The organism is Teichococcus aestuarii (assembly GCF_003116135.1).
In the GTDB taxonomy this organism is placed as follows: Bacteria; Pseudomonadota; Alphaproteobacteria; order Acetobacterales; family Acetobacteraceae; genus Pseudoroseomonas; species Pseudoroseomonas aestuarii.
This window is the reverse complement of the sequence record NZ_PDOA01000025.1, coordinates 1-46,647: the sequence shown is the minus strand read 5'-3', so window position 1 is coordinate 46,647 and position 46,647 is coordinate 1. Positions and strand designations below refer to the sequence as shown.

Sequence of the window (46,647 nt, the reverse complement as noted above, 5' to 3'; positions counted from 1 at the left end):
GGACGTGCCAGGCTGGATCATCGGTGACCGCGGCTATGCCTCCGATGCCTTCCGCGAGCGGATCTGGAACATGGGCGCACGTCCTGCCATTCCACCCAAGCGCACGGACGCGCCGGTCGCCTGTCCCGCCTGGATCTACAACAACCGCTCTCGGGTGGAAAATCTCTGGGCACGCCTGAAAGAATGGCGCGCCGTCGCCACCCGCTACGAGAAGACTGCCAGATCCTTCCTCGGTATCCTCTGCCTCGCAGCCGCCGCTGACTGGATCAAGCTCTAACAGACCCTAGCGTCCGAACATGGGTCAACTCTCAGTGGCAACTTTACCCCAAACCGGGTCAGGTCTCAGTGGCAATCAACACTCAATCCTCTGCGCGATGCCAATGGTCGTCTCAAGAGCCCGCCCACCACGGTAATCGCCGCGTCCGCCGACGCCCCCGAAGTTCTCGAAGGTGCCGCGGAGTTCTGGGTTGGGACGCAGCCGGGCCTGGAGGGCGTCGGAGCGCGCTGCTTGCTGGGCCGCCCCGGCGCCGCGCAGCGCGGGCGACAGAGCAAGGGCGGCCTCGACGGCCTGCTTGGGGGAGATGATCGTGACCGACCCAGCAGGCGCGCGGGCATCCTGCCCGAATGCCATGGCCGGGATGGCGGCGAGAGACGCCACCAACCAGAAAGACTTGAGTCTCATGGAAGTACCTAGCGTTGCGGACCGCTTACGGACCGGTGGCAGGCCCCTTCAGGGCAGACGAACCGGTCGACGGAAGAGACGGGTCGCTAAGCGCGAGGTGGCTTTGTGGGGAATTCCAACACGCCCGACAGCAAAACACGCGTCGGTAATGGCGTGGGCATGATCTGGCGCCCGGCCTCATCTGCAAAGCCAGCGACGACCTCGGGCGACAGTGGGGCTACCTTGCTGCAAACGTGGTGCGCGGCATGGCAGGGGAGTGTGTCCGGCGCCATCGGCGGATCATCCGACCCGTCGTTCAATGCCAGGACCTCGACCTGACCGGCAAGGGAGGAACCCGCCTCCAAAGTCAGGTCAGCCGGGCAGCCCACCGGGCACATCGTCGTAAGAAGCATGAACACGCACAGCAGCGCCGCGATTCCGCGACGGCAGGCAACAATAACTGGCGATGTCAGCCCGGCATACATTTGGCCTGGAGCTCTACTGGATCCGGAATCGGTTGTCACGCATTGCAGCACGACCTGATGTAACTGCGCGGGTTGGTCAGAAAGAGCGGGCCTGCATGCCCGTCCCATATGGCGAAGTCTCGGCAGGGCAGTCCTATGAGAGCTGTGCGACGGCCGCCGGAGACGCAATATTCAGTACCTGCCATGGGCCGCTGAACCTAGGTCGGCCTGAGCATCGCGAATGATTGACCATGCTGATTGCAGGAAGAGGCCGGCAATAACGACCGCCACCACAAGGTCCGGCCAAGCTGTGCCGGTCCACCAGACGAGGCCCGCCGCAATCACCACGGCGAGGTTGCCGATGGCGTCGTTGCGGCTGAACAGCCAGACGGCCCGGACGTTCGCGTCGCCTTCCCGGTGCGGAATGAGCACCGCCGCGGCGACCATGTTGACCGCCAGGGCGATGGCGCCGAAGAGGCCCATCAGCTCGGCCTCGGGCTGGCTCAGCACCATCACCCGGTAGGCGGTGGTGGCGAGCACGCCCAAGCCGAGCACGGCAAGGAACAGCCCCTGGATGAGGGCGGAGCGGGCCCGCCAGGCGAGGCTCCAGCTGATGGCCAGAAGGCCGAGGAAGCTGATCAGGCCGTCGCCGAGGAAGTCGAGGGCATCCGCCTTCAACGCCTGGCTGCCGGAGATGAAGCCGCCGACCATCTCCACCAGCCCGTAGCCGACATTGAGGCCGACCACGATCCAGAGCGCCCGGCGGTAGGCGGGCGTGATGTGGGCGAGGTCCTTGGGCAGGTCGTCATCGTCGTCGCTCATCCGGTACTCCCGAGCCAAGAACGTACCGATGCATTTACGGGGTGCTGGATCTGAAATAGCGGACCTTGGCGGCGCCCATGGCCATCAAGATGTCGCTTCCTACGAGGCGGCGGGCGCCAATCGTAAATTGGAAGGACCTCAGCACCGCCACCCAGATGCGCGGCCCAAGATGACCGTGAGCTCAATGCCGGGATCGCTGGCCGCTTCCGAGTGGCCGTCCAAAGCCGCCCGATCATTCTGCGTCCATCGTCTTGGCAGCGGCCGTTCGAAAGCGGTCAATCGGTAGCTTCAGGTATGAGGTGCCATTCGCTTCGGGCTTCGGCAGATGTCCGCCGCGGAGGTTCACTTGCAATGCAAAGAGCATCATCGCTGGCAGAGGAAGCGTTCGATCACGCTCCTTCCGCAGCCGAACGAACCCGTCCTCTCCACCGCTGTCCCGTAGGTGAATGTTGGTTGCCCGCTGCTCCGCTACGGTGGACTCCCAACGCGGTTCGCGCCCGCCCGGACGATAATCGTGGCCGGTGAAAAGGCGTGTAGTCGGTGGCAACGCGAGGATGCTCTGGATGCTGCGGTACAAGGCCCGCGCGTCACCGCCAGGAAAGTCGGCTCGTGCCGTGCCCGCATCCGGCATGAAGAGGGTGTCATGCACAAATGCGGCGTCGCCAACGACGTAGGTGACCGAGGCCGCGGTATGGCCTGGGGAGAAAATCACCCTCACTTCCAAGGCGCCAAGATCGAAGCGGTGACTATCTGCAAACATATGGTCCCAGTAGGCGCGGCCACCGGCTTTGAGATCGGGGATGTTATAGATGTCCGACCAAATCGCCTGAACTGCGAGGGTATGTTCGCCAATACCTGTTGGCACGCCAAGGCGCTCGCGCAGGTAGGCAGCGGCAGAAAGGTGGTCAGCATGTGGGTGGGTGTCGAGCACCCATTCCGGGATCAGTCCGCGCTCCTGGATATAGTTGGCAATCTCGTCCGCTGGCTGGGTCACAAGGCTGCATGAATTGCGGTCGAAGCCCAACAAGGGGTCGATAACCGCGCATTTCCTTGTTTGCGGATCCGCCACGACGTAGGAGATGCTTCCGGTCTGATCGTCGTAAAAACCCTGTACGATCGGCTGAGACGGCATTCGGTTCTCCCTGTTCTTGCGCGCTCTCGCGGAAGCTGCGATGCCAGCCAACCTTGGAACACCGAGCACGATGTCTTTCGGCAGTCGGCCAAAGGTGCATCCGACAAGGGCAGATAAGCGCTGAACCCAGCCCTGCGGAGTGGCATCCTTTGTGGTGTGGCTGACAGCGCATTAGGCGCGCTTCTGAAAACCACTGCGTCGCTCATCCAATGCTCCCGAGCCATGGAAATAGCTGAAGCATCAGGATGGCGAAGTCGGTCAGGTGGCCGGTGATCATGGCCACCCCCATCGCCACCATGACGCCGCCCGCCACGAGCTGAAGCACCCGCCCGACACGCCGCAGCGTGCGGAACGGACCACGCAGGAAGGCGTCTGCAAAGGCGGCCACCAAGAGAAAGGGCACGCCGAGCCCGGCCGCGTAGGTGGCCAGGAGCACGATGCCGAGGTGGCTGATTTCGCTGGTTGCGGTCAGCGCCAGGATGGCACCGAGGACCGGGCCGATGCAGGGCGTCCAGCCGAAGGCGAAGGCCAGCCCGAGTACGTAGGCCGACAGCGGCGTGCCGCCGCTGAATGTCGGCATAAACCGAAGGTCCCGCTGCAACGGCATCAGCCGCAGGACGCCTGCGGTCATGAGGCCGAACAGGATAACCACCACCCCGCCCACAATCCCCGCCTCGTAGCGGTAGCGCAGCAGGGCTTGGCTGAGAGCCGAGGCCCCCGCGCCCATCGCCACGAACACGGTCGCGAAGCCCAACACGAAGCAGAGGCCGAGGCCGACCGTCGCGAGGCGGCCGGGCGCCCTCTGTTCGGCGGCGACCGAGCGACCCGCAACGTAGGAGACATAGCCAGGCACCAGGGGCAACACGCAGGGCGATAGGAAGGAAACCATCCCCGCCATGAAGGCGGTCAGGAGGCCCGACATTTGCAGGAGAGAGTTCACGGCTCTGCTCTCAGGACCGGGTCACGAGTCCCAGCGCCCGTCGCTTCGTTCTTCCCGCCGACCAAGAGCAGCATGGCGACGCCCACAAAGATGGCACTGTCAGCAAGGTTGAAGGCGGGCCAGTGATACCCGGCCGCGTGAAAGTCGAGGAAGTCCGTCACGGCGCCGTGCCGCAGGCGGTCCACGACGTTGCCCAGCGCACCCCCGCCGATGAACCCGACCGACGCAGCCATCCAAGGACGCCCGTCGCGTGCCATCCAGACAATCAAGCCAGCGACGACGGACAGGGCCAGGGACGACAGAAGCCACGGCAGGGCGGGATGGTCCGCTGACAGCAGGCCGAAGCTGACGCCCCGGTTCCAGCCCAGCGTCAGGTTGAAGAAGGACGAAACCGGAATGAGCCGGGGCGGGTCCATGAGCTCGGTCAGCACCCACCATTTCGTGCCTTGGTCCAAGACCAGCGCGAGCAGGGCCGTGGCCACACCCCAAACCCAAGCAGGGCGCGTTCCGGATGGCCGCTGAGCTTCCGCTTCAGGTTCGCCCTCAGCCACGCGCTACCCCTCCCTGGAACCGGTACCCGAGCAGCCGAAGGGCGTTCAGCGTCACCAGCACCGTGGCCCCGGTATCGGCCAGGACGGCGGGCCAGAGACCGGTCACCCCGACCACCGTCGTCACCAGGAAGACCGCCTTCAGGCCGAGGGCGATCGCGACGTTCTGGTGGATGTTAGCCAGCGTCGCGCGCGACAGGCCGATCAGGGCGGCGACGTCCACGACGCGGCTGTTCAGCAGCGCAGCGTCCGCGGTCTCCAGGGCGACGTCGGTCCCGCCGCCCATGGCGATGCCGACCGAGGCGGCGGCCAGCGCAGGCGCGTCGTTGATGCCATCGCCAACCATGGCGACGGGCGCCTTCGCCTTGAGGGCGCCGATCTCGCGCAGCTTGTCCTCGGGTAGCAGCCCCGCCTGCACCTTGAGGCCGAGCGCTCCGGCAATAGCTTGCCCCGTGCGGATGTTGTCGCCGGTCAGCATGACGGTTTCGACGCCCAGGGCATCAAGGGCCCGGATGCCCGCGGCGGCGTCCGCCCGCGGCTGGTCACGCACCGCGATGAGGCCAGTGGCCGCGCCGTCCACGGAGACGACCACCACGGTTTTTCCTTGCTGCTCCCAATCCGCAATGACCCGGTCCGCGTCCCCCGGCAGCGGCGCCTGCTTCGTGGCATAGGAGGGCGAGCCGACAGTCACGCGCTTGCCGGTGACGACGGCCTCCACGGCCATGCCCGGGATAGCCCGGGCATCCTTGGCCGGGCGCAGTGGGATATCGTCTGCCTCCGCCCGCTCCAGGATGGCGCGGCCGAGGGGATGACTGGACCCGTTCTCCACGGCGGCGGCGAGGCCGAGCATGGTCCGCTCCGAGCCGGAGAGGGCGAGGACGTCGGTGACGCGCGGGCGCCCCTCGGTCAAGGTGCCGGTCTTGTCGAAAGCGACAGTGCGGATCCGGCCGATGGCCTCCAGGGCACCGCCGCCCTTGACCAGCAGGCCGCGCCGCGTGCCGACCGCCAAGCCGGAGGCGATGGCTGCAGGCGTCGAAAGGACGAGGGCGCAGGGGCAGGCGACCAGCAGCAGCGCCAGACCGCGGTAGATCCAGGTGCCCCAGTCCGCGCCAAGCAAAAGCGGCGGCGCGACAGCCACCAGGGCCGCGACGGCGACTGCGATCGGCGTGTAGATGGCTGAGAAGCGCTCGATGAAGCGGGCGGTAGGCGCCTTGGCGTCCTGCGCCTCCTCCACCAGCCGGATGATGCGGGCGATGGTGTTGTCCGAGGCTGGCTTCGTCACCCGGACCTGCAGTGCGCCGGAGACGTTGATGCTGCCCGCGAAGACCGAGGCGCCCTCGGCCTTGGCCACCGGCACGGACTCCCCGGTCACCGGGCTCTCGTCGACCTCGGACTCCCCCTCGGCCACCTCGCCGTCGGCTGAGACGCGATCACCTGGGCGGACAAGGACGAGGTCGCCGACCTTCAGACTGGCGGCCGGCACTTCGCGCGCCGTTCCGTTCTCGATCAGCAGGGCGGTTCGCGGCACCAGGGCGCCGAGCGCCTCGATGCCCGACCGCGCCCGGTTGGCGGCGACGCCCTCCAGCAGTTCACCAATGGTGAACAGGACGACGACGGTGGCCGCCTCGGAGGTCGCGCCAATGAGGATTGCCCCGACCGTTGCGATCGACATCAGCATTTCAATGCTGAAGGGTGACCCAGCGCGCGCGGCGGCGATGGCCTTCCTACCGAAAAAGGCGAGGCCAAGCAGGGCGGCGGGCAAGTAGGCCAAATGGTCCAGCGAGGGGACGGCGAGGGTAACCGCAAACCCAGCAACCGTCAGGACGCCGATCGTAGCGGCCAGACGGGCCTTGGCGCCCTTCCACCAGGGTTGGCGACTGCGGCCGCGCCCCTCGTCTGCAACGTCTGTGGCGGGCTCGCCGGCGACCACCCCCGGCGCTTCGACCGGGGCAACGCCGTAGCCGAGCCTGCGGATCTGCTCCTCGACAGCCGTGCGCGGCGTGGCCGCCTCATCCAGCCGAAAGGTCAGAACCTGGGCGTGGTAGTTGACGCGGATGTCCTCAGCGCCTCCGAGGCGCCCGACAGCGGTCTCGATCTTTCCGGCACAGGACGGGCAGTCCATGCCCTCGACCCGGTAGCGCAGGGTGGATGGCGTTCTGGCGCCCGCGTCCTTGACTTCCATATCAGCCATCACCGCCACCTTCCCCGTCTGGGATGGATCCCCGTGGCTTGCGACGGGGCACCTCGGCTCCTTACATGGACCCTGTAGTCACTACAGGGTCAAGGGAATGGCCGCGGAAAACTCGCTGAACATTGGTGCCCTGGCCAAAGCCACGGGCACGAAGGTGGAGACGATCCGCTGGTATGAGCGGGTTGGGCTGCTTCCGGCACCCGCGCGCAGTGCTGGGAACTATCGCACCTATGCGGAGGCCCATCTCGGCCGTCTAAGCTTCATCCGGCGTGCCCGGGATCTCGGCTTCTCGCTGGATCAGATCCGTGCCCTTCTCGACCTTGCAGAGGATCGAGACCGTTCCTGCGATGCCGTAGACCTTATCGCTCGCGAGCACCTGGATGAGGTGGACCGGAAGATTGCTGACCTCCAGGCCCTGCGCCAGGAATTGGACGCCCTCATCAGCCAATGCCGCCACGGCAGCGTGTCAGAGTGCCGCATTATTGAGGCGCTCGCCCCTAGCGCTGGCTGAACCTTCAACGAGGCTCCGTGAGGGTGACCATGTTTGCTGGCCTGACTAGCGCTTCCTAAATCGGCCGCATAGCCGAATGGTTGAAGGCGGGCCCGCTTGACCTTCCCACATCGGGAAAGCGCTGGATACTCCGGACTGGGCGATTTCGCTCCCTACAGTACATGCTCGCGCATCAGCATTCGGCATGACACAGGAGGCTACTCTGACGACTTCAAGGCTGCGGATGGAAGGCGTGAACTGGATCGGGGTAGCCACCCTTTACCGGCGCGAGGTCCAGCGCTTCCTTGCTGTGGCCGCGCAGACGGTCGGCGGCCCAGTGGTTAGCGCGCTGCTCTTCCTGACAGTCTTCGGTGTCGCGCTCGGCCGCCACGCTCCGGCACTGGGCGGCGTGTCGTACCTCGTCTTCATCGCCCCGGGCCTCGTGATGATGGCGGTCCTCCAAAATGCCTTCGCCAACACCTCCTCGTCCCTCCTCGTCGCCAAGGTCCAGGGCAACATCGTCGACCTGCTCCTTGCTCCGCTCGGGCCGGGAGAGTTCCTGGCCGGACTGGCACTCGGAGGCGTCACACGCGGCCTCGTGGTCGGCATGCTGACCGTCCTCGCCGCCGCGCTCTTCGTGTCACTGCCGCTCGCGAACCCGGTCCTCTGCCTGTTCTACGCCGTCGGCGGCGCCCTGGCGTTCTCGCTACTCGGCGTCGTGGGCGGGCTCTGGGCGCAGAAGATGGACCACCAGGCGGCCGTCACAAACTTCGTTATTGCGCCGTTAACGCTGCTCTCGGGTACCTTCTACGCCGTCAGCACCCTGCCCGAGCCGTTTCGCTCCATCGCCTACCTTGACCCCGTCTTCTACCTTGTGAACGGCTTTCGGTACGGCATCACGGGTCACTCGGAGGCACCCCCCCTCGTGGGGATCCTTGTGGTCCTCGTTGTCAACATTCTCCTTGGTATTCTCTGCCACCGACTGCTCGCCTCCGGCTGGCGCCTTCGGCAGTGAATACCCGGATGGAGCCAAGTCGCATGAGCGACATCGCACCGCCGGAAGCCCTGCATCCGAGCCGACCTCTAGTCATGGCGGAGGTCGATGAACCCACGGCCGCGATCGAGGTAAACGGTCTCGAGAAGGTCTATCCGGGAGCAGGAGGCCGGGCGGCCAAGCACGCCCTCAAGAGGGTGAGCCTAACCATCCCCCGCGGCAGCATCTTCGGTCTGCTCGGGCCGAACGGTGCCGGAAAGTCGACCCTCATCAACATCATCGCTGGGCTGGTGCGAAAATCAGGCGGGACGGCGCGAGTCTGGGGCGTTGACATCGACGAGCAGCCCCGGACGGCCCGCGCCGCCATCGGCGTTGTCCCGCAGGAGCTCACGCTCGATCCCTACTTCCCGGCGCGGGCTGCCCTCGAGCTGCAAGCGGGGCTGTTCGGCATTCCCAAGGCCGCTCGGCGCACCGACGAATTGCTCGAGGTCCTTGGCCTGGCCGACAAGGCGACGGCGCCCGCCCGCAGCCTGTCCGGGGGCATGCGGCGGCGCCTCATGATTGGAAAGGCGCTGGTCCATAACCCGCCGGTCCTCGTCCTCGACGAGCCGACAGCCGGTGTCGACGTCGCGCTGCGACAGCAGCTCTGGGAGTACGCCCGGCTGCTCAACCGCCGCGGCACCACGATCCTCCTGACGACGCACTACCTCCAGGAAGCCGAAGCGCTCTGCGACCGCATCGCCATTCTGGCCGATGGGCAGATCGTTGCGAACGACACGACCGACGCCTTGCTTCGTGGGGTGGAGGATCAGGAGCTGCTCGTCGACGTTGCCGCACCTCTTTCTGCCATACCGAACGAGCTGCGCGCGCTGGGGGCAATGCTGGCCACACCGCAGTGCTTGGTGTTCCGCTACGCGCAAGGAAGCGAGGTTGTGGACCGGGTCCTCGGCGAGGCGCGCTCGGCTGGCCTCCGGATCACTGGCGTGACAACGCGGCAGCCCGACCTCGAGGAGGTTTTCCTCAGGCTTGTTCGTGGCGTTAAGTGACGGCCTTCCCCCGGTGATCAGTCAGGAGAACGGACCGCCGATCGCCAGGGCGGCTGGTCCTGCGGGCACGTGCCTCCGGCCGAGAGGACCATCGGTAACAGCCACCCACAAGCGATGACGAGAAGCAGAAACCCGAAGGAGCACTGGCGACCACAGGAGACTGCCTCAGAACCTCGCCTGGCCGCTGCGGCCCGCGGGCGCCTTGAAGTGCGAGGTGAGCGCCGTCCCCCGCGCCACCAGGGTCCACGCCGTTCCGGTTAGCACGTTCTCGGCACTCCGCGTGAGCTGGACGACTTGGCGCGCCTGACCCGTCCCCACTAGGGCACGGGCTTTCCGCCCCCGTCGTAAAGGTGGACAGGGAGCGTGCGCTCGGCTGTTAGCAGTTCGGCGTGAACCCATCGACGCCCTGCACGCGCCCGCTATGGAGAACCTGCCCCAGCTTCGCTGCGGCAGGTCCGCTCACGCAAGTTGCAATCTAGCTCGGGTCAGCGACCAAGCTGCGACGGGTCCTGAGTGCCGGGCGTACCCGCCTGCGGATTATCGGGACCGTGCGGGTGCGGGGTGGTCGGGTGAGGAGCGGCTTCGAAGGCTGAGCGGCCGGGGACTCCGGCGCCCTGATCGATGGTTACTCCGCTCGGCGCGCGCGGCGTAGGCGCCGTGCTTACCCCACTTTGCGCGCTCATTGTCGGAGCCGTGCTCACGCCGCTTTGTGCGCTCGTTGCTGGCGCAGCGCTCACGCTGCCGGTCTCATGTGCGATGGCGGCACCGGACGCCAGGATTATGGACAAAGCGAGGACTGTGAAGGTTTTCATGTGCTGGACTCCTGTTCCTGTGTGATGAAGCGGGGAGGTTTCGCTTAGCTTGGTGGGCTGCGATTTGGCCCCGTTGTGTAGGATTTCCGACCCCAGCAGCTCCGGACTTTCGGTGCGGACGAGCATTAGATCCTCCATCCTTGCGCAGTCAGCGATGCCGACTGACACAGCCAAGATGGAGGACGCGCATTGCAGCCGGCTTGCCAGAGCGCGACAAGATATTTCAACGAGATGAAGAAGCCCCTAAACGGCCTCGCACCGGCTCACCCCGGCATTCCTCAAAGAGTTACCTAAAGAATGCCGGGGTGGCTTATCAGGCAATTGCCCCTGAGTTGTCCGGGAAGATGTACCAGGACCCGATGTCACTCACCCCATCGACGAACTGTGGCGCGTCGCCAAACATGAAGTCGCTCTGCCTCAGATCAGCCAGTGGCACCCCGACCAGCATAATGGATCCGTCCGATCCACCGACGCCATCAACGTCCCAGCTCACAAGAGCACCACGGTCGGTATCCTGGACCATCACGTCGTCTGCCCGAATGCCCACGAAGGCGATGTGGTCGAACGCGCCCTGAGCGTCCCCTGTGGCAAGGAAGTCCAGCACCTCGTCATTTCCGCTATCGTGCGATACGATGAAGGCATCGGCGCCCGCACCGCCGACGAGGGTATCGTCGCCCATGCCGCCTTCGAGCATGCCGTGAGCCACCCCCTCATCGAGGTAGTCGTTCCCAGCGCCGCCCATCAGTTCGTCGGACTCATTGCCGCCCGCCATCTGGTCATCTCCGGTGCCGCCGACGACGCGGTCCCGACCGTCACCACCATCCAGCGTATCGTTGCCGTCATCGCCCTGTACGTGGTCGTCACCTCCCAATGCCGAAATGTCGTCGTTACCCCCGAGGCCGAAGACGCTGTCCGATAGCCCCGTCCCGCTGAGCACGTCGTCAGAACCAGTGCCTCGTGTCACCGCGTACTCGTCGAAGTCGAAGGTCAGCGTACGGGATGAGAAAAAGATGTCGGCAAAGAAGTCGAATAATCTGCCGGTCTCCTCATCACCGGCGACTTCCGGGCCCGCCACGCTCGGGGTCGCCCGCTCAGCGGTCGGTCCGTCGGGGATCCGCGCGGCAGGAAGAGGCAGATCCGGCGAGTCCGCGAACATAAAGTCGTCCTGCGCGAGATCGGACTTGATCACCCCTTCCAGCAGGACAGAGCCACCCTCCCAGCTCACCCGCACACCATCGGTCGTGTCGTCGAAGGACAGGTTCTCCCATCGCAGGTCGCCCATGATCGCAAGATGGTCGAACATCCCTGGACCCGGGGTGAAGTCCTTTATTACGTCGTTGCCGCTCATCGGACTGACCATGAAGGCATCGGGTCCCCCGCCGCCGACCAGGGTGTCGTCGCCTTCCTCTCCATCAACGGTGCTGTGGCCTTCGCCCTCGTCGAGGTAGTCGTCGCCGGGTCCGCCGCGCACGACGTCAGCGCCGGGCCCTCCGTACAGGGTGTCATTCCCGGCACCGCCCTCGACCTCGTCGGCGCCCATGCCTGCCGAGATGAGGTCCGCGCCCTTATCTCCATGAAGCACATCATCCCGCTCACCGCCGCCCAAGCGGTCGCTACCGCCCAAACCCCAGGAATAGTTGATACCGCTGCTGGCTCCAATCTCGTCGCCCGCGCGCCCCCCCACAGCGAGATCGTAAAACGTGTCATCGCTGTGGAAGTCGAGATGCAGCCCACCACTTACGCGCCGTTCGGCCTCTGCGGCGAAGTCTCCCAGGAAGGACAGGAAGGAAACGGCGCTAGAATTCAGGTTCGCAAAGCGCATAATGACCTCCGTGAAGGATAATGTTCGCCCGTTAGCTCAGGAGGCTGGGTACTCCCCCCTCCAGCGTGGCAGTCGATCCGCTCTGTATGTGCCCTCGAGGCTCGTTTCTTGCCGAAATCTGGACCTCGGGCGGTCACCGTCGAGGGAGACAGGGCACTTCCAGCACACCCCGCGCGCATCCATGCGGCGGACTCAACCGCAACTCTGGGCACGTTCCATGCGGGTGGCCGGGCGCTGCTCATCACGCAATGCTGCGAGCCGCCTCCTGGCACGCCTGCGCGCAGCGGGCGCAGGACTCAGCGCAGATTCGGCAGTGCTCATGGTGGCTGGCGTGGCGCGCGCATTCCTCACCGCAGAGGCGGCAGGCCATTTCACAAGAAATCAGCATCTGCTTGATCAGCTGCTCGTTTGAACCCGTTCGCCGCGTCGCGATGGATCCGGTCGCCGCGCAAACGTCGGCGCAGTCCAGGTTGAGACGGATGCACTGGGTCAGCTGCTCAAGCATTTTTTCGCCGAGGCAGGCATCGGCACAGGAGGTGCATGTTTGAGCGCACGAGTAACATTCCTCGATACAGAGGATAAGTGCGTCGTTCGTATTGCCTTTTACATCTGGGTGCGTACTGACAATGGCTTTTGCGTGCATATGCCTGTCTCCTGAACTCAGCGTGGCTACGAGGGCCGAACAACGCGCGGCACAAAGCAAATTAAGTCGCGGCTTGCCCAGCCCAGCGCTAAACAGCCCTCCGGTGTTGAGGTTTTGCCTGCAGAGATGGGGATGTTGTGTCTCTGCGGTCCGAATGACATCAAAATATGCTGCGCCTTCGCCTACTTGGCTGAAGCGACAAGCAATTTCGGATGATCAACTCGGGATGCCCCGGCGCGCTGAAACAAGATGATGTAAAGCGAAGTCCAGGATCGGTCTTGTTCGAGAGGGTCGCTGGCGCCTGTAGCTGGGCTGCATCCCGGACCCGAAGGCTCTCCTACAAGCTCATTTGAACTCTTGTCTCATCGTCGGGGCCGCACTGCTGCAAGGGACTGCTAATGGCTACAACGCCCTGACCGGCGCCAAGGTGAAGCTCGGCAGGTAGGAGGAGTACCTGGCCATACGGGAAGAAAGTTTTTCCTGAACGTCACTCACGCAGGCTGCTGTGGAATGACCTGAGTGCTGTCGGCGACCTCCTGTTCGGCGCCAGCAGCGGCCGGTACGCGGCGCCCCCGTGGGGACGACGCGGGGGGGGCGGGCCGCGTGGAAGGCGGACCTCGCCCGCGTGTGGGACGAGAGCGCTAAAGCGGCGAGGGCACTGGCTGAGGCGCAGATGGAAAATGAAACGCACACCGCCGTCCAGGGCTGGTTGCGCGATCTCGGTAGATTGCTGGGGTACGATGTCTGGTTCGCCGCGAACGACCGCAACCGACCGCTAGGCGTTGGCTAGATGGGGCACTGCTGCCTGGGCGACCTCCCGCCTGCGATCGGACTTGCCCCAGACGCAGATGCCGTCCGTCTCATCGACGTCCTCTTGCTGACAAAGAAGACGGGGCGGATCGTCGCCGGCTATGAGGTGGAGCACACGCCGTCGATCTGTTCAGAGATCGTGCCCTAGCTCAAGCCGGTCTGAGTGGTGAGGGCGGCAACCACCCCGGCCCCGTACTCAGTGCCGTGCCCAAACCCGATCACCACCCGCCGCTCCGAACAGTACGACCTCATAGGGCGTGCCCGGGATGTCCATACCCGGCGACGAGGGCGGCATACCGGGCGCCGCGAGTCCCTTGGCCCGGGGGCGCTCCGCGAGCAGGCGGCGGACGTCGGCCGCCGGGACGTGCCCTTCGATCACGTAGCCGCCGACTGTGGCCGTATGGCAGGACTGGAGAGCGTCCGGCACTCCCTTGGCGGCCTTGACCGCCTGGAGATTAGCAACGTCTTGCACGCTGGCATCGAAACCGGCTGCCTGCATGTGCTTGACCCAGCCCTCGCAGCAGCCGCAGCTCGGATCCTTCCAGACTTCCACCCGTGTGGCTTGCGCCGCGTGGGTAAGGCCGACCGGCATTACCGCAGCGGCAAGTCCTAGGCGAAGGATGGACCGCCTTCTCGTCCAATCAGATTGGGCCTTTTGGCTCATCGCATAACTCCCTGAACTGCCCGCTGTGTCCCAGTGCGGGGCGCTTGGCGGCCTGCCTTCAGCTTTGAAGCCGACACACTCGGCAAGGTGGTGAAGTCCTGTGCTCCCTCGGCCATCTCGTCCAAGATGGGGCACTCGGGCCGATGGTCGCCGTGGCAAGCCTCGGCCATGTTCTCGAGGGCCTCGCACATCTGAGTCCACTCGGCGATCTTCGCTCTGAGCTCGGCCGCATGCTCAGTCGCGATTCGCTTTACGTCCGCGCTTGCCCGGTCCTCATCCTGCCACAGCCCGATCAGCAGCTTGATGCGGTCGAGCGGGAGGCCGAGGTCCCGCGCCCTCTTCACGAAGCGCAACGTCCTGACGTCGCTTTCCGAGTAGACCCGATACCCCGCCTCCGTCCGGACCGCCTTTGCGAGGAGGCCGACGTTCTCATAATACCGGAGCATCTTCGCTGAGACACCGGACGCCTGCGCTGCCTGGCCGATATTCATGTCCACCCTCCGTCCCGAAACTCTCAGGGTCTGGTGCTCCCTTCGAAATGGGGCTTCCCATCGTGGGAAGGTCAAGGGCAAAGTGACATGTGGTCGGGCGAATAGCACTTGACCTTCCCACGATGGGAAGCCCCATGTTCCGTGCCACGCAGCAACGGCCCGAATGGCACGGGCCCTTTCGGGGCGGGACTCATGAGCGGTCAGCATACCAAGCACGGACACGACGACCACGCCGGGCACCATCATGGTCACGAGCACCACTACCACGGCCAGGGTGGTGTAGGGATTGCTGCCGGGCTCGTCACGGACCCCGTCTGCGGGATGAAGGTCGATCCGGCCACCTCGAAGCACCGCCTGGAGCATGGTGGAACGACCTTCCACTTCTGCTCGGCCGGATGCCGATCGAAGTTCGAGGCGAACCCGGACAAGTATCTGAAGCCGGAGAAGTCGGCTCCGCCAGCCGCGCCGAAGGGAGCCATTTACACCTGCCCCATGCACCCGGAGATCCGCCAGCAAGGGCCGGGCAACTGCCCGATCTGTGGGATGGCGCTCGAGCCGCTGGAGGTGACGGCCGAGGCCGGGCCGAACCCAGAGCTCATCGACATGACTCGGCGGTTCTGGATCGGGCTGGCCCTGACCATCCCGATTGTCATCCTGGAGATGGGTGCGCACATCCCGGGTCTCGACCTGCACCACGTCGTTTCGCCACGAACCTCGACCTGGATCCAGTTCCTGCTGGGGACGCCCGTGGTGCTCTGGGCCGGTTGGCCCTTCTTCGTGCGCGGCTGGCAGTCAGTGGTGAACCGCAGCCTAAACATGTTCAGCCTGATCGCGCTCGGGACCGGCGCGGCCTACATCTACAGCGTGGTCGCGACCTTCGCGCCCGGCATCTTCCCGGAGGGCTTCCGCGGCCCCGAAGGCACCGTCGCGGTCTACTTTGAGGCAGCCGCGGTCATCACCGTCCTCGTCCTACTTGGGCAGGTCCTGGAACTGCGCGCCCGCGAGCAGACCGGCGGCGCCATACGCGCCCTCCTGGATCTCGCGCCCAAGACGGCGCGCCGCATCCGGCCGGACGGGACGGACGAGGAGGTCAACCTGGCCGAGGTGAAGCTGGGTGACCGCCTGCGGGTCCGCCCCGGTGAAGGCGTGCCGGTGGACGGGGAGGTGCTGGAGGGCGGTGGCTCGGTGGACGAGTCCATGGTCACCGGCGAGTCCTTGCCCGTTGAGAAGGCGCCCGGCTCCAAGGTCATCGGCGGCACGGTGAATGGCACCGGCTCCCTGGTGATGCGCGCCGACAAGGTCGGCTCCGACACCATGCTCTCGCGCATCGTCGCCATGGTGGCCGAGGCCCAGCGCAGCCGCGCGCCGATCCAGCGCATGGCCGACCAGGTGTCCGGCTACTTCGTCCCGGCGGTCATCGCCGTCGCGATCCTGGCCTTCATCGCATGGGCCGTCTGGGGGCCGTCCCCGGCGCTTTCCTACGGGCTGATCGCCGCCGTCTCGGTCCTCATCATCGCCTGCCCCTGTGCGCTTGGCCTGGCAACGCCGATGAGCATCATGGTGGGCGTGGGCAAGGGTGCCGGTGCGGGCGTGCTCATCAAGTCGGCCGAGGCGCTTGAGCGCATGGAGAAGGTCGACACCCTGGTCGTGGACAAGACCGGTACCCTGACCGAAGGCAAGCCCAAGGTCGTAGCCGTGGTCCCGGCGCCGGGCCTGACCGAGGCCGAGGTGCTGCCGCTGGCAGCCAGCCTGGAGCGGTCAAGCGAGCACCCGCTTGCCGCCGCGGTCGTAGCGGCCGCGAAGGAACGCGGAGTCGAGATGCAGGAGCCCTCCGACTTCGCCTCCGTCACCGGCAAGGGCGTGACCGGAACGGTGAATGGGCGCCGGGTTGCGCTGGGCAACGCGAGACTGATGCAGGAGCTAGGGGTGGATCTGGGCGATCTCGCCGCCAAGGCAGACGAGCTGCGGCGGGAAGGGGGCACGGCACTTTTCCTGGCCGTGGACGGCAAGCCGGGCGGCGTGATCGCTGTGGCTGACCCGATCAAGCAGACCACACCTTCCGCCCTGGAGAACCTGCGGGCCAACGGCATCCACATCGTCATGCTCACCGGTGACAACCGCACCACGGCCGAGGCGGTCGCGCGGAAGCTCGGCATCGATGAGTTCCAGGGTGACGTGCTGCCCGAGGACAAGCACCGCATCGTCCGGGAGCTCCGGGCCCAGGGGAAGGTCGTCGCCATGGCGGGCGACGGGGTGAATGACGCCCCGGCACTGGCGGAGGCCGATGTGGGCATCGCCATGGGCACGGGTACCGATGTCGCGATGCAGAGTGCAGGCGTGACGCTGGTCAAGGGTGACCTCGCGGGCATCGCGCGGGCGCGGACCTTGAGCCGGGCCACCATGCGCAACATCCGCCAAAACCTGTTCCTTGCCTTCGTCTACAACGTGCTGGGCGTGCCGCTGGCGGCGGGCGTGCTCTACCCGTTCCTCGGCATCCTGCTCAGCCCGATTGTCGCCGCGCTCGCCATGGCCCTGAGCTCCGTCTCCGTCATCGGCAATGCGCTGCGCCTACGAGCGGTGCGACTGTAGGCTCGGCAGACTTGGGAATGGGGGCGGACATACCCCCATTCCCAGGCATATCAGTGACGGTGGGCGCCGCCGCCGGAAGAGGTGCCCCCTTGCGACTGCATTTGGTTGCAGTGCGCCATCATGGCCTGCATGTCCGGCGACATCCGCGTCCCGCGGCTCGCGTCGGTCTGCATCTGCCGGCAATGAGCCATCATGTCCTGCATGCTCATGCCCGACATGTTGTGCCCCTGCATGCCCTGCATATTGGAATGGCTCATGCCGGGCATGTTCGAGTGGTCCATCCCCTGCATGCTTCCGCCGGACGACGCGGCGGCACGACCTGTCCGACGTCAGGGCCCATGGGACAGGTTTGGGTGGTTGAGGAACGGAGGATTTCTGGCTCATCGTAGCCGCCAAGGAACGAAGATGAGCCAGAAATCCTCCGCCCCTATCACCAGGACCCATGCCGCTGGAGCCAAGCCGCCTGCCGAGCGGGTGGTCCGCGACATCCGCCGTGCGACCCGCAAGCAGCATTCATCCGAGGAGAAGATCCGGATCGTGCTGGAGGGCCTGCGCGGCGAGGACAGCATCGCTGCCCTGTGCCGCCGCGAAGGCATTGCCGAAAGCCTGTACTACTCCTGGTCCAAGGAGTTCCTCGAAGCTGGCAAGCGGCGCCTGACAGGCGACACGGCACGCGCTGCGACGACTGACGAGGTCAAGGCGCTGCGCCAGGAAGCGCGCACGCTGAAAGAGGTCGTGGCCGAACAGGCGCTTGAGCTTCGTCTGCTGAAAAAAAGCATGAGCGGGGCTGGGGAAGACCCCGCATGAGATACCCGGGCACCGAAAAGCTCGAGATCATCCGCCTGGTCGAGCAATCCCACCTGCCGGTGCGCCGGACTCTGGAGCACCTCGGCATTCCACCGGCAACCTTCTACCGCTGGTACGAACGCTACCAAACCGGCGGCCAGGAGGCGTTGGCCGACCGGCCGTCCCGGCCCGACCGGGTCTGGAACCGCATCCCGGACGACGTGCGCGGCCGGATCATCGACTTGGCGCTGGCCGAGCCCGAGTTGTCCCCGCGCGAGTTGGCGGTGCGCTTTACCGACCGGGAGCGCTACTTCGTCTCCGAGGCGTCCGTCTATCGCCTGCTCAAGGCGCATGACCTGATCACCAGCCCGGCCTTCATCGTGGTCAAGGCAGCCGACGAGTTCCACACCAAGACCACGGCGCCGAATCAGCTCTGGCAGACCGACTTCACCTACCTCAAGGTCATCGGCTGGGGCTGGTTCTATCTCTCCACCGTGCTGGACGACTTCTCTCGCTACGTCATCGCCTGGAAGCTCTGCACGGGCATGGCGGCGAGCGACGTCACCGACACGCTGGAACTGGCACTCACCGCGTCAGGCTGCACACAGGCGCGGGTGCGTCATCGGCCACGGCTGCTGTCCGACAACGGCCCGAGCTACATTGCCGGTGACTTGGCCGACTGGCTCGCCCGCCAGCAGATCGAGCATATCCGCGGTGCACCTTGCCATCCGCAGACCCAGGGTAAGATCGAGCGCTGGCACCAAACCCTGAAGAATCGCATCCTGCTCGAGCATTCCTACCTGCCGGGCGAGCTCGAGGCGCGGATCGAGGCCTTCGTCGACCACTACAACCACCGGCGCCACCATGAGAGCCTGAACAATTTAACCCCGGCCGACGTCTACTTCGGCCGCGCTCAGGCCATCCTGCAGGAACGCGAGCGCATCAAGCGCCAAACCCTCCAACAACGCCGCTTGCTGCACCGGCAGCAGGCCGCGTAACCTCCAACCCGGATGAGCCAGAGCCTCCGTTAGCAAGACGCCTCCACCGTCTCAAAGCATTCGACGACGGACAATCATCAAGCGGCCATCGACATGGCAAGGGTGGAACTCGAGCACGGCCGCGATCCGGAGATGCGACGCACCGCGCAGGAAATCGTCCAGAAGCAGCAGCAGGAGATTTCCGAACTGCGAACTTGGCTGTCCCGTCATCCGGCTCGATAAGGCCACTAGGCTTTAGGCGCTGGCTGCGCCCCACTTGACCTTCCCATGGTGGAAAGCCCTACCTCTTATCACCTTCAGAAGGAGGACAACGCGATGGTTCGCTTCGTGGTCGAGAACATGAACTGTGCGGGTTGTGCCAAGGGGGTGACTGCGACCGTCAAGGCCACTGATCCTACGGCGCAGATCGAGGTCCATCTGGATAGAAAGGAGGTCGCTGTGAGCGGCGGCCACACCGACAGCGACACGCTGAGGAACGCCCTGCACACGGCTGGATGGAAGGCGGAGGCGGCTCCCGCCTGAAGCGGGCGCCATTCGTAGCATGCGGCAGTCGCAACAAATTGGTGCGCAAATGCCGCTGCCGCAAACAACTCATCCGCCTATTCATGCCGTAAGGCTTCCGCCTCGCTGCTCGTTCACCGAGAGCCTAAGCACAGGAGATTCCATGTTTTCACGCAACGCATTCATCCGGCGCGGTGTGTTCGCTGCCGCCTTTGCCGCCCTTCTGGCTCCCGGAGCCGCCTCCGCGCACGCGATGCTGCATTCCTCGGATCCCGCCGATGGCGCGACCCTGAACGCTTCGCCGCGCGCGCTGAACCTGACGTTCACGGAGGATTGCCGCGTCACGGCGATACGCCTGCTCGACGACGCTGGTCGGGAGCATCAGGTGCGTCGTGAAGGTGGGCGTGCGGCTTCCAGCCGGGCGACCGCGACGGTGGCCGCGCCGCTTCCGCCGGGCGCTTACCGCCTTGAGTGGCGCGCCATGGGCGACGACGGACACGTCATGAGTGGGGCGGTGCGCTTCGCCGTGAACGCTACCCGGTGATCCTGGAGCTGCTGCGGCCGGAGCCGGAGTGGCTCCGGGGGATCTCCGCGGCGCTGCGTATCGTCTGCTACGTGGCGTGCCTCGGGGCGGCGGGGTTGGGTATCTTCACCTTCGGCTTCGAGCGGCTGCAGGAGCCGCGGGACGCCGCAGCCTGCCGCCGCATGACGTTGGCGTTGGTGGCGGTAGGGCTGGCCTCCAGCCTCGCTTGGCTCGCTGCCCAGGTGGCCTTGGCGTCAGATGGGGACCCGTTCGACGCAGAGGTCTGGGACATGATGCTGACGTCCCGTCCCGGCGTCTCCGTCCTGATAGCATGGGCAGGCTTGATCGCACTGGCCTTGGTTGCCTGGATCGGGCGTGCCGCCATCGTGGTCGGGGCAGCAGGGATCTTGGCTGTTGCCGTCAGCTTCACTGCAATCGGCCACACCACGCAGCACCAGCCACGGCTGCTGCTCGCGGCCGCTCTGGTGATCCATCTCCTGGCGGTTGCCTTTTGGGCTGGAAGCCTGTGGCCGCTAGCGCTGGCCTCCAGGCGTGGCGGCCCGGCGGCGGCCCGGCTGGTCGAGGGGTGGACACGAGTCGCTATCTGGGCCGTGGGCGGCCTCGTCCTCGCGGGGGTGGTGCTGGCGTGGCTTCTGGTCGGGCGCCTGGAAGTGCTGGTGACCACGGCTTACGGCTGGGCTCTGCTGACGAAGGTGGCGCTCGTCGGCGTCCTGCTCGGCTTCGCGGCTTGGCACAAGTTCCGGTTGACGCCTGCCCTGGCGGCGAACGCTCCTGGGTCAGGGGCGCGCCTTGCGGCCTCGATTGGCTGGGAGATCGTTGTGATGGTCCTGGTGTTCTGGGCGGTCGCCGAGATGACCTCGACCAGCCCGCAGGGCGAGGGCTGAACGCCCGCCGGTGCTGGTCTGTGGCCCGGTCCTCCCTTGGGACCGGGCCGCGGGCTGAGCTAGGGCAACTCGCCCCCATCCCCGTGACGACGGGACGGCGTGCCGGCCCAAGGGCTCGCAGGTAGGCTGTCACTGGGCCGCCTCCCTCAGGATGCGACTTTGGCGCTCCTGGAGGCCACGTTCGCGGTCCGGCCAAGTGCTCTTGATGAACGCAAGGACTGCGCGGATCTCGGTGTCCGAAAGCACGCCGCCGAAGCCCGGCATGTCGCTCTCGTAGCCGCCTCCGACAACAGCGGATGTACCGTCCCGAGTAATCCGGAACAGCATTGCGTCCGGATGGTGCCAAGTATGGCCTGAGGCGTCGTGCGGGGGCGCAGGCAACCTTCCGTCAGGCCCGCGTGACCGCCAATTCGGCTGGCCCTCCAGGTTCACGCCATGGCACTGCGCGCACTGCTCGCTGTAGATGCGACGGCCGAGGGCCACCTGTTCTGGATTGCCGGGGTTGATCGTAGTCGATGCCAAGTCCGGCTGGCCACGTTCAGAGAGCAGCGTCACGCTACTTATTGCCGCCACAAGCAGGGTGACAGCGGCGGCGAGCAGCAGATGCCGCTGCCGCCATTGTCCCTTGTCTGGTCGCCTCACCACTTACCTCCAGGAGAAACACGAGCTGGGACAACATGCGCGGCGGCTCCCAGCAGAGAAGGCGCTGAGCAGGTGATCTGAGACCCTTGTCAGCGCCATGTCCCCTTAGCTTTCGGCCGCTTCGACCTCACGCGGGCGGTCCGATGCCTTCGGAGTGGACGCGGTCGAACCCGCTTCCACCTGGGGGCCCCTTGCATGGCACGACCTGCCCGACTTTCCGGTCATGCACAGTCCCAGGGCGCACATGATGGCGCACGGCGCCACACTGACCAGGATTGGGGCAACGCCGATCGCGGTGAGCCAGGTCCACTGCCAGGAAACGCCCGCGGCCATTGCAGCGAGCCCGAGCAACACCAGGGCGCGTCGCCCCCGCAATGCCGAGCGGAGGCGGTCACCGATGCCGCTGGACGGCACGCGCATTCCGGCAAGGTTCGATTGAGTCGTCATCTGCGGCCTCCTCAAATGGTCACTGAGCTCATCATTGGCTCTCCTTGTCGGTTTCCGGGTTGGGTCAGGCCACCCGTAGCACGCCCATCAGGCCGCTGACTTCGTGGTCCATGACGTGGCAATGCAGCATCCAATTGCCGGGATTATCGGCGACGAAGGCGACCTCCACGGTCTGACGCGGCTCGACGAGCACCGTGTCGCCCCATTCCGCCCCAGCCACCGCCGTGCCGTTCCGGGTCAGGACGCGGAAGCTGTGGCCGTGCAGGTGCATCGGGTGCCACCAAGCGGTCTCGTTCCGGAGAGACAGGACGCAGGTCCGGCCGCGCGCGAGGGTCAGTAGCGGCGGCATGTGCGTGTCCCCCTTGCCGGTCATGGACGTGCCGTTGATGGCCCATGCCGCCCCGCGCATGCCCATCATGCCCATGCCGCCCATCATCCCGCCCTGGAGCACGAGTTCGTGCCGCTCGGCCGCGGCGAGATCCGGCTTGGGCAGTGGGTTCGGCGGCAGGCGGACCGGGGCGTTCAGCGGATGGTCGCGCAGAGGCGCGGAGCCGTCATAGGCGAGCGCGGCGAGTTCGTAGGCGAGGCGGCCGTAGAAGTCGTCGATGACGGCGTAGCGGCGCCCGGGCACGCCCGCCATGTCCAGGATGATGTCGGCCCGCATGGCGGGGCCGAGCAGCAGTCGCCCGCCCACAGGCTCGTGCGGCTCGCAGGGCTGGCCGTCGAACGCGACGACGACGGGCCGGTGTCCCTCGAACCGCAGCGCCACGATGCGCGCCGTGGCCGCGTTGATGATGCGGAGCCGCACGCGCTCCCCCGCACGGACGCTGAGTGCGTCTGGCACCCGCCCGTTGACGGTGACCGTGTTGCCGAGGCGGCCCGCCATCGCCACCTCCATGCGGCTGCCGAAGCCACGGGCGACCTGGGCATCGCGCGTCAGGCGCCAATCCTGGATGACCCAAACCAACTCGCGATCCACCCGGGGCGGCTCCCGCTCCTCGACGATGAGCGCTCCGGCCAGTCCGCGGCCCATCTGCACTAGGCTGTTGTCGTGGGGGTGGTACCAAAAGGTTCCGGCGTCGGGCGGCGTGAATTCGTAGGCGAAGCTCTCGCCGGGCCTAATCGCCGGCTGTGTCAGCCCGGGCACGCCGTCCATAGCGTTGGGCAGCCGGATGCCGTGCCAATGCACGGTCGTGTTCTCGTCGAGGCGGTTCTCCACGGTGGCGCGGAACCTCGCTCCCTGTCGGACCCGGAACACGGGCCCGGGGACCGAGCCTCCGTAGGACCAGACGTCCGTGGTGGGATGGTCATTGCCGACGATAGATGCGCGGCCGGGTGCGGCGGTCAGCCGTAGAAAAGCAGGCACGCTGGTGGCGGATGCGGCATGTGCCCTGCCGGGAAGCGTGCTCGCCAGCCCGAGGGCGCCGCCCGCCTTCCAGAGTTGCCGCCGCGTCAGGCTTGGCGGGGTGGTGATTCGCATGTTTTCCATCCTCGTCATGCCGACACAGCCCGCAGGAGAGCGGGTGCACGGCAGCGGATCCGGCTAGGACCGGACCCAAGAATCTCCGGCCGCCGCCCGCGGTGGGCGGGCGACGGTTAGACGAGGGGGATGGGTCTGGGTGGGAAGGGGTCGGGCGGAAGCGCTCTGCCCCGCTGGCTCGCAGGTGCCACCACCGCGTACTCGACTGTGACAGCAACGGGCGTGCCCAGGACTGTCGAGGCCGGTAGACTGAAGAAAGCACCCGAGCAGACGAGGGCACTGCACGGCACCATCTTGGTACTGCCGGTGCTGGCAGGAGCCCCGGCCGAACAGTCGCCGCACGGTTGGAGGCCTGCGGCCATCACGGCACCGCCGGGCATGGGCATTGCCGAAGCGGTCCCCGGCAGCGCCGTCACGAGCACGAAGGCGAGGGCGGTTAGGACCAGCAGCAGGCGTCGGAGGACGGGCATGCCCATGGTCAGACGATATGTACCGCGGCGTTTTCCATGCAAGGTCATGCCCATCCGACGTTCCTCACCGGGCTGACATCAGGTCGGCCCCGCAGGCGCGCCGGAGGGCGTCCAGCACCGCCGCGCGGGTCAGGACCTCGGACAAGACGATGCCCCGTGGGGCACCCGGTCCGTAGACCGCGTTGAAGGGAATGCCGAACCGGTCGTTGTTGGCAAGGTAGGCCGGGTGCCCACTTGCTTGACCGGACTGGCATCGAAGCCCGTGTCCCGAACGGCGGCGGCGAGCTGGTCGACCGTGACGGCGCCCATGTCGGTGGTGACGCGGGCCCGCTCGGTGGCCGGGTTCACCTCGGCCCCAACGACGCCCGGAACCTGCTTCAGAGCCCTCTCGACCCGGCCTGAGCAGCTGGCGCAGGTCATGCCCCGAACGTTCAGGTCAAACTCGGCCACGGGTACATCGTACCCCGCCCCCTCAACAGCCTTGGTCAGCGCCGCCGTATCCGGCGGCCCACTGAAGGCGACGCGCGCCCGCTCCGTGGAGAGGTTCACCGAAACGTCGGAGACGCCGGGTACCCGCCTCAGAGCCTGCTCAACCCGGCCGACACAGGAGGCGCAACTCATTTCCTCGATGCCGATATCTACCCCGGCACCGTCCCCGGCCTTCGCGGCAGTCCCGGCTTCCGCAGTCAGAGCGTCCATGGCGCGCGTCTCCTGATATTCCCGACTGCCGGATCAGATGGGGCTTCCCACGACGGCAAGGTCAAGGGGCGCCGTCCCGTCTGAAGCACCCAGCGCGTGGCTGACCGGCGCGGCACCGTCGTCGCGACGTCGTAGGCGCCGAAACCGGCGAAGGCCGCGCCGGATTCGGCGCTGGACGCCATGCTCCTCGCCCACGCCCACCGGGAAAATTCGCCCCGGCGGTCCCGAGATCCCTGGACACACCAGCAGCACTGCCGGGTCAGTGCTTTCGCGCGAACAGGTATTTCGCCAAGGCGGCGACACCGAGGACCAGAAGGATAATGAGGAGGAGCCATACCAACCCCATGCCCCACATCATCCAGCCCATCATGCCGCCCATCATGCCGTCATCGTGCATCATGCGTCGGACCTCCTCTGGCTCTTAGTTCGCCGCTGATTCCGGCCATCATTCGGCCGCCAGCAACGCCTTTGTCTCCTCAGTCGCCTGCGCTGCCCGGGGCAGGCTCCATCCCTTGACCAAGCCGTAGATCGCCGGGATGACGAGCAGCGTCAGCACGGTCGAGGACACCATGCCGCCGACCATGGGGACGGCGATGCGCTGCATAAGTTCCGAGCCGGTGCCGGTGCTCCAGAGGATCGGCAGCAGGCCTGCCATGATGGCGGTCACCGTCATCATCTTGGGCCGCACCCGCTCGACCGCGCCCTCCATAATGGCGTGGCGCAGATCCTCCTGCGTCAGCGTCCGCCCCTCGGCCCGACACCGCGCCCGAACCTCTGCAAGTGCGTGGTCCAGGTAGATCAGCATGATGACGCCGGTTTCGGCCGCCACCCCGGCCAGCGCGATGAAGCCGACCGCGACGGCCACGCTCATGTTGAATTGCATCAGAAACATGAGCCAGACGCCGCCGACGAGCGCGAAGGGCACCGAGAGCATCACAATGAGCGCGTCGGTCAGCCCCCTGAAGTTCAGGTAGAGCAGCACGAAGATGATGATCAGGGTCACCGGTACAACGATGGCCAGCTTCGCCTTTGCCCGCTGCATGTACTCGAACTGGCCGCTCCACTCGACGTGGTAGCCGGGCGGCATTCGCACCTGCTCAGCGACGGCCCGCTGCGCGTCGGCGACGTAGCCGCCGACGTCGCGGCCGTGCATGTCAACGTATACGTAGTTCACCAGCTGGGCATTCTCGGTCCGGATGGTCGGTGGGCCCCGCCGCAGCTGGACGGCCGCCAGCTGGCCTAAGGGAATGGCGGCACCCTGCATGCTTTGGACCAGCACCTGGGTCGCGATCCCTTGCGGGTCGCTGCGCAGGCCGCGCGGGTAGCGAACGTTGACCGTGTAGCGGGCGCGGCCCTCGACCGTGGTGGTGACCGGCTCGCCGCCGAGCGCCGTGGCGATGGTTTCCTGGAGGTCGCCGACTGTCAGGCCGTAGCGGGCCAATGCCGCCCGGTCCGGCTCGACCTCGAGGTAGTAGCCGCCCTCAACCCGCTCCGCGAAGGCGCTGGTGGTGCCGGGCACCGTCCGCACGGCGGTTTCCACCTCGCGCGACAGCCGGTCGATGCCCGCGAGGTCTGGACCGTAGACCTTGACGCCGACCGGCGTGCGGATGCCGGTCGAGAGCATATCGGTGCGGGCCTTGATGGGCATGGTCCAGGCGTTGCTGACGCCCGGCATCCGCAGCGCTGCGTCCATTTCGGCGATGAGCGAGTCCACAGTGACCCCCGCGCGCCACTCGGCCTCTGGCTTCAGGTTGATGATGGTCTCGAACATCTCGGTCGGCGCCGGGTCCGTTGCCGTCGCCGCGCGGCCCGCCTTGCCGTAGACGCTCGCTACCTCAGGAAAGCTCCGGATGATTCGGTTCTGGGTCTGGAGCAGCTCGGCGGCCTTGGTGACTGACATGCCGGGCAGGCTGACCGGCATGTACATCAACGTCCCCTCGTTCAGTGTCGGCATGAACTCGCTGCCGAGCCGCGCCATGGGCCAGGCGGTCGCCCCAACTGCGAGAAGAGCCACCAGGATGGTCAACGTCTTGGCCCGGAGGACACCCGCGATCAGGGGCCGGTAGAGCCAGATAAGCAGCCGATTCACTGGGTTGCGTCGCTCCGGCATGATGCGGCCGCGGACGAACAGCACCATCAGCACCGGCACCAGGGTCACCGACAGCAGCGCGCCCGCTGCCATGGCGAAGGTCTTGGTAAATGCGAGCGGCCGGAACATGCGGCCCTCCTGGTCCTCCAGTGTGAAGACCGGCAGGAAGGAGACGGTGATGATGGCCAAGCTGAAGAACAGCGCCGGGCCGACCTCGACGGCCGCCTCCGTCAGCACTTGGACGCGGGACGCCCCCGGCCCCGCCTGCTCGAGCCGCTTGTGGGCGTTCTCGATCATCACGATGGCCGCGTCGACCATGGCGCCGAGCGCGATGGCGATGCCGCCCAAGGACATGATGTTCGAGCTCAGCCCCAGCAGGTGCAGCAGGGCCATGGCGATGAGCACACCGACCGGCAGCATCAGGATGGCCACGAGAGCGCTGCGGACGTGTAGAAGGAAGACAACGCAGACCACAGCGACAATAAGGCTTTCCTCCAGGAGCGTGTACTTCAGGGTCTCGATGGCGCGCTCGATCAGAGCCGAGCGGTCGTAGACCGAGGAGACGGTCACCCCTTCTGGAAGGCTGCCCCCGATCTCGGCGATCCGGCGCTTGACGCTCTCAATGACGGTGAGCGCGTTCTGCCCCTCGCGCTGGAGCACGATGCCGCTGACCACCTCGCCCTCGCCGTTCAGCTCGGCGATTCCTCGGCGCTCCTCGGGGCCGAGCTCGACCCGGGCGACGTCGCGCAGCAGCACGGGCACACCGTTCTGCATGGTCAGGACGATCTGCTCGATGTCCGCGATGCCCCGCAGGTAGCCGTGCCCGCGGACGAGGTACTCCGTCTCCGACATCTCGATCGAACGGCCGCCCACGTCACGGTTGCTGCCCCGGATGGCCTCGGTCACCCGTGAGAGGGGAATGCGGTAGGCCTGGAGACGCTGCGGGTCGACGACGACCTGGTATTGCTGGACGAAGCCGCCGACGCTGGCCACCTCGGCCACGCCCTCGGCCCGGGCCAGCTGGTAGCGCAGGAACCAGTCCTGGATCGACCGCAGCTCCGCCAGCGTCCGTTGCGCCCCGGTGACAACATACTGGTAGACCCAGCCCACGCCGGTCGCGTCCGGCCCCAGCGATGGCGTCACCCCTTCGGGAAGGCGCCGCGCGGCTTGGCTGAGGTATTCGAGCACTCGGCTGCGGGCCCAGTAAAGGTCGGTGCCGTCTTCGAACACCACATAGACGAAAGACGACCCGAAGAAGGAGAAGCCGCGCACCGTCTTCGACCGCGGGACCGTCAGGAGGGCCGTGGTCAAAGGATAGGTGACCTGGTCCTCGACCACCTGCGGCGCCTGCCCTGGGTAATCGGTATAGACGATGACCTGGACATCGGAGAGATCCGGGACAGCGTCGAGCGGGGTGTTGCGCATCGCCCAGACGCCCGCGCCGGCGAGGAACAACGTGGCCAGCAGCACCAGGAACGGGTTGGCCACCGACCAGCGGATGACGCGGGCGATCATCGCGGCGTCTCCCGGCTGGGAGCGGGCTGGGCCGCGAAGGACTGCAGCGCGGCCCTGAGATTGCTCTCGGCGTCGAGCAGGAAGTTGGCGCCGACAACCACGCGCTCGCCCGCGCTAACGCCCTGGCGGATCTCCACCATGCCATCGGCGCGGCGGCCAGTCGATACGGTGCGGGGCTCGTAGCGGCCGGGCGCTCGCTCGACGAGGACGGCTTGCCGCGTGCCGCTGTCGAGCACGGCGGAATCCGGAACGGCCACGACGGGGACGGATCCCAGCGGCGCCGCGATCTCGACGGTCGCGTACATGTCCGGCTTGAGCAGCTGGCCCGGGTTGGGGATCTCCACGCGAACCTTGGCCGTGCGCGTCGTCGCGTTCACCGTCGGGTAAACGAAGGTGACCTTCCCGGCGAAGCGCCGGTCTGGATAGGCGGTCAGGCTGATGCTGGCCTCCTGCCCGGGGCCGACGAGCCCCAGATCCTGCTCAAATACGTCGGCGAGGAGCCACACGGTGGAGAGATCGGCGATGCGGTAGAGCATCTCGCCGGGCGCGAAGCGCATGCCCTGGAGCGCAGGCTTTTCGAGAACCACGCCGTTCATCGGCGAGGCCAGTGTCAACACGCGGCTTACCGCGCCGGTGCGCTGCAGGCGCGCGACCTCTTCCGGCGGCAGGTCGAAGTTGCGAAGGCGCGCCAGGGCGGCCGCGGCGACGCCCGCGTCCAACCGGCGGGCCACGACGTACTCCTGCTCGGTGAGCGCCAGGTCGGGGCTGTAGGCCTCGAAGAGGGGCTGTCCCCGCCGCACCGGCTGGCCCGTCTCGTTGACGAGGAGCTTCTGGATCCAGCCCTCGAAGCGCGGGGCTACGACGGCAAGGCGCCGCTCGTCCACGGCGACCGTGCCGACCGCCCGTATGGAGCGGGTCAGGGCGCGCTCGGCAGCCGTCTCCGTACGGACGCCGAGCATCTGCACCCGCTCCGGGCTGACGGTGACGGTGCCCGCGGGTTGGTTGGCCTCGTCCTCGTAGACAGGGATGTAGTCCATCCCCATCGAGTCCTTCTTGGGCACCGGCGAGGTGTCCGGCAGGCCCATCGGGTTTCGGTAGTACAGGATGCGCCCACGGCCTCCGGCCGACGAGGGTGCGGGCGCCGGAGCGGGACCGGGCGCACCGGCGTCCTCGTAGACGGGGACGAAGTCGCGTCCGTCGGCGCTTTTCCTTGGGACGGCGGAGTAGTCGGGCCTGCCGGACGGGTCTTGGTAGTAGAGCGGTTGCCGCGCCGGTGACGCCGGGGGCGCTGACGATGGCGCGGGCGTTTGCTCGCCTTCCTCGTAGACCGGCGTGTAGTCGCGGCCCTCGGCGTCCTTCTTAGGGGTCGGCGAGAAATCGGCCCCGGAGGGAGCCTGGTAGTAGAGGGGCTGCCGCGTGACGGGCGGCGGCTGCGCCACTGCGGCGCCGCTGACCCATCCGCGTGGTTGGCCGCCAGCCAGCCAGGAACCGCCCAGGGCGGCCGCCGTCGCGAGCATGCCTGAGGCCAGGAGGATGCGGGCCGCCGTCACAGGTCACCTCCGACGAGGCGCTCGATGGCCGCCACTTGGCGCTGGCCCTCAAACTCGGCGGAAAGGAGCTGCAGGCGAAAGCCGACGAGGTCGGCCTGCGCCCGCAGCACGGTTTCCAGGTCCACCTTGCCCAGCGCGTACCCGGCGGTCCCGGAGCGCACGAGCGCCTCGGTCTGAGGCAGCAGCCGCCGACGGATCAGGTCGACGGCCCGGCGGCTGCCCTCGGCGCCTGCCACGGCGTCGGCGAGGTCCCCCCGGATCTGCTGCTCGCGCGCTTCGTAGCGGGCGCGCGCGGCGCGCGCCTGGGCTCCAGCCTCGCGCTGCTGCGCCTCCCGCAAACCCCATTGGAGGGGCACCTTCATGCCGATCCAGGCTTGGTAGCCGGTCGGGCCGTAGCTTCCCCGGTCGATGGCCGAGGCGCCGAGGGTCACGTCCGGGTACCAGTTCCGCTCGATCAGAGCCCGGTTGGTCTCGGCCCCGCCCACGGCCGCCGCGTCAGCGGCCAGGGTCGGGCTGGAGGCACGTGCCTGCTCGACCAGGCGTACGACGTCCAATGCGCGGGCCTCGGGGAGCGGCCGCAGCCGCTCCGGCGGGGCGAGCGTCGCCTCCGGTGGCCGGTTCAGCAGGGCGTTCAATTGGCCCTGAGCGCTTCGGAGCGACGCCTCCAAGCGCAGGATCTCGGCCACAACGCGTGTGGCCTCGACCTCTGCCCTGAAGACCTCGGTCTGCTCACCACGGCCTTGGGCGTAGCGCTCCCGGGCGACCTGTGCGACCCCTTGGAGGGCTTGGCGCTGATCCGTCGCCCGGCGGGCCGCTTGATAGGCGGCGTAGTAGCGGGCGAAGGCGACCTTCACCTTTTCGACCAGTTCGGCGCCGGCCGCCTGCGCCTGCGCCGCCATCTGGCTGACCTCGGCCCGGGCAGCCTGACGCCGCAGATCGCGCCTGCCCCAGAGCGGGATCTCCTGCTCGAAGCTGTAGACCATCATGTTCTCGCGCCGCCCCGAGTTCCGGGGCATCTCGTCGGCCATCACCCGGATTGTCGGGTCCGGCAACGAAGCGGCGATCCTCACGCGCGCCTGGGCGGCCGCTGTGTCAAGCGCGCGCGCCGCGAGCTCAGGGCTGAGTTGGCGAGCGGCAATGAGGACGCTCTCCAAGGTGGTCCCGGGGAGTGCTCCCCCCGGGGTCTGCTGCGCCGACGTGGACTGACCGTAGCTTGGCTCTGTGAGGAGAGCGAGTGTCAGGCCGACGGCAAGCGCCACGCCGGGCGAACGCGCGGCGTGGCGCAGGGGCGCGGAGCCCCTCCATGGAAGGCGGACCATCTCATCGGCCAGCGTTGAAGGTAAGCGTGGTGCGCACGGTCTCGGCTTCGCCTTGAACTTTCGCACTCAAGGTCAACGCCCAGCTACCGGCCATACCAGTCTCAACCAGGAAGCGATATACGCCGGGATGATGCCCGTCCTGACCGATGACGCTTCCGGTCATGGTCGGCATGCCAGCGGGCGCCATGTCGGCCTTCATCTGGAAGATAACGGCGTCCGGAACTGGCTTGCTGTCCGACACGCGAAGGAGGCGGACGGAAACGTCAGTTCTGCCGGGCCCGGCGGGGCGGGCACCGGTAAGTTCGAAGCGGTAGTCGCGGGCGGCAGCGAAGGCACCGTGGGCGAGAGGTGAGGTCGCCAAAACGGAGACGGCGCCCAGCACGGCCGCGCGCAGAAGCTTGGAGAGCATGGTTGTGTCCAATCCGTGGGCCACCCGCGCCTTCGGCGAGCGGCTGATGTCGCCTGGAAACCCGCCGCGCCTCGTCGGCAGTGACGCTGCGAACTGGTCAGGGACGCAGGGGCGCTGGGACGATCGTGGCGGGCGGACGAAGCCGCGGCAGCCCAGCGGGCGCGTGCGGCTCAGTTCAGACGAGGCGGATGGGCGGTTCGAGGGAGGGCTCGGGCGACAGACCTTCGGTGAGGCCGATCACCGGCCAATAGGTGACCGGACCCCAAACCAGACGCTCGGCGGCCCGTGTGGACACAGCAGGAAGCGCGACCGTGAAGATGCAGCCGAGGTCGGTCGTGCAGCCAGGCACCTGGTCCTGGCAGGGTGGCGCAGACGTGTCGTGGCAGGGCATCGAGGCACCGTCGTCGCTTCCTTGGTCGGCCATCATGGTCATGCCTACCGAGGCCGCATTCGTGGGCACCGGCAGATTTTGTACCAGACCGGCACCGATGAAGGCGCAGATCGTAATGGCAGCGACGACCAACCTGAGGAGGCGGAGGGACATGGCACCAACATAGCGGCGATCGGACGCAAGCTGAAGAAGGTTTGCAGTTACTGCATGGCTCTCGTTTTATGAGACCCAGCAGCGAGAAGGCTAAACAGCGGTAGATGCCATGTTTCTGACCCGAGCGCCGGGAGCGGCATGCTCACCGCAGACGGCCTCGGAGTATTCCGCACCTTGCCCACCTCGATGTCCCTCACGGTTGCCGGCTGTGGCCTTGGTGCGTAGCGAAACACCAGCCTGTGCGGCGTGGCTAGCACCGGCTTGAAGACAAGAAGGCCATTCGGGATCGCATTGAGGGGCGCCGAGACATCGACGACGAGTTCCTGGTCCTCCACCCGCCGGAAGAGGACCTCCGTGGTATCACGGGCGACGATCCTGCCTGCCGTCACGATGGCGACTTGGTCGCAGAGGGCCTCGGCTTCCTAGAGGTAGTGCTTCGTTAGCAGGATGGTCGTGCCGCGCTGGTTGAGGAGTCGGATATAGTCCCAAAGCTGCTGGCGCAGTGCGACGTCGACACCTGCAGTTGGCTCGTCGAGGACGAGAACGGGAGGGCTGTGGACCAGCGCCTTGCCGGCCATCAACCGCCGGCGCATGCCGCCGGAGAGACTGCGAGCGGGAGCCGTGGCTTTGTCCGCCAGCCCCAGCACCTCGAGGAGTTCGTCCGTGCGTCGGGCGGACTTCGGGATACCGAACAGCCCGGCCTGGAGTTCGAGAGCTGCCCTGGCGGGGAAGTACGGATCCAGGGTGAGTTCCTGTGGGACGACTCCGATCGCGGCCGGTGCCGCTCGGGGCGCCTTGTCGATGTCGATGCCTCAGACCCGTGCTGTTCCACCCAATTTTCGCACCAGCCCAGCCAGGATGTTGATAAGGGTCGACTTCCCGGCGCCGTTTGGTCCGAGCAGGCCAAAGATTCTGCCTCGGGGAATGGCCAGGCTCACGCCCCGAAGAACACACTTGGTGGCCCGGCCGCCTGTACCCGGATAGATCTTCTCCAGACCCTCGGCCTCGATGGCCGCTGCGGTTGATGATGGTCAGTCCTAGCAGGCTGCGTTCTCAATCGGCTGCATCACTGGCGTAGCCGCCAGCCCGATGCGAGCAGGCGGTGGCAGAGGATGCCGAGCAGGCTGTTCGCCACGAGAATGACGATGATGCCGACAAGCAGGGATGCCTCTGAGTGGCCCGTGATGCCGTGTCGGAAGCCATCCACGATGTAGAAGACAGGGTCGATGTAAGCGATGGTGCGGAACGGCTCGGCCAGGGTGCTGACCGCGTAGAATGTGCCCGAGAGCAGTGTCAACGGTGCGATGACGAAGTTGGTGACCGCCGCCTGATGGTCCATCTTTTGTGCCCACAGGCCGCCCATGACACCTAATAGTGCGAACAGTAGGGCGCCACCGACGGCGTAGAATAGGCAGAGAGCGAGATTCGCCAGCGGCAGCGGCACGAATAGGGCGGCCGCTAGCGCGGTTAGTGCCCCTACCAGAAGGCCCCGCGTGACACCTCCGAGTGCCATGCCAGCGAGAAATTCCCCTGGCCCCAGAGGCGCCAACAGGAGATCGACGATATTGCCTTGGACCTTGGCCACCAACAGAGACGACGAGGTATTAGCAAAGGCGTTTTGCAGGATCGCCATCATGATAAGGCCAGGAGCGGCAAAGACGAGGTAAGGCACGCCGCCCGGTGCTGGTGCGTGACGGCCGAGTGCGACGCCGAAGACGGCCAGGAAGAGCAGCGCGCTCACCACGGGGCCACCCACAGTCTGAGCGGCGACAGCGAGGAATCTCTGGACTTCGCGCCGGTAGAGAGTGACCACCCCTATCCAGTTCACACCTTCAGCGCCAAGCTGTGTAGCCGCCAAATCCACGCTCCATCACTGTGCTTGGATGAACCTGCATCCTGTCCCCGCTGGAAGGTCAAGGGACTTATTGCTGACCGTGTACCCGGAACTGCTCCGTCCGCAGGAAGAGCTTCCCGGCTTCATCAGCAGCCCTTCTGGGCTGCTTTGGCAGCGAATTTCTGGGGCGTCAGGTGCCCCAGGGCACTGTGAGGACGGGACGCGTTACAGTGCCGTGTCCAGGCTTCGATCTCTCTCCTGGGGTCCTCACCGGCGCCATCACAGGAATAGCCTTCGTCCTGGGCGATTGCGTGATGCAGATGCTGCCGGTCGGGCTCGGTGATCTACGCCGCGCTGTCAATGGTCGTGCTGAACGCGATTGACCTCATTGGCACCTTGCAAGGCAAGATGCTGCAGATCGTCCCGACAGTGATCGAACTCAGTACCATCACTGCCATCATTGCGTCGGTTGCTGGCCCAGGCTCATCAAGCACCGGCAGTCCTTTGATAGCTGTGCCACAAGCAGTGCCAGTGGACGCAGGCGCCTGACCGACCAAATATTATGTAAAAATGCAGCTTTCTCCTATCACCCAGTGTCCTCGAGCCGCGCCGGTCGGCTCTCCCTGATCGCCTTGCAAAGCCACCGTTCCCTCGGCTCCCGATTGCTCGTTGGACCGCCACCAGCCTGCGATGGTCTGGACATGACCTTGCGCCTGCGCGTTGCTGGCGAGGCCGGGGAACCGACGCCGCAGCTCAACCGCGGCCCTCCATTCACCGCCCTCCTCGAGGGCCAGACGGATGGCCGCAGCGTTGCTCTCGGAGACCAGGAACATGGCCGCAGCTTGCTGCCAGTTCGCTGCGCAGGACAGGTCCTTCTTGTCGGTCACCCCAGACCCGGAGTGCGCCCCGGCGTCCGGAGCGTCTAACGCACCGGCGGCATCTGGCCGGACCGCCACAGCGGCATCTGGCACCAGGCCCGCCCCTGCTGCGGCGGCTGGTCGATGCAGGCTTGGTACGCCGCCTCGAGATCGTTGGCCCTGAGCACCGCGACCGTGTGGCGCGACATCGGCCCGAGATCGGTCTCCACCGGCAGACGCCATCCCGCGGCAAAGCCCACCAACAGGGCCAACATCGGCACCGCGCCGTAGAGCACCTTGCGGGTCAGGCTGAGCTCAAGCGCCGCGCGACGCAGGCCATCGCGCACTTCCCGCACCGCGGCGTCCGCCGCCCGCTGCGCGGCGTCCTGGCCGATGCGGTCCATCTGCCGATGCAGATGGTCATGCGCGGCTGCCGAGCTGGTCAGCAGCAGCCGGAGCGGCTCATCCGGCTCCATACCCATCCGGGCGCAAGCCTGTTCGACCTCGGCGACGAGTCCGCTGTTGTTGCTGTGCAGAGCCATCGCCGCGCTTGCCTGACCCGCCGCGCTGTTGGCTATGGTAGCCAGGCCCCGACCTCCCGCACCTCATTTTCCAGCGCCGCATTCCAGCTCTTCACCTGCCAGGCGCGGGTGGGACCGAGCTTCTGCTCGCCCTGGCCTGGCCGGTCCGCCATGGCCGCACCGAAACTCAGTCCAAGCTCCCGCATCGTCTCCAGCGGCGCTAGAGAGCGCATATAGATCGGGACCGCCCCGGCCTCGACCCAGGCGATGAAGTCGGGATTGGCCTGGATGCCCTGAAAGGCACCGGCCGGGTTCTGCCCGCGCTTCAGCACGCCCTCGTTCAGCACCAGCAGCGTCTGCGGCGTGTTGAAATAGCCCTCGTGCCAGATCGCGCGTGCATGGGCGAAATCGTCCGCCTCCGGCCCGAGGAAGTACACCGCGACCGGCAGCACCCCGACATCCTGGCAGAAGGACAGCAGGTCGAGGTCACGCACATACTCGGCCAGCGTGATGTCCTGGCCGCCCCCCAGATCGAGCACCGCAGAGCGCCGCTCGGTCAGCATGCGGTCCAGCACCGAGGTGAGCCACGCCTTCACGTCCACCACATCCGAGGAGGGCGGTGCTAGCGCCTCACCCGGATAGAGCCGCGACAGGGTCGGGTTGCGCGCCGCATCGGCGATGATCGGGTCGCGGCCCTGGACGCGGGCCCGCTGCACCATCCAGTCCAGCCCGGTGGTGCCACCGGTGCGGCCGCGGCCCAGCCGCACGACGAGCTTGGGCTGCGCCTCTGGAACCGGATCCAGGGCCGGGAGCGACGCCGCCATGGCGGTCTTGCGCGTCATGTCATGTTGTCCTTCCACTGCGGTTCAGGGTCTGCCGCTTCAGCCGCGCCAGCCGGTCCTGGGCCGTGCTCTGGGCCTCGACCTCATCCGGGGCTGGTGGGGCCGGCAAGCGGGCGATCGGCGGAGGTGCGGCCGGAGGCGGGCCGGCGAATGGGTCCTGCCGCACCCGCGACCAAGCCTTGCGCACGGTCTGCGCTACCCGACGGCGTGCAAGGCGTCCTTCCGGACCCGGCATATCGAAATGCTCCGGGCGCGGCAGCAAGCCCTCCTCCACGAACACCCGGCCGAAGCCTTCCCAATTCGCGCCGTTCTGCTGGATGACCTGGGCAAACTCGCGATGATGCCGGCGCAGCCAGTTCGCCAGCGGCGAGCGTCGCGGCCCCTCCGCCCGCACCGCCCGGATCCGGCCGAGGATCGGATCGCTCACAGCCACATGCCTCCCAACATGCGCCTGACTATACCTCAGGTTGTTAAACATGCAACGGACACACCACTAGACACAGAGCGGGACGCGAATCGCCGCCCAGCGAGACAAAACGGTTGTAGAAGTGGGACACTGACGCTACCCGTGCGAGACATGGACAGGATGGGCAAGATTCCTACGGACAGGATGGGCAAGATTCCTACAGACCATTGCACCGCCGCTGGCGGTGCTGGGACAGGAGCGGGACAAAGGCGGGACATGAACGAGACAGGCGTGACGCGGGAACTGCAGGCGCTGCGGGACGAGATGCGGGCGCTGGAGGCCGGCCAGGACAGCTTGGTGCGGGCCATCGGCGAACTGGCGCCGCTGCTCGGCACCGTGATCGAGGAGTTGCGCCAGCTGTCCCAGGCCGCCTCGGCGGAGGGCCTGGCCAGCGATCTCGCACCGGAGCTGCGACGTCTGGCGGAGGCGGTCGATGGCAACACCGCGGCGGTGACCGCGCTGCTGCGGCAGCTGCCGATACCTCCGGCTGAGGATGCGGGTCCGCCGGCATGATGACCTTCCGGGCCGGTGCGCCCGGCGGCGTCGCCCAGGCGGCCGCCTACACCGCGCATCTGCTGGAGCGGACGGTGGACCCCGGCCAGCAGGCGCTGGCGGATTACTACGGGCGGGAGAGCCCGCTGGAGCCGGCGCAGGCCGAGGGGATGGGCAGCACCCCCCGCCCCTCGCCGGTTATGGCGCCGGAGGTGGCCAGGGCGCTGGGGATTGATGCCAGCCGGCCGCTGACCGCCGGAGAGCTGGGCAACCTGCTGGGTGGCTTGCGCGCCGACAGCGGGGCCATGCCGGGTCATCAGCGGGATCTGCGGGTCTACCGCGACCGGAGCGGGCAGACCGACACACCAGGCGAGCGCAGCCGCATCGCCTGGATCGACCTGACCTTCTCGGCGCCCAAGAGCGTCTCGGTGGCCTGGATGGCGGCGACCACTGAGGCGGAGCGCCAGTCGATCTACCAAGCGCACAAGGACGCCGTGCGGGAGGCGCTCGGCTATGTCGAGCAGGAGGTCGCCCGCGCCACCTTTGGCCATGGCCGCAGCGGCAAGGCCGAGGAGATGGGGCGGCTTGGCTTTGTCTCCATCGATCACTTCACCAGCCGGCCCACCGTGGAGATCAGCCGCGCCGATCCGACCACGGGGGTGCAGGCCACCGAGATCTACAGCGTGCCGGTGGCCGGTGATCCGCAGCTGCACACCCACACCATCGTGCCGAACCTAGTGCTGACCCGCAGCGGCCGGGCGATGAGCATCGACACCACCCGCATTGCCGGTCGGGTGCATGAATTCGGCGCGGTGTACCAGGCGCTGCTGGGGCGGAACTTGCGCCGCCTCGGCATGGCGGTGGAGCTGGAGGAGCGCACCCAAGCGCTGCGCCTCGCCGCCATCCCCGAGGAGATCTGCCGGGCGTTCAGCAAGCGCACGGTGAATGGCGAGCGCTCCGCCGAGGAATGGGCGCGGCGCCACGGCTACAGCGCCGAGGCCTGGGCCGGGATGCGGCCAGAGCAACGCATCGCCATGCTCAAGGCCGCGATCAAGGAAGGCCGCTTTGGCAAGGGCGACGATCTGGCCGACCTCGCCGCCTGGCGAGCGCAGATCGCCGAGCTCGGCTGGCAATATTCGGGCACCGCCGTGCGGATGGGGCCGCCGGCGCCGGAGCGCAGCCAGCAGCAGCGCGTCGACGATGCCCTCGACGGGGCGGCGCCGGTGCTGGAGGGCATGCTGGCGCAGCGCGCGGTGGTCACCGGCAGCGACCTGCGCCTGGCGGCGGCGCGCGGGCTGATCGCCGGCGGCATGGAGACGCTGGACGATCTGTCATCGGTGACGCGCGCCATGGCGCGGGACGGGGTGCGGCAGGATGGGCAGCTGACATCCCTGCTGTTCCGCCCAGGTGCCTCCAGCCGGCCCGAGCGGGTCCGCGTCACCACCGCGCTGCACCGCGACCAGGAGGCGGAGCTGATTGCCCTGGCCCGCACCGCGCAGGCGCAGCCAGACGCGCCGCTGGCCCCTGCCCGCCTGGCGCAAGCCGCCGCCGCGCGCGGCACGCCCCTGACCAACGAGCAGAGGCACGCCGCCGAGGCGCTGGGGGCGGGTCAGAATTCGCCGTGGTCATCGGCGGTGCCGGGGTCGGCAAGACCACCATCCTGGCGCCATTGGTGGAGGGGTGGAGCGACCAGGGGCGCGAGGTCTGGGGCACCGCGCTGGCCTGGCGGCAGGCCAATGCGCTGCAGGAGGCCGGCATCAGCGGCGCGCGCACCCTGGCGCTGGAGCCGCTGCTGGACCGGATGCAGCGGCGGCCGCAGGATTTCGGCCCGCGCTCAGTGGTGGCGCTGGACGAGCTGGGCCAGATCGGCACAAGGCAGATGCTGCAGCTGTTGCGCCAGCAGGCGCAACTCGGGTTCAAACTGGTGGCGGTGGGCGATGACCGGCAATGCCAGGCGATCGAGGCCGGGCCGACCATCGAGCTGCTGCGGCAGGCGCTGGGTCGACAGGCGATCCCGGAGGTGCTGTCCACGGTGCGGCAGGCGACCGAGCGCGAGCGCGCGATCGTCGGCCTGTTCCGCGAGGGCCGCATCGGCGAGGCGCTGGCGGCCAAGCGAGCCGAAGGACAGGCGGAGCTGGTGCCGGGTGGCTATGAGGCGGCGGTGCGACGCGCCGCGGCGCTGTGGGGCGAGCGCGTGGCGGCCCATGCCGGGGATCCGCGCTACAGCGTTACGGTGTCGGCGCCGACCAACCAGGACGCTCTAGCGGTCAGCCGCGCCATCCGCGAGGTGCGCCGGGCCGCTGGCGCGCTCGGTCCGGATCGGGTGACGATCGAGGCCAGCGATGCCACAGGCGCCAGCTACCCTCTCCTGTTGGCCGAAGGTGACCGGGTGCGGCTGTTCCAGCGCACCAGCCGCGCCGGCGCCGGGCGCGACACCATGATGGGGGAGAATGGCTCGGTGCTGACCGTGAAAGAGGTCCAAGAGGGTGGCTTGGTGCTAGCGACGCGGGACGGCAAGGAAGGTTTTGTACCCTGGCACGGCTTCCGGGACCGGCGCAGTGGGCAGATCCGGCTGAGCTATGGCGACGTGCTGACGATCAACACCGCGCAGGGGATCACCAGCGACGAGCACATCCTGGCCATGCCGGCGGGCAGCCGCGGCGTCACCCTCTACGCCGCGCATGTCGGCGCCAGCCGGCATCGCGTCGCCAGCCACATCGTCGGCAGCCTGGGCGCCGAGGCGCGGGAGGTCGAGGACCGCCGGCCGGTGAACGCGCCGAAGCTGACGGGCCAGGCGGCGCTGGATGCGGCCTGGGCCAATGTGGAGCGGAACTTCGGCCGTGCGCCGGTCAAGGACAGCGCGCTGGCGCTGCTGCGCCGGTTCCAGGAATTGTCCCAGAAGGCCCGCAACACCTTCCAGGAAGGCATGCGGCGGCGGCAGATACGGCAGAAGGCGGCACTGCCGGAAACACGCCTTGTACGGCAAGCGCAGGAGAACCGGCAGGCGCAGAGCCTCGCGCCCGTGCTGCAGCAGATGAGCCTGAACCTGGAGGTGCAGAACCGGACCGCCGAACGTCTTGGAGCAGCACCGACATCGCGTGCTGCGATCAGCCTGGAGGCGGTGACCCTGCGCCTGGTGGCGCCGCAGGTGGCGGAAGGCCGCATGTCCTACGGCGCGGCGCTGGACGAGGTCATACTCAGCGCGGTGGATGACCGGCGGGTTCGAGTACTGCGCGGCTATGCCTGGAACCCAGTGCACCAGATGCACCTGCCGAAACCCGGAGGGCCGGTGCATGCCGAGCCGAGCCCGGACAGCCTTATGCAGAAGCTGGATCGGGCCATCGCCAGTTACGATGCGGGCAGGCCGGCGGCGCTGTGGGCGCCGATGGCCCTACGAAGCCGTCAGGGTCACCCTGTGCCGGCGGATCAACCGCGGCAGAGCCCAGGCGAGCCGATAGGAATCAGGGCTCAGGCACCGAAGACGCCGGCTGGCAGGAAAGTTAAAGGAGACGGCGCGGATCACTCAGCCAAAACACCCCGTTCGCGTGCTCCGCGTCGACGTCGTTAGTCCGATAGCGGCACCCTCCATGGGTCAGGCGGGGTCGGCTTCGCGCCCGTGTCGGTCATCTGCTACGTGCGGCCAACGTCCTGAAAGCAGAAAATGCACCCTCGACACTGGCCGACGGGGTTGGGTCGACCTCGGCTGTTCCAACCGCTGGGTCTGCTTTCGCTGCCATTCATTTGGGTGCCTCGCAACCGTGCTAGCTGGTAGGAGCAGCGTCGTTTAGATTTGGGCCAAGATGCCTCCTGGGAAGTGGCGATTTTGACGTTCGTCGCCGCTGACGCTCGCTACCAGCTGCCACGGGGCGAACTGCTGACCAGTTGGATGAAAGCGTTCAACTTCGCCCGCAAGGTCAGCGCCTGTCATGCCCGGCTGTGGAACCAGTACTTATCGGCCAGTCCAAGCCCTCGTAATGAGGGGAGGTCCCGCCACTTGATCGCCTGGTTGGTTAGCTTGGCTTATAACCCGCTCTATGCCGTCGCGGCCCGACTGCGCTTCATACTGCAAACCATCATCCCGGAACGCACTGGCCGCAACGCCAAGGAAATGGCCGCCAGCTTCCCGGCTGGAGTGCTCCCTATCCAACCGGACAGGCGCCTGGATGGAGCGATTGGCTGGCGATGAATTCACACGGTGAAAGCATACGCAGGCTGCTATGTGGCGGGCCGCAGCGGACCTATTAAGCTCAGTGGCCATTACGGTCCGGTTGGATTCGGTGAGATGCGCGGCCTCTCAGTCGAAACCTCGCGCACTGCGCAGGCCCAGGATCCTGTGCTCGCAAAGCGGCTTTGGGAGGTGTCCGTCACGCTGAATGACATTGATCCCGGTTTGCTGCCCGGCTCCGCCTAGGTGAAAAGCCTCGACAACGTCCTAGGGTATTCACCGCGCCAAGACACAAAATCTGGTAGGCGCCTTGACTTTAAATCCAAAAAATGATATTAGTTCGCCTGCGAGCTATTATTTTAGCGTAAAATTTGCGAACACGCAAGTTTTTTGTTCAGACTCATGGCGCGCCTTCTGGAGGGGTTGTTACTAGAAGCAATTATACGCCTAATTCTTGGCTAAGTCTAGAAAAGACAAATCTACTCCTTTAGCCATCGCTTAGTCGACCCTAGACTGGATGTGGTATTGTCCTGCCGAGAGCCAGTGTTTGCCACTAATAATAGTCGGCATGGCCCCTTCCCATTGACAAAAGCCTGTCTAATTGCTAGATGCTTGTGTAACACGGCCGGCCCCTCTGCACTTCGGTGTACGGGTCGGTTTTCGCTTGTGCGATCCATTCGTGAGCCAGTACCGCAAACCTTACCTCCCCGTTCCTGACCAGCTGGTGCTTCTTCAGTCACGCGGCATGACGGTGAGCCAGCCAGGTACGGCTGAGGACTGCCTCAAGCGGGTGGGCTATTACCGGCTCAGTGCCTACTGGTATCCGTTCCGGCGCTCGATCGTCTCGCCCCTTTCGGGCGGCCAGCTTCAAACCGTAGTGCATGATGATTTCATGCCAGGCACCCAATTCTCCACGGTGTTCGAGCTGTACGTCTTCGACAAGAAGCTGCGCCTGCTGATGCTCGATGCGCTGGAGCGGGTGGAGATCGCGCTACGCACCGATGTGGCCCTCCTCCTCGGCCCGCGTGATCCGGCCGCACATCGAAACCCTGCTCTACTACATGGGAACTTTGCCAAGAAGGTGCAGCCTTGGAACGGCCTGACCGGGCATCAGGACTGGCTCAAGAAGCTGGATGAAGTGGAGCGGCGCTCCAAGGCTGATTTCGTCCTGCATTTCCGCGCGAAGTACCCCGCGTCCGACCTGCCGATTTGGATGAGCGTGGAGCTGTGGGATTTCGGTATGCTGTCGCGCTTCCTATCCGGCCTGACCGTGGCCGACCAGCTGACGCTCGCCGCCCGCTACCAGCTGCCACGGCGCGAACTGCTGGCCAGCTGGATGAAAGCGTTCAACTTCGTCCGCAACGTCAGCGCTCATCATGCCCGGCTGTGGAATCAGCCATTGATCGACCAGCCCAAGCCCCTGCACCGGGGCGAGGTGCCGCTACTTGATCACCTGGTTGGCAATAGCTTTGCCGAGAACCGGCTGTATGCGGTCGCGGCCGGACTGCGCTTCATGCTGCAAATCATCAATCCCGGGACGCACTGGCCGCAGCGCTTGAAGGAACTCGCCGCCAGCTTCCCGGCCAACCCGCATGTGTCCTTTGACCGCAGCGGGTTTCCGGCCGGATGGGACGCCTTGCCGCTTTGGCGTTAAGCCAGGCACGAAGCTGACCCGTTATGTCGGCGGGTTCTTAACCACGTCCACGATCTCCGCCGCGATTTCTTCCACAGTGTGAGTGGCGGTGCTGCGCGCCACCTTGTCAGCCAGGGACGGCGAATATCCTACTTCACGTTTGCTGACATTGTGCCAGATGGGAAGGAGGATTTGTTCGCCTGAGACCGAGCGCGTAACCAGCCCGTCCAGCTCGTATTCTGGCCAGCCCTTTCCAAAGAACGCCTGTGAAAGTACCACCACCCCGAAACGGCTGCTTGCCAGGCCTTTGTCGATCTTCCGACGCAAGCTGTCGCCAATGCGCAGCACGAATTCATCGTATCAGACCGCTAGTCCGGCCTCGCGCAATGCCTCCACCAGCGGACGGACGACGTCTTCCTTATCCTCCGATGCATGCGACACAAACACATCGTAGAGGCCATCAGGCGCTTCCACGAGAGGCGCCTCATCCTCGTAAGAGCTGCGGGCGAGCGTTGGAATGCTGCGGAGCGGCGCTTCATTAGCCGCAGGCAGAGGGCGAAAGGCCGCTGCTGGGATTACACGCGCACCTGACCGTACGGAGCCGCGAAGCCCCTGCATGTCCACTGCCACGTGCCAGAATGCGGCACGGTCGCCCGATAAGGTGAGCGGGTAACCAAGCCGCCGATATATCGGTGGCTACGTCCCGTACGGTAGCTGGAGAAGTTGGAAGCGTCCATGATCCGCACGTTGGCGGCGCTGCCCTGAAGAAAAACTTCAATAATGTTTCCGCGTTCGACATGGCCAAGATTGTAATGGGTGAAGTTCATTGTCCCGGAGCATCCTCATTTTTACAATGCTATACTGTAATGCATATGCCTTCTATAAGGTGATCCTCTCGACCTCATCGAGAGTGATCTGCTGGCCTCGCCGGTCATAGAGCTTGGTGGTGCGTGCCGACGCATGGGCCGCCATCTGCTGGGCATGCTCCAGCAAGCCGCCATTCTCCAGATACGCAGTGATCCCCCTTGCCCGCCATGAATGGCATCCGATGCGTGTAGCCACGCCCCCCGCCTCAGCCCGGCGCTGGATCATGCGATAGGCATCAGCCTGGCTCATGCCGTTGGCGGTCAGCTGGCCGGTGCGTCCAGCAGCGGAGCGAAACAGAAGCCCCTTGCGATCCTCCGCGATGGCCGCCGCTTCCAGGTAGGCATCGAGCCAGTTCTGCAACGTGTGATGCGCCGGAATAGTGTGCTCTTTGTCGCCCTTCTCATGCAGCCGTACCCACCAGCGTTTGCCGACCGGATAGTAGTCGCTCACTCGCATGGCGGTCGTGGCGCTGACGCGGGCAAAGGTGTACAGCAGCATGCCAATTAGCGCGCGGTCGCGCAGGCCAATCAGGCTGGTCGTGTCGATAGCTGCCAGAAGCGATCTGGCTTCCTCGCGGCTTGGCATATGTGTTTTGCCGGTAGAGATGCTGTGCTTCGGACCGCGTACCGCGCCCGCTGGGTTATGCGGCACCACCTGACCGATCACCAGCCAGTCAAACAGCATGCGGATGGCAGCTAGATGCTGCTTCACGGTTGGAGCTGAGCGCTCGCGGCCTATTTGCTCGATGTAGGTAGCGACGTGCACCGGCTGGATGGCGGTAAGTGGGAGGCCATGCTGTTCGCACCAGGCGAAGAAGACTGACGCTGCGCGGATATAGGCACTGCGAGTGTTCGGATTGCGAACTTGCGCCGTAAAGAATTCGATATAGCGGCTCGCGGCGCGTTCACCCTCGGCCATGATAAGTAAGGGAACGGCTAGCTCGGCAAGTCCAGAACCTTTGGCTAGCTGCACCAGCTCGCCGGTCATTCCCAAGCTCGATTGGCGTCGAAGTCGAGCTTGGCTGCCTTAAGTTCCCTCACCAGCTTCATTTTCCAGCCCTCGGCAATGTCGAGATCGGTATAGATGACGCCATAGAGGTCCGAAGGAATTTCTACATCGCCTTTGCGCAGCAAGCAGGCTCTACCTCTACCAAGTTTGCCCGCGAAGTATCCTAGTTCAAAGATGACGTTCTGACGGGCACGGGAAGCCTGTTGCGGCCCCATAGTGCTGCCGCCAATGTCGTCAGGTGTGAGGAGCACTACGGCAAAGCCCACCTCGGCTGCACAACCCTCAAACTTCTCGATGATGGTCAGGCCTTGGTCGGGCTGCTCACGTAGGATAATGGCTTCCAAGCCGAGCTTTTCGAGATAACGAGCGACAGACTGGAGCGCAGCTTCGTCATGCCCGTGCACGACGAATACCTTCCGTGACGGTCTCTTGGCCTGTGCCGGAACCGATGGTGCAGTCTCATTCTCCCGATCGGTGATTTCCTCTTCGAGGAACCGGATTGCCTGCCTGAGAAGAGCAAGGGAGGATTGCTTTCCCTTCTCAATATCATCGCGTACTTCGCTGATCGGCTCTGGTCCACTGCCGCCGATCATAAGCATAGCCCTTCCGCCAGCATCCAGCTGGTGCGCGCCGTAATAACGATTGTACTCTATGGTGCCTGATCCGAAGACCGCTCCAAGGGTCTCCTCGATGGAGGTTTCGAGCGTTGTTATCTCTGGCGCATATCGCTTCTGCACGGTCTGTGGGTCAAATGCCTCTACCTCCTCAATGCGCTTCTTTAGCCGACCGATACCACGCCGCATCTGGTCAACGGTGAGCACCGCGTGTTGCGGCACCGGGGTAGAGGAAGGGCGACGTGCCACAAGCGACTCCATTTATGTATGATAACGTTCTTTATCATACACAAAAATGCAGCTTCGAGACAGCACAATGTACATGCGGCCAAGCTCTGGAGCTCCTGAATGGCTCCCGAGGCATGACCTTGGCCTATGTCCCTCTGCGGACGTCCGATCGCGTGGCGATGATTCTGGCGTGGGAGAGATGGTAGCCTTGCGCGGCCAAGTCGTCGGCTAGCGCCTGCCGTGCAACACCCACAATGGCTGGTATGTCCTCTCCAGGCGCCATCTCGTGCTCCGAGACCAGCTTCCAATCCCCCTTACAGGTATCGGGCGGCAAATTTGCCGCCCCCTTGTCATAAGTGCATCCCAGCAGCTCATGGTCGGTAGCGCATTTGAAGATGAATAGCTTTGGCATGGCTATTTCTTCTTGGGCTTCTGGGACAGGACCGAGCCTGCCGCCGTTTTGGATTTATCGCCTGTCCGGCCATCGCGTAGCACGTCGGAAGCCGCCGATGCGGCCTTGGGTGAGGTAGTCTTGCTGCTGGAGCTCTTGCCGCTGCTTTTGGCCATGATGGCCTCTGACACAGCATGTTGGCGTACAAGACCAGAACGGAGCCACAAGATGTAGATTTCTACCTTTACCGCAGTATAGTCAGGTGCCGGACATGAAGATGTGAGCGCAGCAGTCGTAGCGCATGGCGATACGGATGACGTGGATAATACCGCTGACGACACGCTGGTTATCGACCCGTGGCGCTCCGTGCAAGAGTCGGGAGTAGAGCGTGATCCGCTGGATCCGCGCCTTTGAGGGCCAGAACAAGTCAGCCATGGCAGCACCTCCTGCAACCAGGAAATCACAGCAGGATCGAAGCACAAGAGGCCTGTTAATAGGTACTGAGCTTAGACGGCATCGCGATCAACGGAGACTTCTAGTGTAGGCCATTCCGGCACTGCCCCACCGCGATCCTTGAACCACCGATCCTCGAACCAGCGGATCCGTTGCATCCGCAGCGGCATGATGCCCGGTCTGAGAACCACGACCTGATCCCGCGGCATGCGGCTGATCTCCTGCGGCAGCATCAGCGCCCTGCGCCGCATCGCCTCGCTCTCCGTCTGCTTGTTGCTCT

General features: G+C 66.0%; 49 protein-coding genes and 3 pseudogenes. 17 read left to right on the top strand and 35 right to left on the bottom strand.

What is annotated here, in order from left to right; all coding sequences use genetic code 11:
• The coding region (locus tag CR165_RS21690; RefSeq protein ID WP_146201992.1) for a transposase at positions 1-277 on the top strand (277 nt) is incomplete at its 5' end.
• A 75-nt stretch (positions 278-352) separates the two neighbouring features.
• Here the strand turns inward: CR165_RS21690 and CR165_RS21685 are convergent.
• From CR165_RS21685 to CR165_RS21660, 7 genes are all read right to left on the bottom strand, one after another.
• Entirely contained in the window at positions 353-682 is a 330-nt protein-coding gene (locus tag CR165_RS21685) for a hypothetical protein (protein ID WP_146201991.1), read from the bottom strand.
• A gap of 86 nt (positions 683-768) precedes the next feature.
• Positions 769-1,146: a hypothetical protein gene (locus tag CR165_RS25465; protein WP_146201990.1), complete on the bottom strand. Its 378-nt coding sequence runs from the start codon at positions 1,144-1,146 to the stop codon at positions 769-771.
• A 171-nt stretch (positions 1,147-1,317) separates the two neighbouring features.
• Positions 1,318-1,947 (bottom strand): cation diffusion facilitator family transporter, encoded by a 630-nt coding sequence (locus tag CR165_RS21680; RefSeq protein ID WP_109519001.1) that lies wholly within the window; start codon positions 1,945-1,947, stop codon positions 1,318-1,320.
• Positions 1,948-2,179: 232 nt separating this feature from the next.
• The gene (locus CR165_RS21675) at positions 2,180-3,079 is read right to left on the bottom strand and encodes an MBL fold metallo-hydrolase (RefSeq protein WP_109519000.1); all 900 of its coding nucleotides are present in this window, start codon (positions 3,077-3,079) and stop codon (positions 2,180-2,182) included.
• A 202-nt stretch (positions 3,080-3,281) separates the two neighbouring features.
• Entirely contained in the window at positions 3,282-4,019 is a 738-nt protein-coding gene (locus CR165_RS21670; protein ID WP_456316329.1) for a cytochrome c biogenesis CcdA family protein, read from the bottom strand.
• Positions 4,016-4,501 carry a signal peptidase II gene (lspA, locus tag CR165_RS21665; RefSeq protein ID WP_181378285.1) on the bottom strand — a complete coding sequence of 162 codons (486 nt, stop codon included), beginning with the start codon at positions 4,499-4,501 and terminating at the stop codon, positions 4,016-4,018. The genes CR165_RS21670 and lspA overlap by 4 nt, the downstream gene beginning before the upstream one ends.
• 61 nt (positions 4,502-4,562) lie before the next feature.
• The gene (locus tag CR165_RS21660) at positions 4,563-6,749 is read right to left on the bottom strand and encodes a heavy metal translocating P-type ATPase (RefSeq protein WP_245906676.1); all 2,187 of its coding nucleotides are present in this window, start codon (positions 6,747-6,749) and stop codon (positions 4,563-4,565) included.
• Positions 6,750-6,855: 106 nt separating this feature from the next.
• On the opposite strand from CR165_RS21660, the gene CR165_RS21655 reads away from it, so the two are divergent.
• The 3 genes from CR165_RS21655 to CR165_RS21645 all read left to right on the top strand — a co-directional run bounded on the left by CR165_RS21655 (position 6,856) and on the right by CR165_RS21645 (position 9,288).
• Positions 6,856-7,269, top strand: a complete 414-nt coding sequence (locus CR165_RS21655) for a MerR family transcriptional regulator (protein WP_109518997.1) — start codon at positions 6,856-6,858, stop codon at positions 7,267-7,269.
• A gap of 232 nt (positions 7,270-7,501) precedes the next feature.
• Positions 7,502-8,263: an ABC transporter permease gene (locus CR165_RS21650; RefSeq protein WP_456316328.1), complete on the top strand. Its 762-nt coding sequence runs from the start codon at positions 7,502-7,504 to the stop codon at positions 8,261-8,263.
• A gap of 23 nt (positions 8,264-8,286) precedes the next feature.
• Entirely contained in the window at positions 8,287-9,288 is a 1,002-nt protein-coding gene (locus CR165_RS21645) for an ABC transporter ATP-binding protein (protein ID WP_367604291.1), read from the top strand.
• Positions 9,289-10,413: 1,125 nt separating this feature from the next.
• Here CR165_RS21645 and CR165_RS21640 read toward each other — a convergent pair.
• The 4 genes from CR165_RS21640 to cueR all read right to left on the bottom strand — a co-directional run bounded on the left by CR165_RS21640 (position 10,414) and on the right by cueR (position 14,530).
• Entirely contained in the window at positions 10,414-11,922 is a 1,509-nt protein-coding gene (locus CR165_RS21640) for a calcium-binding protein (RefSeq protein ID WP_109518994.1), read from the bottom strand.
• 241 nt (positions 11,923-12,163) lie between these two features.
• Entirely contained in the window at positions 12,164-12,565 is a 402-nt protein-coding gene (locus CR165_RS21635) for a four-helix bundle copper-binding protein (protein WP_109518993.1), read from the bottom strand.
• Between the two features lie 1,006 nt (positions 12,566-13,571).
• Positions 13,572-13,967: a DUF411 domain-containing protein gene (locus tag CR165_RS21630; RefSeq protein WP_109518992.1), complete on the bottom strand. Its 396-nt coding sequence runs from the start codon at positions 13,965-13,967 to the stop codon at positions 13,572-13,574.
• 68 nt (positions 13,968-14,035) lie between these two features.
• Positions 14,036-14,530: a Cu(I)-responsive transcriptional regulator gene (cueR, locus tag CR165_RS21625; RefSeq protein ID WP_109518991.1), complete on the bottom strand. Its 495-nt coding sequence runs from the start codon at positions 14,528-14,530 to the stop codon at positions 14,036-14,038.
• 192 nt (positions 14,531-14,722) lie between these two features.
• Between cueR and CR165_RS21620 the strand changes: the two genes are divergently transcribed.
• Positions 14,723-17,119: a heavy metal translocating P-type ATPase gene (locus CR165_RS21620; RefSeq protein ID WP_109518990.1), complete on the top strand. Its 2,397-nt coding sequence runs from the start codon at positions 14,723-14,725 to the stop codon at positions 17,117-17,119.
• A gap of 50 nt (positions 17,120-17,169) precedes the next feature.
• On the opposite strand, the gene CR165_RS24670 is transcribed toward CR165_RS21620, so the two are convergent.
• Positions 17,170-17,400 (bottom strand): hypothetical protein, encoded by a 231-nt coding sequence (locus tag CR165_RS24670; protein ID WP_146201989.1) that lies wholly within the window; start codon positions 17,398-17,400, stop codon positions 17,170-17,172.
• Between the two features lie 124 nt (positions 17,401-17,524).
• Here CR165_RS24670 and CR165_RS21610 point away from each other — a divergent pair.
• The 5 genes from CR165_RS21610 to CR165_RS21590 all read left to right on the top strand — a co-directional run bounded on the left by CR165_RS21610 (position 17,525) and on the right by CR165_RS21590 (position 20,832).
• Positions 17,525-18,903, top strand: a protein-coding gene (locus CR165_RS21610; protein ID WP_109518989.1) for an IS3 family transposase whose coding sequence is annotated in 2 segments (ribosomal slippage) — positions 17,525-17,887 and positions 17,890-18,903 — 1,377 coding nt in all. Because the reading frame shifts where the segments join, the coding sequence is not laid out codon by codon here.
• A gap of 87 nt (positions 18,904-18,990) precedes the next feature.
• Positions 18,991-19,125: a DUF305 domain-containing protein gene (locus CR165_RS21605; protein WP_408887547.1), complete on the top strand. Its 135-nt coding sequence runs from the start codon at positions 18,991-18,993 to the stop codon at positions 19,123-19,125.
• Between the two features lie 93 nt (positions 19,126-19,218).
• Positions 19,219-19,425: a heavy-metal-associated domain-containing protein gene (locus CR165_RS21600; protein ID WP_181378283.1), complete on the top strand. Its 207-nt coding sequence runs from the start codon at positions 19,219-19,221 to the stop codon at positions 19,423-19,425.
• A 142-nt stretch (positions 19,426-19,567) separates the two neighbouring features.
• Positions 19,568-19,948, top strand: a complete 381-nt coding sequence (locus CR165_RS21595; RefSeq protein WP_109518987.1) for a copper resistance CopC family protein — start codon at positions 19,568-19,570, stop codon at positions 19,946-19,948.
• On the top strand, positions 19,945-20,832 hold the full coding sequence (locus CR165_RS21590) for a copper resistance D family protein (protein ID WP_109518986.1): 888 nt from the start codon (positions 19,945-19,947) through the stop codon (positions 20,830-20,832). Before CR165_RS21595 ends, CR165_RS21590 begins: the two co-directional genes overlap by 4 nt.
• A 129-nt stretch (positions 20,833-20,961) precedes the next feature.
• On the opposite strand, the gene CR165_RS21585 is transcribed toward CR165_RS21590, so the two are convergent.
• From CR165_RS21585 to CR165_RS25785, 13 genes and pseudogenes are all read right to left on the bottom strand, one after another.
• Positions 20,962-21,474: a c-type cytochrome gene (locus CR165_RS21585; protein ID WP_245906670.1), complete on the bottom strand. Its 513-nt coding sequence runs from the start codon at positions 21,472-21,474 to the stop codon at positions 20,962-20,964.
• A 105-nt stretch (positions 21,475-21,579) separates the two neighbouring features.
• Positions 21,580-21,921: a hypothetical protein gene (locus CR165_RS21580; protein ID WP_219929821.1), complete on the bottom strand. Its 342-nt coding sequence runs from the start codon at positions 21,919-21,921 to the stop codon at positions 21,580-21,582.
• A 64-nt stretch (positions 21,922-21,985) separates the two neighbouring features.
• Positions 21,986-23,401, bottom strand: a complete 1,416-nt coding sequence (locus tag CR165_RS21575; RefSeq protein WP_109518985.1) for a multicopper oxidase family protein — start codon at positions 23,399-23,401, stop codon at positions 21,986-21,988.
• A gap of 599 nt (positions 23,402-24,000) precedes the next feature.
• Positions 24,001-24,570 (bottom strand): heavy-metal-associated domain-containing protein, encoded by a 570-nt coding sequence (locus CR165_RS25790; protein WP_109518983.1) that lies wholly within the window; start codon positions 24,568-24,570, stop codon positions 24,001-24,003.
• Positions 24,571-24,829: 259 nt separating this feature from the next.
• Positions 24,830-24,970: a hypothetical protein gene (locus tag CR165_RS25215; protein WP_181378288.1), complete on the bottom strand. Its 141-nt coding sequence runs from the start codon at positions 24,968-24,970 to the stop codon at positions 24,830-24,832.
• Positions 24,971-25,015: 45 nt separating this feature from the next.
• Positions 25,016-28,174 carry an efflux RND transporter permease subunit gene (locus CR165_RS21560; protein ID WP_109518982.1) on the bottom strand — a complete coding sequence of 1,053 codons (3,159 nt, stop codon included), beginning with the start codon at positions 28,172-28,174 and terminating at the stop codon, positions 25,016-25,018.
• The gene (locus CR165_RS21555; protein WP_245906668.1) at positions 28,171-29,724 is read right to left on the bottom strand and encodes an efflux RND transporter periplasmic adaptor subunit; all 1,554 of its coding nucleotides are present in this window, start codon (positions 29,722-29,724) and stop codon (positions 28,171-28,173) included. The genes CR165_RS21560 and CR165_RS21555 overlap by 4 nt, the downstream gene beginning before the upstream one ends.
• The gene (locus CR165_RS21550; protein ID WP_181378282.1) at positions 29,721-30,878 is read right to left on the bottom strand and encodes a TolC family protein; all 1,158 of its coding nucleotides are present in this window, start codon (positions 30,876-30,878) and stop codon (positions 29,721-29,723) included. The genes CR165_RS21555 and CR165_RS21550 overlap by 4 nt, the downstream gene beginning before the upstream one ends.
• A gap of 166 nt (positions 30,879-31,044) precedes the next feature.
• Entirely contained in the window at positions 31,045-31,452 is a 408-nt protein-coding gene (locus tag CR165_RS21545; protein WP_109518980.1) for a FixH family protein, read from the bottom strand.
• Between the two features lie 175 nt (positions 31,453-31,627).
• A complete protein-coding gene (locus tag CR165_RS21540) occupies positions 31,628-31,996 on the bottom strand; it encodes a hypothetical protein (RefSeq protein WP_109518979.1) in 369 nt (122 codons plus the stop codon).
• A 422-nt stretch (positions 31,997-32,418) separates the two neighbouring features.
• Positions 32,419-32,934, bottom strand: a pseudogene (locus CR165_RS21535) (ABC transporter ATP-binding protein).
• A 128-nt stretch (positions 32,935-33,062) separates the two neighbouring features.
• The gene (locus CR165_RS21530; RefSeq protein WP_367604292.1) at positions 33,063-33,809 is read right to left on the bottom strand and encodes an ABC transporter permease; all 747 of its coding nucleotides are present in this window, start codon (positions 33,807-33,809) and stop codon (positions 33,063-33,065) included.
• A 167-nt stretch (positions 33,810-33,976) separates the two neighbouring features.
• Positions 33,977-34,138 carry an integrase core domain-containing protein gene (locus tag CR165_RS25785; RefSeq protein ID WP_408887546.1) on the bottom strand — a complete coding sequence of 54 codons (162 nt, stop codon included), beginning with the start codon at positions 34,136-34,138 and terminating at the stop codon, positions 33,977-33,979.
• 31 nt (positions 34,139-34,169) lie between these two features.
• On the opposite strand from CR165_RS25785, the gene CR165_RS24665 reads away from it, so the two are divergent.
• Entirely contained in the window at positions 34,170-34,379 is a 210-nt protein-coding gene (locus CR165_RS24665; protein ID WP_146201988.1) for a hypothetical protein, read from the top strand.
• An 11-nt stretch (positions 34,380-34,390) separates the two neighbouring features.
• Here CR165_RS24665 and CR165_RS21520 read toward each other — a convergent pair whose 3' ends face one another.
• The 4 genes from CR165_RS21520 to CR165_RS24660 are packed head-to-tail and all read right to left on the bottom strand — an operon-like array spanning position 34,391 to position 36,477.
• Positions 34,391-34,717 (bottom strand): hypothetical protein, encoded by a 327-nt coding sequence (locus CR165_RS21520; protein WP_146201987.1) that lies wholly within the window; start codon positions 34,715-34,717, stop codon positions 34,391-34,393.
• A gap of 35 nt (positions 34,718-34,752) precedes the next feature.
• Positions 34,753-35,229, bottom strand: coding sequence for a hypothetical protein (locus tag CR165_RS21515; RefSeq protein ID WP_109518976.1), 477 nt, complete (start codon positions 35,227-35,229; stop codon positions 34,753-34,755).
• 32 nt (positions 35,230-35,261) lie between these two features.
• Complete coding sequence (locus tag CR165_RS21510; RefSeq protein ID WP_109518975.1) at positions 35,262-36,050, bottom strand: hypothetical protein; 789 nt, start codon at positions 36,048-36,050, stop codon at positions 35,262-35,264.
• 1 nt (position 36,051) lies between these two features.
• Positions 36,052-36,477 (bottom strand): hypothetical protein, encoded by a 426-nt coding sequence (locus CR165_RS24660; RefSeq protein WP_146201986.1) that lies wholly within the window; start codon positions 36,475-36,477, stop codon positions 36,052-36,054.
• Between the two features lie 255 nt (positions 36,478-36,732).
• Here CR165_RS24660 and CR165_RS21505 point away from each other — a divergent pair, with 255 nt between their 5' ends.
• The 6 genes and pseudogenes from CR165_RS21505 to CR165_RS21490 all read left to right on the top strand — a co-directional run bounded on the left by CR165_RS21505 (position 36,733) and on the right by CR165_RS21490 (position 42,827).
• On the top strand, positions 36,733-37,029 hold the full coding sequence (locus tag CR165_RS21505; RefSeq protein WP_109518974.1) for a hypothetical protein: 297 nt from the start codon (positions 36,733-36,735) through the stop codon (positions 37,027-37,029).
• Positions 37,026-38,120 (top strand): annotated as a pseudogene (gene mobF / locus CR165_RS26160) (MobF family relaxase); the annotation flags it as partial. The gene CR165_RS21505 and the pseudogene mobF, both read left to right, overlap by 4 nt.
• 509 nt (positions 38,121-38,629) lie before the next feature.
• Positions 38,630-39,076: pseudogene (locus CR165_RS26155) on the top strand (AAA family ATPase); the annotation flags it as partial.
• A gap of 93 nt (positions 39,077-39,169) precedes the next feature.
• Entirely contained in the window at positions 39,170-40,576 is a 1,407-nt protein-coding gene (locus CR165_RS25210) for a hypothetical protein (protein WP_181378287.1), read from the top strand.
• Positions 40,577-40,831: 255 nt separating this feature from the next.
• Positions 40,832-41,194: an Abi family protein gene (locus CR165_RS24655; protein ID WP_146201985.1), complete on the top strand. Its 363-nt coding sequence runs from the start codon at positions 40,832-40,834 to the stop codon at positions 41,192-41,194.
• A 658-nt stretch (positions 41,195-41,852) separates the two neighbouring features.
• Entirely contained in the window at positions 41,853-42,827 is a 975-nt protein-coding gene (locus CR165_RS21490; RefSeq protein WP_109518971.1) for an Abi family protein, read from the top strand.
• A 21-nt stretch (positions 42,828-42,848) separates the two neighbouring features.
• Here CR165_RS21490 and CR165_RS25460 read toward each other — a convergent pair whose 3' ends face one another.
• The 6 genes from CR165_RS25460 to CR165_RS21470 form a co-directional block, all read right to left on the bottom strand.
• Positions 42,849-43,154 carry a toll/interleukin-1 receptor domain-containing protein gene (locus CR165_RS25460; protein WP_219929820.1) on the bottom strand — a complete coding sequence of 102 codons (306 nt, stop codon included), beginning with the start codon at positions 43,152-43,154 and terminating at the stop codon, positions 42,849-42,851.
• A 227-nt stretch (positions 43,155-43,381) separates the two neighbouring features.
• A complete protein-coding gene (locus CR165_RS25455; protein ID WP_219929819.1) occupies positions 43,382-43,633 on the bottom strand; it encodes a DUF1883 domain-containing protein in 252 nt (83 codons plus the stop codon).
• Positions 43,634-43,685: 52 nt separating this feature from the next.
• On the bottom strand, positions 43,686-44,660 hold the full coding sequence (locus CR165_RS21480; RefSeq protein ID WP_109518970.1) for a tyrosine-type recombinase/integrase: 975 nt from the start codon (positions 44,658-44,660) through the stop codon (positions 43,686-43,688).
• Positions 44,657-45,556 (bottom strand): TIR domain-containing protein, encoded by a 900-nt coding sequence (locus tag CR165_RS21475; protein WP_219929818.1) that lies wholly within the window; start codon positions 45,554-45,556, stop codon positions 44,657-44,659. Before CR165_RS21475 ends, CR165_RS21480 begins: the two co-directional genes overlap by 4 nt.
• A gap of 616 nt (positions 45,557-46,172) precedes the next feature.
• The gene (locus CR165_RS25205) at positions 46,173-46,349 is read right to left on the bottom strand and encodes a hypothetical protein (protein WP_181378281.1); all 177 of its coding nucleotides are present in this window, start codon (positions 46,347-46,349) and stop codon (positions 46,173-46,175) included.
• Positions 46,350-46,420: 71 nt separating this feature from the next.
• On the bottom strand, positions 46,421-46,647 hold a 227-nt coding region (locus CR165_RS21470; protein ID WP_181378280.1), incomplete at its 5' end, for a type IV secretory system conjugative DNA transfer family protein.

Bases quoted from the DNA above. Each gene is read 5' to 3' on its own strand.
- CR165_RS21685 (WP_146201991.1), bottom strand. From the start codon at position 682: ATGAGACTCAAGTCTTTCTGGTTGGTGGCGTCTCTCGCCGCCATCCCG.
- CR165_RS25465 (WP_146201990.1), bottom strand. From the start codon at position 1,146: ATGTATGCCGGGCTGACATCGCCAGTTATTGTTGCCTGCCGTCGCGGA.
- CR165_RS21680 (WP_109519001.1), bottom strand. From the start codon at position 1,947: ATGAGCGACGACGATGACGACCTGCCCAAGGACCTCGCCCACATCACG.
- CR165_RS21675 (WP_109519000.1), bottom strand. From the start codon at position 3,079: ATGCCGTCTCAGCCGATCGTACAGGGTTTTTACGACGATCAGACCGGA.
- CR165_RS21660 (WP_245906676.1), bottom strand. From the start codon at position 6,749: ATGGAAGTCAAGGACGCGGGCGCCAGAACGCCATCCACCCTGCGCTAC.
- CR165_RS21655 (WP_109518997.1), top strand. From the start codon at position 6,856: ATGGCCGCGGAAAACTCGCTGAACATTGGTGCCCTGGCCAAAGCCACG.
- CR165_RS21645 (WP_367604291.1), top strand. From the start codon at position 8,287: ATGAGCGACATCGCACCGCCGGAAGCCCTGCATCCGAGCCGACCTCTA.
- CR165_RS21640 (WP_109518994.1), bottom strand. From the start codon at position 11,922: ATGCGCTTTGCGAACCTGAATTCTAGCGCCGTTTCCTTCCTGTCCTTC.
- CR165_RS21635 (WP_109518993.1), bottom strand. From the start codon at position 12,565: ATGCACGCAAAAGCCATTGTCAGTACGCACCCAGATGTAAAAGGCAAT.
- CR165_RS21630 (WP_109518992.1), bottom strand. From the start codon at position 13,967: ATGCCGGTCGGCCTTACCCACGCGGCGCAAGCCACACGGGTGGAAGTC.
- cueR (WP_109518991.1), bottom strand. From the start codon at position 14,530: ATGAATATCGGCCAGGCAGCGCAGGCGTCCGGTGTCTCAGCGAAGATG.
- CR165_RS21620 (WP_109518990.1), top strand. From the start codon at position 14,723: ATGAGCGGTCAGCATACCAAGCACGGACACGACGACCACGCCGGGCAC.
- CR165_RS24670 (WP_146201989.1), bottom strand. From the start codon at position 17,400: ATGGACCACTCGAACATGCCCGGCATGAGCCATTCCAATATGCAGGGC.
- CR165_RS21600 (WP_181378283.1), top strand. From the start codon at position 19,219: ATGGTTCGCTTCGTGGTCGAGAACATGAACTGTGCGGGTTGTGCCAAG.
- CR165_RS21595 (WP_109518987.1), top strand. From the start codon at position 19,568: ATGTTTTCACGCAACGCATTCATCCGGCGCGGTGTGTTCGCTGCCGCC.
- CR165_RS21580 (WP_219929821.1), bottom strand. From the start codon at position 21,921: ATGACGACTCAATCGAACCTTGCCGGAATGCGCGTGCCGTCCAGCGGC.
- CR165_RS21575 (WP_109518985.1), bottom strand. From the start codon at position 23,401: ATGCGAATCACCACCCCGCCAAGCCTGACGCGGCGGCAACTCTGGAAG.
- CR165_RS25790 (WP_109518983.1), bottom strand. From the start codon at position 24,570: ATGGACGCTCTGACTGCGGAAGCCGGGACTGCCGCGAAGGCCGGGGAC.
- CR165_RS25215 (WP_181378288.1), bottom strand. From the start codon at position 24,970: ATGATGCACGATGACGGCATGATGGGCGGCATGATGGGCTGGATGATG.
- CR165_RS21560 (WP_109518982.1), bottom strand. From the start codon at position 28,174: ATGATCGCCCGCGTCATCCGCTGGTCGGTGGCCAACCCGTTCCTGGTG.
- CR165_RS21545 (WP_109518980.1), bottom strand. From the start codon at position 31,452: ATGCTCTCCAAGCTTCTGCGCGCGGCCGTGCTGGGCGCCGTCTCCGTT.
- CR165_RS21540 (WP_109518979.1), bottom strand. From the start codon at position 31,996: ATGTCCCTCCGCCTCCTCAGGTTGGTCGTCGCTGCCATTACGATCTGC.
- CR165_RS21515 (WP_109518976.1), bottom strand. From the start codon at position 35,229: ATGGCTCTGCACAGCAACAACAGCGGACTCGTCGCCGAGGTCGAACAG.
- CR165_RS21510 (WP_109518975.1), bottom strand. From the start codon at position 36,050: ATGACGCGCAAGACCGCCATGGCGGCGTCGCTCCCGGCCCTGGATCCG.
- CR165_RS21505 (WP_109518974.1), top strand. From the start codon at position 36,733: ATGAACGAGACAGGCGTGACGCGGGAACTGCAGGCGCTGCGGGACGAG.
- CR165_RS25455 (WP_219929819.1), bottom strand. From the start codon at position 43,633: ATGAACTTCACCCATTACAATCTTGGCCATGTCGAACGCGGAAACATT.
- CR165_RS21480 (WP_109518970.1), bottom strand. From the start codon at position 44,660: ATGACCGGCGAGCTGGTGCAGCTAGCCAAAGGTTCTGGACTTGCCGAG.
- CR165_RS21475 (WP_219929818.1), bottom strand. From the start codon at position 45,556: ATGGAGTCGCTTGTGGCACGTCGCCCTTCCTCTACCCCGGTGCCGCAA.
- CR165_RS25205 (WP_181378281.1), bottom strand. From the start codon at position 46,349: ATGGCTGACTTGTTCTGGCCCTCAAAGGCGCGGATCCAGCGGATCACG.